Source organism: Actinomadura sp. NPDC049382, assembly GCF_040677125.1.
GTDB lineage: Bacteria > Actinomycetota > Actinomycetes > Streptosporangiales > Streptosporangiaceae > Spirillospora > Spirillospora geliboluensis.
Window position 1 is genome coordinate 1 of record NZ_JBFARO010000040.1, and the last position, 54979, is coordinate 54979.

General features: G+C 70.4%; 61 protein-coding genes (1 of these 61 cut by a window edge). 30 read left to right on the forward strand and 31 right to left on the reverse strand.

Going from position 1 to position 54979, the window contains the following annotated elements; translation table 11 throughout:
- The 11 genes from AB0K34_RS23335 to AB0K34_RS23385 all read left to right on the forward strand — a co-directional run.
- Window positions 1-822, forward strand: an 822-nt coding sequence (locus AB0K34_RS23335) for an ATP-binding protein (protein ID WP_364550820.1), incomplete at its 5' end; no start/stop codon positions are given.
- Between the two features lie 51 nt (window positions 823-873).
- Entirely contained in the window at window positions 874-1254 is a 381-nt protein-coding gene (locus AB0K34_RS23340; RefSeq protein WP_240807491.1) for a helix-turn-helix domain-containing protein, read from the forward strand.
- A 29-nt stretch (window positions 1255-1283) separates the two neighbouring features.
- Window positions 1284-2516, forward strand: a complete 1233-nt coding sequence (dxr, locus tag AB0K34_RS23345; RefSeq protein ID WP_138636211.1) for a 1-deoxy-D-xylulose-5-phosphate reductoisomerase — start codon at window positions 1284-1286, stop codon at window positions 2514-2516.
- A 36-nt stretch (window positions 2517-2552) separates the two neighbouring features.
- On the forward strand, window positions 2553-3749 hold the full coding sequence (locus tag AB0K34_RS23350; RefSeq protein WP_138636212.1) for a site-2 protease family protein: 1197 nt from the start codon (window positions 2553-2555) through the stop codon (window positions 3747-3749).
- 133 nt (window positions 3750-3882) lie between these two features.
- Entirely contained in the window at window positions 3883-5058 is a 1176-nt protein-coding gene (gene ispG, locus AB0K34_RS23355) for a flavodoxin-dependent (E)-4-hydroxy-3-methylbut-2-enyl-diphosphate synthase (protein WP_138636223.1), read from the forward strand.
- 273 nt (window positions 5059-5331) lie between these two features.
- Window positions 5332-6993, forward strand: coding sequence for an alpha/beta hydrolase (locus tag AB0K34_RS23360; protein ID WP_171068968.1), 1662 nt, complete (start codon window positions 5332-5334; stop codon window positions 6991-6993).
- Window positions 6994-7268: 275 nt separating this feature from the next.
- Window positions 7269-8873, forward strand: coding sequence for an alpha/beta hydrolase (locus AB0K34_RS23365; protein WP_240807493.1), 1605 nt, complete (start codon window positions 7269-7271; stop codon window positions 8871-8873).
- A 153-nt stretch (window positions 8874-9026) separates the two neighbouring features.
- Window positions 9027-10622, forward strand: coding sequence for an alpha/beta hydrolase (locus tag AB0K34_RS23370; RefSeq protein WP_240807495.1), 1596 nt, complete (start codon window positions 9027-9029; stop codon window positions 10620-10622).
- A 134-nt stretch (window positions 10623-10756) separates the two neighbouring features.
- On the forward strand, window positions 10757-11599 hold the full coding sequence (locus tag AB0K34_RS23375) for a GNAT family N-acetyltransferase (RefSeq protein ID WP_138636226.1): 843 nt from the start codon (window positions 10757-10759) through the stop codon (window positions 11597-11599).
- A 78-nt stretch (window positions 11600-11677) separates the two neighbouring features.
- On the forward strand, window positions 11678-12610 hold the full coding sequence (locus tag AB0K34_RS23380) for a helix-turn-helix transcriptional regulator (RefSeq protein ID WP_301175972.1): 933 nt from the start codon (window positions 11678-11680) through the stop codon (window positions 12608-12610).
- Window positions 12611-12745: 135 nt separating this feature from the next.
- Window positions 12746-13654 carry a hypothetical protein gene (locus AB0K34_RS23385; RefSeq protein WP_138636215.1) on the forward strand — a complete coding sequence of 303 codons (909 nt, stop codon included), beginning with the start codon at window positions 12746-12748 and terminating at the stop codon, window positions 13652-13654.
- 13 nt (window positions 13655-13667) lie between these two features.
- Here the strand turns inward: AB0K34_RS23385 and AB0K34_RS23390 are convergent, their stop codons facing one another.
- Together AB0K34_RS23390 and AB0K34_RS23395 are read right to left on the reverse strand one after the other, a co-directional pair.
- A complete protein-coding gene (locus AB0K34_RS23390) occupies window positions 13668-14123 on the reverse strand; it encodes a DUF3037 domain-containing protein (protein ID WP_301175973.1) in 456 nt (151 codons plus the stop codon).
- Window positions 14120-14947 carry a HipA family kinase gene (locus tag AB0K34_RS23395; RefSeq protein WP_364550825.1) on the reverse strand — a complete coding sequence of 276 codons (828 nt, stop codon included), beginning with the start codon at window positions 14945-14947 and terminating at the stop codon, window positions 14120-14122. The genes AB0K34_RS23390 and AB0K34_RS23395 overlap by 4 nt, the downstream gene beginning before the upstream one ends.
- 45 nt (window positions 14948-14992) lie before the next feature.
- Here AB0K34_RS23395 and AB0K34_RS23400 point away from each other — a divergent pair, with 45 nt between their 5' ends.
- The gene (locus AB0K34_RS23400; protein ID WP_301175975.1) at window positions 14993-15676 is read left to right on the forward strand and encodes a cyclase family protein; all 684 of its coding nucleotides are present in this window, start codon (window positions 14993-14995) and stop codon (window positions 15674-15676) included.
- 47 nt (window positions 15677-15723) lie between these two features.
- Entirely contained in the window at window positions 15724-16548 is an 825-nt protein-coding gene (locus AB0K34_RS23405; protein WP_301175976.1) for a TIGR03619 family F420-dependent LLM class oxidoreductase, read from the forward strand.
- 1 nt (window position 16549) lies between these two features.
- On the opposite strand, the gene AB0K34_RS23410 is transcribed toward AB0K34_RS23405, so the two are convergent.
- Window positions 16550-17074 carry a DUF4870 domain-containing protein gene (locus AB0K34_RS23410; RefSeq protein ID WP_301175977.1) on the reverse strand — a complete coding sequence of 175 codons (525 nt, stop codon included), beginning with the start codon at window positions 17072-17074 and terminating at the stop codon, window positions 16550-16552.
- Between the two features lie 99 nt (window positions 17075-17173).
- Here AB0K34_RS23410 and AB0K34_RS23415 point away from each other — a divergent pair, with 99 nt between their 5' ends.
- Complete coding sequence (locus AB0K34_RS23415) at window positions 17174-18727, forward strand: serine/threonine-protein kinase (protein WP_138641003.1); 1554 nt, start codon at window positions 17174-17176, stop codon at window positions 18725-18727.
- A 119-nt stretch (window positions 18728-18846) separates the two neighbouring features.
- Window positions 18847-19476, forward strand: coding sequence for a PaaI family thioesterase (locus AB0K34_RS23420; protein ID WP_138641002.1), 630 nt, complete (start codon window positions 18847-18849; stop codon window positions 19474-19476).
- A 60-nt stretch (window positions 19477-19536) separates the two neighbouring features.
- Here the strand turns inward: AB0K34_RS23420 and AB0K34_RS23425 are convergent, their stop codons facing one another.
- From AB0K34_RS23425 to AB0K34_RS23445, 5 genes are all read right to left on the reverse strand, one after another.
- Complete coding sequence (locus AB0K34_RS23425; RefSeq protein WP_138641001.1) at window positions 19537-20871, reverse strand: MFS transporter; 1335 nt, start codon at window positions 20869-20871, stop codon at window positions 19537-19539.
- A gap of 106 nt (window positions 20872-20977) precedes the next feature.
- Window positions 20978-21262 (reverse strand): DUF6510 family protein, encoded by a 285-nt coding sequence (locus tag AB0K34_RS23430; protein WP_138641000.1) that lies wholly within the window; start codon window positions 21260-21262, stop codon window positions 20978-20980.
- A 47-nt stretch (window positions 21263-21309) separates the two neighbouring features.
- Entirely contained in the window at window positions 21310-22065 is a 756-nt protein-coding gene (locus tag AB0K34_RS23435; RefSeq protein ID WP_138640999.1) for a ferredoxin reductase, read from the reverse strand.
- Window positions 22035-22634 carry a sulfite oxidase-like oxidoreductase gene (locus AB0K34_RS23440; RefSeq protein ID WP_138640998.1) on the reverse strand — a complete coding sequence of 200 codons (600 nt, stop codon included), beginning with the start codon at window positions 22632-22634 and terminating at the stop codon, window positions 22035-22037. Before AB0K34_RS23440 ends, AB0K34_RS23435 begins: the two co-directional genes overlap by 31 nt.
- Before the next feature lie 24 nt (window positions 22635-22658).
- Window positions 22659-23180 (reverse strand): hypothetical protein, encoded by a 522-nt coding sequence (locus tag AB0K34_RS23445; RefSeq protein ID WP_138640997.1) that lies wholly within the window; start codon window positions 23178-23180, stop codon window positions 22659-22661.
- A 27-nt stretch (window positions 23181-23207) separates the two neighbouring features.
- Between AB0K34_RS23445 and AB0K34_RS23450 the strand changes: the two genes are divergently transcribed.
- From AB0K34_RS23450 to AB0K34_RS23460, 3 genes are all read left to right on the forward strand, one after another.
- Window positions 23208-23894, forward strand: a complete 687-nt coding sequence (locus tag AB0K34_RS23450; RefSeq protein ID WP_171069396.1) for a response regulator transcription factor — start codon at window positions 23208-23210, stop codon at window positions 23892-23894.
- The gene (locus tag AB0K34_RS23455) at window positions 23891-25237 is read left to right on the forward strand and encodes a HAMP domain-containing sensor histidine kinase (RefSeq protein WP_301175978.1); all 1347 of its coding nucleotides are present in this window, start codon (window positions 23891-23893) and stop codon (window positions 25235-25237) included. Before AB0K34_RS23450 ends, AB0K34_RS23455 begins: the two co-directional genes overlap by 4 nt.
- A 63-nt stretch (window positions 25238-25300) precedes the next feature.
- Window positions 25301-25453, forward strand: coding sequence for a hypothetical protein (locus tag AB0K34_RS23460; RefSeq protein ID WP_301175979.1), 153 nt, complete (start codon window positions 25301-25303; stop codon window positions 25451-25453).
- A gap of 6 nt (window positions 25454-25459) precedes the next feature.
- On the opposite strand, the gene AB0K34_RS23465 is transcribed toward AB0K34_RS23460, so the two are convergent.
- From AB0K34_RS23465 to AB0K34_RS23500, 8 genes are all read right to left on the reverse strand, one after another.
- Entirely contained in the window at window positions 25460-25957 is a 498-nt protein-coding gene (locus AB0K34_RS23465; RefSeq protein ID WP_301175980.1) for a DinB family protein, read from the reverse strand.
- Window positions 25958-26024: 67 nt separating this feature from the next.
- Window positions 26025-26474, reverse strand: coding sequence for a hypothetical protein (locus AB0K34_RS23470; protein ID WP_301175981.1), 450 nt, complete (start codon window positions 26472-26474; stop codon window positions 26025-26027).
- A 239-nt stretch (window positions 26475-26713) separates the two neighbouring features.
- Window positions 26714-27859 carry a tyrosine-type recombinase/integrase gene (locus AB0K34_RS23475; RefSeq protein WP_364550831.1) on the reverse strand — a complete coding sequence of 382 codons (1146 nt, stop codon included), beginning with the start codon at window positions 27857-27859 and terminating at the stop codon, window positions 26714-26716.
- A gap of 119 nt (window positions 27860-27978) precedes the next feature.
- Window positions 27979-28158 (reverse strand): helix-turn-helix domain-containing protein, encoded by a 180-nt coding sequence (locus AB0K34_RS23480; protein WP_067635957.1) that lies wholly within the window; start codon window positions 28156-28158, stop codon window positions 27979-27981.
- Between the two features lie 155 nt (window positions 28159-28313).
- Window positions 28314-30050 (reverse strand): FtsK/SpoIIIE domain-containing protein, encoded by a 1737-nt coding sequence (locus AB0K34_RS23485; RefSeq protein ID WP_364550833.1) that lies wholly within the window; start codon window positions 30048-30050, stop codon window positions 28314-28316.
- Window positions 30051-30109: 59 nt separating this feature from the next.
- Window positions 30110-30454, reverse strand: coding sequence for a hypothetical protein (locus AB0K34_RS23490; protein WP_364550835.1), 345 nt, complete (start codon window positions 30452-30454; stop codon window positions 30110-30112).
- A 28-nt stretch (window positions 30455-30482) separates the two neighbouring features.
- Window positions 30483-30671, reverse strand: coding sequence for a hypothetical protein (locus AB0K34_RS23495; protein ID WP_364550837.1), 189 nt, complete (start codon window positions 30669-30671; stop codon window positions 30483-30485).
- A 159-nt stretch (window positions 30672-30830) separates the two neighbouring features.
- The gene (locus AB0K34_RS23500; RefSeq protein WP_364550839.1) at window positions 30831-31055 is read right to left on the reverse strand and encodes a hypothetical protein; all 225 of its coding nucleotides are present in this window, start codon (window positions 31053-31055) and stop codon (window positions 30831-30833) included.
- A gap of 178 nt (window positions 31056-31233) precedes the next feature.
- Between AB0K34_RS23500 and AB0K34_RS23505 the strand changes: the two genes are divergently transcribed.
- On the forward strand, window positions 31234-31977 hold the full coding sequence (locus AB0K34_RS23505) for a helix-turn-helix transcriptional regulator (RefSeq protein WP_151544200.1): 744 nt from the start codon (window positions 31234-31236) through the stop codon (window positions 31975-31977).
- Window positions 31978-31979: 2 nt separating this feature from the next.
- Window positions 31980-32456 (forward strand): NUDIX domain-containing protein, encoded by a 477-nt coding sequence (locus AB0K34_RS23510; protein ID WP_364550841.1) that lies wholly within the window; start codon window positions 31980-31982, stop codon window positions 32454-32456.
- Window positions 32457-32461: 5 nt separating this feature from the next.
- On the opposite strand, the gene AB0K34_RS23515 is transcribed toward AB0K34_RS23510, so the two are convergent.
- The 3 genes from AB0K34_RS23515 to AB0K34_RS23525 form a co-directional block, all read right to left on the reverse strand.
- Window positions 32462-33016, reverse strand: coding sequence for an HD domain-containing protein (locus AB0K34_RS23515; RefSeq protein ID WP_364550843.1), 555 nt, complete (start codon window positions 33014-33016; stop codon window positions 32462-32464).
- Between the two features lie 53 nt (window positions 33017-33069).
- Window positions 33070-33537, reverse strand: a complete 468-nt coding sequence (locus AB0K34_RS23520) for a GntR family transcriptional regulator (protein ID WP_364550845.1) — start codon at window positions 33535-33537, stop codon at window positions 33070-33072.
- A gap of 294 nt (window positions 33538-33831) precedes the next feature.
- Window positions 33832-34194, reverse strand: coding sequence for a hypothetical protein (locus AB0K34_RS23525; RefSeq protein WP_364550847.1), 363 nt, complete (start codon window positions 34192-34194; stop codon window positions 33832-33834).
- Window positions 34195-34369: 175 nt separating this feature from the next.
- Between AB0K34_RS23525 and AB0K34_RS23530 the strand changes: the two genes are divergently transcribed.
- From AB0K34_RS23530 to AB0K34_RS23550, 5 genes are all read left to right on the forward strand, one after another.
- On the forward strand, window positions 34370-35140 hold the full coding sequence (locus tag AB0K34_RS23530; protein ID WP_364550849.1) for a helix-turn-helix domain-containing protein: 771 nt from the start codon (window positions 34370-34372) through the stop codon (window positions 35138-35140).
- A 165-nt stretch (window positions 35141-35305) separates the two neighbouring features.
- Entirely contained in the window at window positions 35306-36655 is a 1350-nt protein-coding gene (locus AB0K34_RS23535; RefSeq protein WP_364550884.1) for an N-6 DNA methylase, read from the forward strand.
- Window positions 36648-38810: a sensor histidine kinase gene (locus tag AB0K34_RS23540; RefSeq protein ID WP_364550851.1), complete on the forward strand. Its 2163-nt coding sequence runs from the start codon at window positions 36648-36650 to the stop codon at window positions 38808-38810. Before AB0K34_RS23535 ends, AB0K34_RS23540 begins: the two co-directional genes overlap by 8 nt.
- Before the next feature lie 320 nt (window positions 38811-39130).
- A complete protein-coding gene (locus tag AB0K34_RS23545; RefSeq protein ID WP_364550853.1) occupies window positions 39131-39574 on the forward strand; it encodes a hypothetical protein in 444 nt (147 codons plus the stop codon).
- A complete protein-coding gene (locus tag AB0K34_RS23550; protein WP_364550855.1) occupies window positions 39574-40611 on the forward strand; it encodes a hypothetical protein in 1038 nt (345 codons plus the stop codon). The genes AB0K34_RS23545 and AB0K34_RS23550 overlap by 1 nt, the downstream gene beginning before the upstream one ends.
- Window positions 40612-40790: 179 nt before the next feature.
- On the opposite strand, the gene AB0K34_RS23555 is transcribed toward AB0K34_RS23550, so the two are convergent.
- The 3 genes from AB0K34_RS23555 to AB0K34_RS23565 form a co-directional block, all read right to left on the reverse strand.
- Window positions 40791-41393 carry a DUF2637 domain-containing protein gene (locus AB0K34_RS23555; protein WP_364550857.1) on the reverse strand — a complete coding sequence of 201 codons (603 nt, stop codon included), beginning with the start codon at window positions 41391-41393 and terminating at the stop codon, window positions 40791-40793.
- 72 nt (window positions 41394-41465) lie between these two features.
- The gene (locus tag AB0K34_RS23560) at window positions 41466-41609 is read right to left on the reverse strand and encodes a hypothetical protein (protein ID WP_364550859.1); all 144 of its coding nucleotides are present in this window, start codon (window positions 41607-41609) and stop codon (window positions 41466-41468) included.
- A gap of 409 nt (window positions 41610-42018) precedes the next feature.
- A complete protein-coding gene (locus tag AB0K34_RS23565; protein ID WP_301175982.1) occupies window positions 42019-42570 on the reverse strand; it encodes a TetR/AcrR family transcriptional regulator in 552 nt (183 codons plus the stop codon).
- A gap of 71 nt (window positions 42571-42641) precedes the next feature.
- On the opposite strand from AB0K34_RS23565, the gene AB0K34_RS23570 reads away from it, so the two are divergent.
- Window positions 42642-44015 (forward strand): amidase, encoded by a 1374-nt coding sequence (locus AB0K34_RS23570; RefSeq protein WP_364550861.1) that lies wholly within the window; start codon window positions 42642-42644, stop codon window positions 44013-44015.
- A gap of 32 nt (window positions 44016-44047) precedes the next feature.
- Here AB0K34_RS23570 and AB0K34_RS23575 read toward each other — a convergent pair whose 3' ends face one another.
- The 5 genes from AB0K34_RS23575 to AB0K34_RS23595 all read right to left on the reverse strand — a co-directional run bounded on the left by AB0K34_RS23575 (window position 44048) and on the right by AB0K34_RS23595 (window position 49191).
- Entirely contained in the window at window positions 44048-44809 is a 762-nt protein-coding gene (locus tag AB0K34_RS23575) for a glucose 1-dehydrogenase (protein ID WP_138638277.1), read from the reverse strand.
- A 76-nt stretch (window positions 44810-44885) separates the two neighbouring features.
- On the reverse strand, window positions 44886-45461 hold the full coding sequence (locus AB0K34_RS23580; RefSeq protein WP_205719383.1) for a TetR/AcrR family transcriptional regulator: 576 nt from the start codon (window positions 45459-45461) through the stop codon (window positions 44886-44888).
- 87 nt (window positions 45462-45548) lie between these two features.
- Window positions 45549-46247, reverse strand: coding sequence for a deoxyribonuclease V (nfi, locus tag AB0K34_RS23585; protein ID WP_138638276.1), 699 nt, complete (start codon window positions 46245-46247; stop codon window positions 45549-45551).
- Between the two features lie 44 nt (window positions 46248-46291).
- The gene (locus tag AB0K34_RS23590) at window positions 46292-47455 is read right to left on the reverse strand and encodes a serine hydrolase domain-containing protein (protein WP_138638275.1); all 1164 of its coding nucleotides are present in this window, start codon (window positions 47453-47455) and stop codon (window positions 46292-46294) included.
- Between the two features lie 86 nt (window positions 47456-47541).
- Entirely contained in the window at window positions 47542-49191 is a 1650-nt protein-coding gene (locus tag AB0K34_RS23595; RefSeq protein WP_171069160.1) for a phosphatidylglycerol lysyltransferase domain-containing protein, read from the reverse strand.
- A 163-nt stretch (window positions 49192-49354) separates the two neighbouring features.
- On the opposite strand from AB0K34_RS23595, the gene AB0K34_RS23600 reads away from it, so the two are divergent.
- Window positions 49355-49810, forward strand: coding sequence for an NAD(P)H-dependent oxidoreductase (locus tag AB0K34_RS23600; protein WP_138638273.1), 456 nt, complete (start codon window positions 49355-49357; stop codon window positions 49808-49810).
- A gap of 70 nt (window positions 49811-49880) precedes the next feature.
- Window positions 49881-50180 (forward strand): Dabb family protein, encoded by a 300-nt coding sequence (locus AB0K34_RS23605; protein WP_138638272.1) that lies wholly within the window; start codon window positions 49881-49883, stop codon window positions 50178-50180.
- Window positions 50181-50293: 113 nt separating this feature from the next.
- Here AB0K34_RS23605 and AB0K34_RS23610 read toward each other — a convergent pair whose 3' ends face one another.
- Entirely contained in the window at window positions 50294-50524 is a 231-nt protein-coding gene (locus AB0K34_RS23610; RefSeq protein ID WP_138638271.1) for a hypothetical protein, read from the reverse strand.
- Between the two features lie 361 nt (window positions 50525-50885).
- Window positions 50886-51554 carry a TetR/AcrR family transcriptional regulator gene (locus AB0K34_RS23615; protein ID WP_138638270.1) on the reverse strand — a complete coding sequence of 223 codons (669 nt, stop codon included), beginning with the start codon at window positions 51552-51554 and terminating at the stop codon, window positions 50886-50888.
- 131 nt (window positions 51555-51685) lie between these two features.
- Between AB0K34_RS23615 and AB0K34_RS23620 the strand changes: the two genes are divergently transcribed.
- Window positions 51686-52273, forward strand: coding sequence for an HAD family phosphatase (locus AB0K34_RS23620; protein ID WP_364550866.1), 588 nt, complete (start codon window positions 51686-51688; stop codon window positions 52271-52273).
- Here AB0K34_RS23620 and AB0K34_RS23625 read toward each other — a convergent pair.
- Window positions 52254-53603 carry an MFS transporter gene (locus tag AB0K34_RS23625; RefSeq protein ID WP_364550868.1) on the reverse strand — a complete coding sequence of 450 codons (1350 nt, stop codon included), beginning with the start codon at window positions 53601-53603 and terminating at the stop codon, window positions 52254-52256. The two genes, AB0K34_RS23620 and AB0K34_RS23625, sit on opposite strands and share 20 nt — an antisense overlap.
- A 52-nt stretch (window positions 53604-53655) precedes the next feature.
- Here AB0K34_RS23625 and AB0K34_RS23630 point away from each other — a divergent pair, with 52 nt between their 5' ends.
- On the forward strand, window positions 53656-54225 hold the full coding sequence (locus AB0K34_RS23630) for a TetR/AcrR family transcriptional regulator (RefSeq protein WP_364550870.1): 570 nt from the start codon (window positions 53656-53658) through the stop codon (window positions 54223-54225).
- A gap of 22 nt (window positions 54226-54247) precedes the next feature.
- On the opposite strand, the gene AB0K34_RS23635 is transcribed toward AB0K34_RS23630, so the two are convergent.
- Window positions 54248-54979, reverse strand: the 3' portion of a protein-coding gene (locus tag AB0K34_RS23635; RefSeq protein ID WP_205719382.1) for an SAM-dependent methyltransferase. Its footprint extends 102 nt past the window's final position; 732 of the gene's 834 nt are visible here — the last part of the coding sequence; its start codon lies off the right edge, out of view; it ends in the stop codon at window positions 54248-54250.

Sequence of the window (54979 nt, forward strand, 5' to 3'; positions counted from 1 at the left end):
GCCCGCCGCGCCGCCGCGCGGGCGCTGCGCCCGGTGCGGCGGCTCCGCGAGGAACTGGCCGAGCTCCCCGCCGCCGAGCCGGGCTGCCGCGTCGCCGTGCCCGCCACCGGCGACGACGTCGAGCGGCTGGCCGGCCGGATCAACCTGCTGCTCGACCGGCTGGAGACCTCGGCCGCGCAGCGGCGCGCCTTCATCGCCGACGCCTCGCACGAGCTGCGCACCCCGCTCGCGGGCCTGCGGACCAGCATCGAGCTGGCGCTGGGCGACCCCGAGGACGCCGAGCTCCGCGACATGCTGCAGCACGCCCTGGACGACGTCGACCGGCTGCACCGCATCGTCGAGGACCTCTTCGTCCTCGCCCGGCTCGACTCCGGCGACCTGCCCGCCCGGGAGCGCCTGGACCTCGGCGCGCTGGTGGAGCGGCTGGTCGCCCGGCGGTCCCCGGCCGTGCCGGTGACCGTGAAGGCGGAACCGGGCATCGAGGTGATGGGCAACCGGTCGCGGCTCGACCGCGCCCTCGGCAACCTGCTCACCAACGCCGAGCGCTACGCCGCCGGGCGGATCGAGGTGGTGGCGCGCGGCCTCGGCGAGGAGGCGGTCGTCGAGGTGCACGACGACGGCCCCGGCATCCCGCTCGACGACCGGGACCGGGTCTTCGAGCGCTTCGCCCGGCTCGACGCGGCGCGCAGCCGGGACAAGGGCGGCAGCGGCCTCGGGCTCCCGATCGCGCGGCAGATCGCCGTCGCCCACGGCGGCGACCTGTACGTCGCCGACGGCGCCTACGGCGCGCGCCTCGTCCTCCGGCTGCCGCGCGCCCGCTGATCCGGCGGATACAGTCGGAACCCGGCAGAAGGCGACCGCCCGGAGGACCCAGTGGCCGACACCCGCACCCAGGACATCGTCGACCCCGAGCTGGCTTGCCCGGTCGCGCCCGTCGTCGACATCGTGTTCAGCCGCTGGACGACCCCGATCCTGTGGACGCTCCACGAGTACGGGCGGCAGCGGTTCGTGGAGCTGCAGCGGCACATCGCGACGATCACGCCGAAGGTGCTGACGCAGCGGCTCCGCCGGCTGGAGCGCGACGGGCTGGTGGTCCGCACCTACCACCCCGAGGTCCCGCCGCGCGTCGAGTACGAGATCAGCGAGCTGGGGCGCAGCCTGGCGCCGCTGTTCGCCTCGCTGTCCGAATGGTCCGCCGAGAACCTGGAGAAGGTGGAGCGGGCGCGCCGCGCCTACGACGCGGGGGAGACCTGAGCGGGCCGGTGCCCGAGAATGGAGCCGTGATGTCTCCCTCAAGCACCGACACCTCCGGCGGCGGCGCGGCCGCGCGCGAGGTCGTCGTCCTCGGCTCCACCGGTTCGATCGGCACCCAGGCGCTGGACGTGGTCCGCCGCAACCCCGGCAGGTTCCGGGTGACCGGGCTCGCCGCCGGCGGCGGGCGGGTGGAGCTGCTCGCCGCGCAGGCGCTGGAGTTCCGGCCCGAGATCGTCGCGGTCGCCAGGGCGTCCGCCGCCCAGGACTTGCAGCTCGCGTTCTACGCCGAGGCCAAGCGCCGCGGCTACGCCTCCGGCGACTTCGCCATCCCGAAGATCGTCGCGGGCCCGGACGCGGTCGCCGAGGTCGCCGCGTGGCGGTGCGACGTGGTGCTGAACGGGGTGACCGGCGCGCTCGGCCTCGCCTCGACGCTGGCCGCGCTGGACGCCGGCCGGACGCTCGCCCTCGCCAACAAGGAGTCGCTCATCATGGGCGGCCCGCTGGTGAAGGAGCGGGCGCGGCCGGGGCAGATCGTCCCGGTCGACTCCGAGCACTCGGCGCTCGCCCAGTGCCTGCGCGGCGGGCGCGCGGACGAGGTGCGGCGGCTCGTGCTGACCGCCAGCGGCGGCCCCTTCCGCGGGCGGAGCCGCGCCGAGCTCGGGGACGTCACGCCCGAGCAGGCGCTGAACCACCCGACGTGGAACATGGGCCCGGTCGTCACCATCAACTCCGCGACCCTGATCAACAAGGGGCTGGAGGTCATCGAGGCGCACCTGCTGTTCGACGTCCCGATGGACCGGATCGAGGTCATGGTGCACCCGCAGTCGGTCATCCACTCGATGGTCGAGTTCACCGACGGCGCCACCCTCGCGCAGGCGAGCCCGCCCGACATGCGGCTGCCGATCGCGCTCGGCATCGACTGGCCCGACCGCGTCCCGGACGCCGCGCCCGGCGTCGACTGGACGGCCGCGCACACCTGGGAGCTGTTCCCGCTCGACGACGAGGCGTTCCCCGCCGTCGCGCTGGCGCGGCACGCCGGTGAGCTGGGCGGGACCGTGCCGGCCGTTTACAACGCCGCGAACGAGGAATGTGTGGACGCGTTCCGCGCCGGGCGGCTCCCGTTCCTCGGGATAGTCGACACCGTCGCGCGGGTAGTGGAGGAGCACGGTTCGGGCACGCCCGGGGACCTCACGCTGGACGACGTCCTCGCGGCCGACGGGTGGGCCCGTGCCAGGAGCAGGGAACTGACCGGAACCGACTGACCCGGGTACCCCGGGCACGAGCCCGAGGGGACCCGGATGGCCTTCTTCCTCGGCGCGGCGGCGTTCGTCGTCGCGCTGCTGGCATCGGTGATGCTCCACGAGGGCGGGCACCTGCTCACCGCCAAGCGGTTCGGGATGAAGGCCACCCAGTACTTCGTCGGCTTCGGGCCGACGCTGTGGTCCACCCGCCGGGGCGAGACCGAGTACGGGGTGAAGGCGATCCCGCTCGGCGGCTTCGTCAAGATCGTCGGCTATACGCCGCTGGAGGAGATCGACGCCGCCGACCGGGACCGCGCGTTCTACCGGCAGCCCGCCGGGCGCCGCGCGATCGTCATCGGGGCCGGCGTCGTCGCGAACTTCGTGTTCGCGTTCGTGCTGCTGATGGCGATGGCCATGACGATCGGCGAGCCGCGGCCCGGCACGGTGACCAGCACGGTCGAGCGGGTCACCTCCTGCGTCCCGGCCACGATGCGCGGCGGCTGCGGCGACGGCCGGCCGCCCTCGCCGGCGGCGCGGGCCGGGCTGCGGCCCGGCGACCGGGTCGTCGCGTTCAACGGCGCGCCGGTCTCCGACTGGAACGACCTCACCACCGCGATCGGGAAGGCGAAGCCGGGGGAGACGGTGAAGGTGACCGTCCAGCGGCCGGGCACCGGGCAGGTCACGCTGCCGGTCACGCTCGCGGACGTGGGCGGGGAGCCGTTCGTCGGCGTCTCCGCGAGGATCGCGGGCGGCGGGTACGACCGGGCCGGGCCGGTGGACGCGGCGGTGTTCGCCGGACGCGGCATCGGCCGGACCGTCGAGGGCATCGGCAAGGTCGCGGCGGACCTGCCGAGCGCGATCCCGCGGCTGTTCTCGCCCGAGCGGGAGAGTTCGCCCGGCGGCCAGGTCGGCAGCGTGGTCGGCGCGACCGAGGTGTCCGGCCAGATCTTCTCCTCCGAGGACACGGCCCGCGACAAGGTCGCGCTGTTCCTGTCGCTGGTCGTGTCGGTGAACATCTTCCTCGGGGCGCTGAACGTCCTGCCGCTGCTGCCGCTGGACGGCGGGCACCTCGCCGTCGTCGCGTACGAGCGGGCCCGGGCGGGCGTCAACCGCGTCCGCGGGCGGCCCGATCCGGGCACGGTCGACATGACCAGGCTGCTGCCGCTGACGTACCTGGCGGTCCTGCTGCTGGTGGGGTTCGGGGTGCTGCTGATCCTCGCCGACCTGTTCAACCCGCTCCGGCTACCGGAGTGACACGGGATGTTCACGAAGAGTGGCCGGATGGGCACACTCTTCGATACCGGGCGGCGTCATGTCCGCCTCCCGGGGCGCTTAGGCTTTGTACGGGGCCGCAAGTCAGAGGAGAGGGATGAGCGTTTCACTGGGAATGCCTAATGTCCGCGGCGAGGGGGACGGGCCGGGGGCGCAGGGCCTGAGCACGCCCCGCCGCAAGTCCCGGCAGATCATGGTCGGGAGCGTCCCGGTCGGGGGCGACGCGCCGGTCTCGGTGCAGTCCATGACCACCACCCTCACCGCCGATGTGAACTCCACGCTCCAGCAGATCGCGGAGCTGACCGCGTCCGGGTGCCAGATCGTCCGGGTCGCGGTGCCGTCGCAGGACGACGCCGACGCGCTGCCGGCGATCGCCCGCAAGTCGCCGATCCCCGTGATCGCCGACATCCACTTCCAGCCCAAGTACGTGTTCGCCGCGATCGACGCGGGCTGCGCCGCCGTCCGGGTGAACCCGGGCAACATCAAGAAGTTCGACGACAAGGTCGGCGAGATCGCGCGCGCCGCCGCGGACGCGGGCGTGCCGATCCGCATCGGCGTGAACGCCGGCTCGCTCGACAAGCGGCTGCTGGAGAAGCACGGCAAGGCCACCCCCGAGGCGCTGGTCGAGTCGGCGCTGTGGGAGTGCTCGCTGTTCGAGGAGCACGGATTCCGCGACATCAAGATCTCGGTCAAGCACAACGACCCGGTCGTGATGATCGACGCCTACCGGCGGCTGGCCGCGGCCTGCGACTACCCGCTTCACCTCGGGGTGACCGAGGCGGGCCCGGCGTTCCAGGGCACGATCAAGTCGGCGGTGGCGTTCGGCGCGCTGCTGGCGGAGGGGATCGGCGACACGATCCGGGTGTCGCTGTCGGCGCCTCCGGTCGAGGAGGTCAAGGTCGGCACGGCGATCCTGGAGTCGCTCGGGCTGCGCCGGCGCGGCCTGGAGATCGTGTCGTGCCCGTCCTGCGGGCGCGCGCAGGTGGACGTCTACACGCTCGCCGAGCAGGTCACCGCCGGTCTGAAGGACTTCCCCGTCCCGCTGCGCGTCGCGGTGATGGGCTGCGTGGTGAACGGTCCCGGCGAGGCCCGCGAGGCCGACCTCGGCGTGGCGTCCGGCAACGGCAAGGGACAGATCTTCGTCAAGGGCAAGGTCATCAAGACCGTCCCCGAGGCGCAGATCGTCGAGACCCTCATCGAGGAGGCCATGCGCATCGCCGACGACATGGGCATCGAGATCGGCGAGGACGGCTCGGTCAGCGGGCCGGGCGCCGAGGTCGTCGTCGGCTGACCCGCATGGTCGTCGGCTGACCCGCAGGGTCGCCGGCCGACCAGGCCGCCGCCGGCCGGTCCGGCACGAGCGCCGAACAGGGCCCCGGGTGCGAACCCGGGGCCTTTCGCATGCGCGGAGACGACCGGGGTTGTCACAGAGTTCCGCTGATCTTGTCACGATTCGGCATCCACTCATGAGGGGCCCTGTCGAGGCTCGCCGCAAAGACGCCAGAATCACCTGTCTTTTACCCGTATGTCTGACTCAACCGGAGTCAGCACGATAGGGGGATATGTGAAGAGGATCGTTGTCGTGGCCGCGGTGGCCGGGCTCGGCCTCACCGGCGTGGGCGCCACAAGCGCGCAGGCCGCGGGCCCCTCCGCCGGAACGGCCGGAGCCTTCAATCCCGCCGCGGCGCAGTGGCACGCCTGCCCCGCGGACTTCGTCCAGACGGTGCACGATCTCTACGACGGCCTGTACCCGGTCTCGAAGATCGTGCAGTGCGCGGAGCTCCAGGTGCCGCTCGACTACGCCAAGCCGAACGGCACGAAGATCACCGTGCAGCTCACGAAGACGCCGCACACCGGCGACGGCCCGGCCAAGGGCGACATCATCGTCAACCCGGGCGGCCCGGGCGGCGGCGGCGCGCTCTTCGGACCGCGGGTGTTCGCGCAGAACTCCGCGCCGATGCGCGACGCCTACAACGTCATCGGGTTCGACCCGCGCGGCGTCGGGATGAGCGTCCCGGCGCTCCGGTGCGACCCGGCGTGGTCGAACGCGCCGCGGCCGGACTACGGCACCGGCGACCGGCAGTCGGTCTCCACCTGGCTGCGCAAGTCCAAGGGCTACGCCGAGGACTGCGCCCGCAACGACGAGATCGGGCTGCTGAACCACGTCAAGACGATCGACTCCGTCAACGACATCGAGTCGATCCGCAAGGCGCTCGGCAACGACAAGATCGACTACTACGGCGCCTCGTACGGCACCTACCTCGGGTCGGCCTACGCCACGATGTACCCGAAGAGGGTCGACCGGATGGTGCTGGACGGCAACGTCGGCCCGTCGGACGCCTGGTACGACGCCAACCTCAACCAGGACGTCGCGTTCGACAAGAACATCGACTACTACTTCGGCTGGATCGCCAAGTACGACTCGGTGTACCACCTGGGCACGACCCAGCGCCAGGTGCGCGACTTCTTCTACGGGCTGCGCGCCGAGCTCAAGGACAAGCCGGTCTACTACACCGACCAGGACAGCGGGCAGACCCTCGCCGTCGGGCCGAGCGAGCTGACCGACGTCATCCTGAACGCCGGCTACCGCCGCAGCCAGGCCATCTGGCACGGCTACGCCGCCGGGCTCGCCGCCTACAAGACCGGCGACACCGCCACGTTCGCCGGGACGTTCGGCGCCCCGACGACCGGCGAGTCCGACGACAACGGCACCGCGATGTACCTCGCCACCGAGTGCACCGACGTCCAGTGGCCGACGAGCTGGGCCAAGTGGCACCGCGACAACACCCGGATCAACCGCAAGCACCCGTTCGAGACCTGGGGCAACGCCTGGTTCAACGCGCCGTGCCTGTTCTGGCCCGCCAAGGCCGGCACGCCGGTGAACATCGGGCACACCCGGGACCTGCCGGACAACATCCTGATGTTCCAGTCGACCGCCGACGCGGCCACCCCGTACGAGGGCGCGCTGGACATGCAGCGCCGGCTCAAGGGCTCGCGCCTGGTCGTCCAGGACGGCGACCGCACGCACTGCATCGTCCACCGCGGCTCCGCCGAGGTGGACGCCTACTTCGACGCCTACTTCCTGCGGGGAGAGCGGCCGGCGAAGCGCACCGTGCACGTCCCGCAGCTCGGTGACCCGGTCCCGCCGTCGCAGGCGGCCGCCCGGACGCTGAGCGGCTCGGCGGCCTCGAAGGCCGCCCGGCTGGAGGCCGACGTCATCCGCTGACGCCGGAGGGCCGGCGATCGGCCGGCTTCATGAGGGCCCCGGGGAGCGATCCCCGGGGCCCGCGCGCGTTCCGGGCGCGGAACGCGGCAAACGCGCGGCGATATCACGAAGTTCCGTTGATCTTGTCACGATTCGGCATCCAGTCGTGCGGCGGACTGCCGTCATAAACGACATAACCGCCACAATCGCCACGCAATCCGCATCCGCTACGTATCGGCGCGGTTCCCCCCTTCGGCCCAGTCGGGCGGCCGGACCCGCCGATCTGAGGGGGTCACGTGAGAAAGATCGTTCTCGTCACGACCGCGGTGGTCGTGGCGACCGGGGGCGGCGCCGCGGTCGCCGCCTCCGCGAGCGCGGACACCGGCCGGGCCGGCGCCGCCGCGGCCCCGGTCCGGTCCATCGACTGGGGCAAGTGCGAGGTCAGCGGCCCGAACGACCCGATGAACCAGGCCCAGTGCGCGCAGGTCGAGGTGCCCCTCGACCACGGCCGGCCCAACGGGCGCAAGATCTCCATCGCGGTGTCGCGCTTCAAGCACACCGACGAGAAGAACTACCAGGGCGTCCTGTTCGTCAACCCGGGCGGCCCCGGCGGCTCCGGCCTCGCCTACTCGCCCGCCCTCGCCCGCTGGATCGGCGGCACGGGCCACGCGGACGTCGCGGCCAAGTACGACATCATCGGGTTCGACCCGCGCGGCGTCGGCTCCAGCAAGCCGGCGCTGACCTGCGACCCGAACTACTCCGACCCGATCCGCCCGGACTACGTGCCGAGCTCGTGGAAGGAGGAGCAGGCCTGGATCGCCAAGTCCAAGAAGTACGCCCGGGACTGCGCCGACAAGTTCGGCTGGCTGCTGCCCCACATGCGCACCACCGACGCCGCGCGCGACGTCGAGGTGATCCGCGCCGCCCTCGGCCAGGACAAGATCAGCTGGTACGGCTTCTCGTACGGCACCTACTTCGGCGCCACCTACGCCACCCTCTTCCCCAACCGGGTGAAGCGGATGGTGCTGGACGGCAACGTCAACCCGAAGACGGTCTGGTACGACGCCCAGCTCGAACAGGACAAGGCGTTCGAGCACAACATGAAGGCCTGGTGGGCCTGGATCGCCGAGTACGACTCGGTCTACCACCTCGGCAAGACCGAGAAGGCCGTCGAGGCGAAGTACTACGCCGTCCGCGCGGCGGCGAAGAAGGCGCCGATCGGCGGCCAGATGGGCCCGGACGAGCTGGACGACACGGTCCTGTCCGCCGGCTACAACACCGGCTACTACATCCCCTTCGCCGAGGCGCTCTCCGCCTGGGTCAACGACGAGGACGCCTCCGGGCTCCTCGACTGGATGAGCGCGGGCGGCGACGACAACGGCTTCGCCGTCTACAACGCCGTCCAGGCCGCCGACGCCCGCTGGCCGCGCAACTGGAGCAAGTGGCACCGGGACGCGGTGAAGCTCCACGAGCAGGGCTACCGCTTCAACACCTGGAGCAACGTCTGGTTCAACGCCCCGGTCGCGTTCTGGCCGTTCAAGGGCGGGCCCGAGTTCCGGCTCAAGGGCGCCAAGAACCTGCCGGGCATGCTGCTCGTCCAGTCCACCGAGGACGCGGCCACGCCGGTCGCGGGCGGGCTGGAGATGCACAAGGTCTTCCCGTCCTCGCGGCTGGTGTTCGAGGTCGGCGGCAAGACGCACGCCAACACGCTCAACGGCAACGCCTGCCTGGACGACAAGGTCGCGGCGTACCTCGACACCGGCGCGCTGCCGGCGAGCCACCGCGGCCCGGACGCCTACTGCAAGGCCGTCCCGGCGCTGAACGACCCGGACCCGACGGCCATGGCGCTGAAGGCCGCCCGCACCACCGCGGGCAAGGACCTTCCGGTCGGACGCCCGTAGGACCCGGATAGCACGCCGTCCCGTGGCGTGCCCGCCTCCTCCTCGGGGGGCGGGCACGCCACGGTTCGTTTCGGGGCCGGTGCCCCTGCTTACCCCGGAATCGCGCGATCCGGGGTCCCGCGCTCCGCGCCGCCCGGCCGGTAGAAAGCGGGGGTGCTGAACGACGCTGGAAGGAGGGCGGCCGCCCGGACGGCCGCCGCCGCGGTCGCGCTCGGGGCCGCCGCCATGGGAGTGCCCGCGGCCGCCGCCGCGAGCCCCGCGCCGCAGGCCGCGCCCGCGCCGCGCGGGCTCGCCTGGAAGCCGTGCCCCGCCAAGGACCCCGTCGAGGGCGGCAAGCTCAAGGGCCTGGAGTGCGCGACCCTCCGGGTGCCGCTCGACCACGCCCGGCCCGCCGGCAAGAAGATCACGCTCGCGCTGACCCGGGCCCGGCACACCGCGGCCCGGTCGAACGGCGCGGTGCTGCTGAACCGGGGCGGGCCCGGCGCCCACGGGCGCGACCTGCCCGGCTTCTTCCGGGACTCGCTGCCGGAGAAGGTCGCCGCGTCCTACGACTGGATCGGCTTCGACCCGCGCGGCGTCGGCGCCAGCAAGCCCGAGCTGATCTGCGACCCCGCTTATCAGGACCCCGGCCGCGCGCGCCCCGACACGGTGCCCGCCGGTCCGGCCGAGGAGCGCGCCTGGACGGCGAAGGCGCGGGGGTTCGCCGACGACTGCGCCCGCCGGTACCGCGCGGTCCTCCCGTACATGGGGACGGCCGACTGGGCCCGCGACATGGACGCGATCCGGCGCGCCCTCGGGCAGCGGAAGATCAGCTACTTCGGCTACTCGTACGGCAGCTACCTCGGCGCCGTGTACGCGACGATGTACCCCGGCCACGTCCGCCGCATGGTCCTCGACAGCGTCGTGCGGCCCAGCGGCGTCTGGTACCAGAACAACCTCGACCAGAACGTGGCGTTCGAGAAGAACATCCGCGCCTACTTCGCCTGGATCGCCCGCCACCACGCGGTCTACAAGCTCGGTGACACCGAGCAGAAGGTCGCCGCCGCCTACGCGAAGGCGCGGGCCGCGCTCAAGGCGAAGCCGATCGACGGGAAGATCGGCCCGTCCGAGCTGGACGACGCCTTCCTCGCCGACGGCTACGCCGACCTCGCCTGGCCGGCGCACGCGCGCGCCCTGTCGGCGTTCGCCGTCCGGAACGACCCCGGCCCGCTGCGCAAGGTGTGGCAGCCGCCGTCGCGGCTCGACCAGAACAACTACACCGTCTACAACGCCGTCCAGTGCCGCGACGCCGCCTGGCCGCGCGACTGGGCCCGCTGGCACGCCGACAGCGAGCGCCTCTACCGCACCGGCAACCGCTTCGAGACCTGGAGCAACACCTGGTACAACGCGCCCTGCGCGTTCTGGCCGGTGCAGGGCGGCCCGCCGCCGCGCGTGCAGGGGCGTTCGACGCTGCCGCCGATCCTGCTCGTCCAAGCCTCGAAGGACGCGGCCACGCCGTACCCGGGCGCGCTGGAGACGCACCGCTCGCTGCCCACGTCCCGGCTTCTGGTGCAGGCCGGCGGGCGCAACCACGGCGTCGCCCTGTCCGGTGACGACTGCGTCGACAAGGCCGTCGCCGCCTACCTCGGCAACGGCCGGCTGCCCGCGAGCAGGCCCGGACCGGACGCGAAGTGCCAGGCCCCGGCGGCGCCCGAGCCCGGCGCGGGCAAGAAGCGGCACCGCGACGACGAGGGCGCCGCGCGGCACTGACCTTTCGCGGCCGGGCCGGTGTGCGGGCCGCGGCGGTGCGCGGGCACCGGACCGCATAGGCTTGTCCACGTGGAGCTTTCAGTGGTGAGGGCCGAACGGGGGCCCCTCCCGTCGAGGGACCGGTAGCCATGCGCATGCTGGGCTCGATGCCCGTGCGCGTGCTGGACGACCGGTACCGGGCGGAGGCCCTCGCGATCCTGGACGCCGACCCGGTGTCCAACGTGTTCGTCAGCTCGCGCGTGCACGCCGCGGGGCTCGACCCGCGGCGGCTCGGCGCGCAGATGTGGGGGTACCTGCGCGACGGGCGGCTCGTTTCGCTGTGCTACTCGGGCGCCAACCTGATCCCGGTCGCGGCCGGTCCGGAGGCGATCCGCGCGTTCGCCGAGCGGGCGCAGGCGCAGGGGCGGCGCTGCTCGTCCATCGTCGGGCCGGTCGACGCGGTCGGCGAGCTGTGGGAGATCCTCGCGCCGTACTGGGGGCCGCCCCGGGCCGTGCGCGCGTCCCAGCCGGTGATGGCCACCTCCGCCGTCCCGGACGTGCCGCCCGACCCGCACGTCCGGCGCGTGCGGATGGAGGAGTTCGACATCGTCTACCCGGCCTGCGTGGCGATGTTCACCGAGGAGGTCGGGGTGTCGCCGAACGCCGGCGACGGGGGAGTGCTCTACCGCGCCCGCGTCGCCGAGCTGATCCGCGACGGCCGCGCGTTCGCCCGCATCGAGGACGGCCGCGTCACGTTCAAGGCGGAGATCGGCGCCGTCACCCCGCGCGCCTGCCAGGTGCAGGGCGTGTGGGTGCCGCCGGACCTGCGCGGCCGGGGCCTGTCGGAGACGGGGATGTCCGCGGTGGTGCGGGAGGCGCTGCGCAGCGTCGCGCCGACCGTGTCGCTGTACGTCAACGACTACAACACGCGGGCGCGGGCCGCCTACCGCCGGGTCGGGTTCGGCGAGCTCGGCTCCTTCATGTCGATCTTGTTCTGACCTGCGTCCGGCTTGTCGGTGCGTGACTGATCTGCCCTGATCCCTGATTTGATCTTGCGCGGCGGGTACCATCCCGCCGTGGAGTTCGCCGGGGCACTGCGGCAGGCCGTCCAGGCGAGCGGGCTGACGCTGGAGCGGATCCGCCACCGGCTCGGGCGGCGCGGCCTGACGGTCAGCGTCGCCACGCTCAGCTACTGGCAGCGGGGCCGCAGCCGGCCCCGCTCGCGCACCGTCGTCGTCGCGCTGGAGGAGATCCTCCAGGTGCCGCCGGGCACCCTCACCGAACTGCTGGACGACCCCGCGCCCACCGCGGCGCCCCCGCGCGGACCGGCCGGGCGCGGCGGGGGCGGGGCCGGGCCGGGCGGCGCGGGCGACCGGGCCCGCAGCGTGCGCGACCTGTGGCCCGATCCCGAGCGGTACGCCTTCCTCGTTGGGCAGCTCGACCGGTCAGGCGACCACCGGCTGGAGCGGCTCAGCATCCACGACGTCTACCGCCTGGACGAGGTGCGCCGGTCGTGGACGCTGTCGGTCCGCACCGTCGTGCGCGCCGCCGGCGACGACATCGACCGCATCGTCTGCGTCCACCAGGTGTCCGGCGGCCAGGTGTCCGGCGGCCCCGCCCCGGCGGCCCCCGCCGGGCTCGCCGACGTGCGGTACTGCCGGCCCGGCCGGGTCCGCGCCGAGGGCGGCCTGATGGCGTTCGAGCTCGTCTTCGACCGGGTGCTGTCGGCGGGGGACACGGCGGTCGTCGAGTACGAGCTGGGGCCCGCGGCGGAGCCCCCGTCCGACAGCTACGACCGCCGGTTCGCCCATCCCGTCCACGACTACGTGGCGATCATCCAGTTCGACGGCGACCGGCTGCCCGCCCGCTGCTACGGGTTCACCGCCGAGAGCTCGCAGGCCCCGCGCCGCCGCCTCGGCGAGCTGTGGGTCGGCACGTCCGGCAGCGCTAACATCGCGGTCGGGTCCGTAAGGCGGGGAATAGTCGGGATCGAATGGGAGTGGCACTAGCGCGTGGACCCCTGGTTGTGACAAGTTGCCTGTTGGCAACGGGGACCAACCGCTTTACAGTGAGCGCGGAAGTTGCCATCGCAGGAGTCAAGGCCGTTGGACGGGGGCCGGCCGGAGCAGATCCGGAGGCCGCAGGTGCAGAGTGTCGCAGAGGACGATCTCCTACAGGTCCTCCAGTACGGGCCGTTCAACGTCGCCCTCCACGCCGCCATCCAGGCGCGCGGCCTCAGCCTCGACTCGCTGCGGCGCCGCCTGGAGGAGCAGGGCATCGCCGTCAGCCTGTCGACGCTGAGCTACTGGCAGCGCGGCCGGACCAGGCCCGAGCGCGCCGACTCGCTGCGCGCCGTCCGCGGCCTGGAGGTCATCCTCGAACTGCCGCGCCACTCACTGCTGACGCTGCTGAAGCCCACCACGGAGCGGACCGCCGGGCCGTGGCTGCCGGTCGAGGAGCTGTGCCCGGAGCCGGGCGTCCGGGACCTGCTGGACGAGATCGGCGACCGCGGCGAGCGGCTGCTCACCGGGCTCAGCCTGCACGACCAGTACGTCGTCGGCCGCCGCCGGGAGCTGCGCGAGGTCCGCTGCCGGGCGGTGTTCCAGGCCCAGCAGCGCGGCGTCGACCGCTGGATCGCGGTGTACCACCACCCGCAGGGCGTCCTGCCGTCGTCGCGGACCGTGCGCGGCTGCCGGTTCGGCCGCGTCCGGATGGACGAGGCGAGCGGCCTCATCGCCGCCGAGCTGCTGTTCGACCGGGCGCTCGGCCGCGGCGAGACCTACCTGCTGGAGTACGGCTTCGGGTTCGACGAGACCGGCCCGCCCATCACCGAGGAGGGCCGCGGCTTCCGCACCCCGCAGCACGAGTTCCTGATCGAGGTGCGGTTCCACCCGTCCGCGCTGCCCGCCCGCTGCCACCGGACCTGGCGGCCCGACGGCCACACCGCGCTGAAGGACTCCGCCGACCTGCGGCTGTCCAGCTACCACAGCGTCCACTTCATCGAGTTCGGCATGGCCGCCGGCTACCACGGCATCCGCTGGGAGTGGGACTAGCGCGCGAGCGCGGTCACAGGACGAGCAGGCGCAGCAGCCGGTCCAGCTCGGCGGCCGGGTCGGCGGTGAGCCCGGCGTGCACCGGCCCCGGCTGGACGATCGTGCTGCGCGGCGCCGTCAGCCACCGGAACCGCCGCCCCGGCGGCTCCGCCGCGGCCTGCCCGGCGCGCTCGCCGCCGCAGCACACCGCGTCCACGCCCTTCAGCGAGGCGCGGACGCCCTCCAGGTCGAGCGAGGGGTCCAGCGCGTGCAGGCGGCGCTCGTCGAGGTGCGTCCGGCAGCCGAGGTAGTCGAGCGCCCGGCAGTACACGACGACGCCCACGTTCATCGACTCGCCCCGCTCGACGCGCGGGACGACCCGCAGCGCCGCGTACTCGAACACCGTCGGCTCACCCGCGGCCCTGATGTTCGTCGTGGGCGCGTCCTGCGGGGGGACGGCCCCCCACGCTCCCCGGTTCGCCTCGCTCATGCCGGACCACCCAGCCATCCGGGACGGTTCTCCCCCCGCCGCGCCGAGGTGTCCGGAGCGCGGCCGCTGACGTCGAGGTCGGGCAGCCAGTCGCGCGGCTTGCCGGCGCGCGGCAGCAGGATCTCGACGTAGGCGTCGCGGAGCGCCTCCGGGCCGGCGAAGCCGGGCTCGCCCTCCAGCCACCGGTCGGGCACCAGCGCGACCACCTCGCGCAGCAGCCCCTCGGTGATCTTCGGGGCGAACGCGGCCTCCGCCGCCTCCAGCCGGGACGCGTACGGGGTGAGGACGTGGTCGTCGACGTCGTACGCGCCGGCGAACAGCCGGGCGGCGTTCGCCCACGCGTGGTGGAAGATCAGGCTCGCGCCGTGGTCGATGAGCCACACGTCGCCGTGCCAGACGAGCATGTTGGGGTTGCGCCAGCTGCGGTCCACGTTGCCGATGAACGCGTCGAACCACAGCACCCGGGACGCGAAGTCCGGGTCGGGGGTCCAGCCGAGCGGGTCGAAGCCGAGCGACCCGGGCAGGAAGTCGACGCCGAGGTTCCAGCCGGGGCTGGCCTTGAGGAGGTCCTGGACGTCGGGGTCGGGCTCGTGCCGGCCGATCGCCGGGTCCAGGTCGATCAGCACCTGCTCGGGCACCCGGAGGCCGAGCCGGCGGGCCAGCTCGCCCGCGATCACCTCGGCGATCAGCGCCTTGCGCCCCTGCCCCGCGCCGTGGAACTTCATGACGTAGGTGCCGAGGTCGTCGGCCTCGACGACGCCCGGCAGGGAGCCGCCCTCGCGGAGCGGCGTCACGTATCGGATGGCCGTCACATGTGGCAACACGTCGCAACGCTATCGGCTGGCGGTCCGCGCGGGATAATCCATTACATGGGCGTTGAGCTGCTGGACCTGTCGGTGCCGATCACCACGGGCATGCCGGTCTACCCGGGCGACCCCGAGGTGGAGGCGGTCCCGGCGCTGACCGCGGCCCGCGACGGCGTGAACGTCCTGCGCCTGCACATGGGCTCGCAGACGGGCACGCACGTGGACGCCCCGTTCCACGTCGACGACGCCCTGCCCCGCCTGGACGAGCTGCCGCTGACCCGCTTCACCGGCCCGGCCGTGGTCATGGACGTCCGCGGCCTGCCGCCCCGCGCGCCCATCCCGCCGGACGCGCTCCCGCCCGGCCTCGAACCCGGCGACGTCCTGGTCATCGCGACCGGCTGGTCGGAGCACTGGGGCACCGGCGACTACCTCGCCCACCCGTACCCGGCGCCCGAGACGGCCGAGGCGATCGTCGCGGCGGGCGTCCGCACCGTGGCCGTCGACGCGCTCAGCGTGGACCGCACCCCGCCGCCCGGGTCCGAGGAGTTCTCACTGGCGGCGCACCGCGTCCTGTGCGGCGCGGGCGCCGTGATCGCCGAGAACCTCACCGGGCTGGACCGGCTCGTCGCGGCCCAGGACGCGGGCTGCGCGATCGAGGTCTCGCTGTTCCCCCTCGCGCTGGCCGGCGCCGACGGCGCGCCCGTCCGCGCCGTGGCCCGCGTGGACGACCGGGCCGTTCTCGTCTGACGCCGCCTCTGTAGGGTGCCGGGGAACCGGGAGAAGGAGGGGCCCGCATGCGGCTCGGGGTCACGATGTTCGCCACCGACCGGACGATGGCGCCGCACGAGCTGGCGCGCGCGGCCGAGGAGCGCGGCTTCGCCTCCCTCTACGTCCCCGAGCACACCCACATCCCGGTGGCCCGCGAGTCGCCCCCGCCGACCGGGGACGACACCCTGGCCGAGGAGTACGCGCGGACCCTCGACCCGCTGGTGGCGCTCGCCGCGGCGGCCGTGACGACCGAGCGGATCACGCTCGGGACCGGCATCCTGCTGCCCGCGCAGCGCGACCCGATCGTCACCGCGAAGGCCGTCGCGACGCTCGACCGGCTCGCGGGCGGACGGGTCGCGCTCGGCGTCGGGTACGGCTGGAACGCCGAGGAGGGCGCCGACCACGGGGTGCCTTGGAAGCGGCGGCGGGCCGTGGCGCGCGAGCACGTCCTCGCGATGCGGGCCCTGTGGACGGACGAGGAGGCGTCCTTCAAGGGCGAGTTCGTGAGCTTCGAGGCGTCCTGGTCGTGGCCCAAGCCGGCCGGCAGGGTGCCGGTGCTGCTCGGCGGCGCGCCGGGCCCGACGCTGTTCGCGCACATCGCCGAGTACGGGGACGGGTGGCTGCCGATCGGCGGGGCGGGCATCCGCGAGGCGCTGCCCGGCCTGCGGCGCGCCTGCGCGGACGCCGGACGCGCCATGGTCCCCGTGATCCCGTTCGGGACGCTGCCGACCCCGGAGAAGCTCGGCTACTACGGCTCGCTCGGGATCGAGGAGGTCGTGCTGCGCGTCCCCGCCGGCGACCGCGAGGCCGTCCTGCCGGTGCTGGACGAGTACGCCCGCGCCTACCTGTGAGCTAGCGGATCATGCGGTAGCAGAAGAAGGTCGGGAAGCGGTAGTACTGCCCCTTCCCCGCCTTCACCGCGCCGAGGATGATGAACGTCCACCCGCCGATCAGCAGCTCCAGGTACGGGAAGAGCAGCAGGGCGAGGAAGGCCGGCGCCTCCATGACGATCGCCGGCGGCACGCACACCGCCAGCACCGCCAGGAGATGGATCAGCATGGTGAGCTGCATGTTCATCGACTGCGCCGCGTGGAACCTGGTGAACGGCGAGGTGTCCTTCTTCACCAGGTAGATGATCAGCGCGGGCAGGAACCCGATGATCGCGTTCCCGATGTAGGCGAAGATCGCCCAGGTCGTCTCCTCGGAGGGGCCCTGCGTCGGCACGCCGTAGGGGGAGCCCGGCGGGCCGTAGCCCCACCGCGGGTCGTAGCCGCCCGGCGGCTGCCCGTACGGCTGACCGTACGGCGGCGGCTGGCCGGGTGGTGGCTGACCGGGCGGCGGCTGCTCGGGAGGTGGCGGCGGGGGCTGGTCCGTCACGTACTGTCCTCGCGCTCTGCGGTGCCTCGATGGGAGATACTGCAGGAATCTATCTCAATCGGGCTCGCCGACGCGGGTCTCTGCGGGGCGGGAGGCCACATGCCGGCGGCGGGAGCGTTGCGTCCTGGCGACCCGGAGCGGCTCGGCCGCTACCGGCTGACCGGCCGGCTCGGCGAGGGCGGGCAGGGCGCCGTCTTCCTCGCCGAGGACGAGGGCGGCGGCCACGGCCGGGTCGCGGTGAAGCTCCTGCACGGGCGCCTCGGCGACGACCCGGAGGCCCGCGCCCGCTTCCTGCGCGAACTCGACACGGCGAAGCGGGTCGCGGAGTTCTGCACGGCCGCGATCCTGGACGCCGACGCGGCGGGCGACCGCCCCTACATCGTCAGCGAGTTCGTCGACGGGCCCTCGCTGCACCGGGTCGTGACCACCGAGGGCCCGCGCACGCGCGGCGCGCTGGAGCGGCTAGCGGTCGGCACGGCGACGGCGCTCGTCGCGATCCACCGGGCGGGCGTCGTGCACCGCGACTTCAAGCCGCACAACGTGCTGCTCGGCTCGGACGGGCCGCGCGTCATCGACTTCGGCATCGCCCGCGCGCTGGACGGCGCGACGATCACCGTGAGCGGCGCGATCGGCACCCCGGCCTTCATGGCGCCCGAGCAGCTGGAGGGCCTGCGCGCCGGGCCCGCCGCCGACGTGTTCGCGTGGGCCGGGACGATGGTGTTCGCGTCGTCGGGGCGGCTGCCGTTCGCCGGCGACACGATGACCGCGATCGTCGGGCGCATCCTGCACGGCGAGCCGGACCTCGGCGCGCTGTCCGGGCCGCTGCGCGACCTGGCCGTCCGCTGCCTCGCCAAGGACCCGGCGGTGCGGCCGCCCGCGTCGGAGGTGCTGCGCGTCCTGCTGGGCGAGGCGCCGGCCGCGCCCGTCCCGCAGGCCGGACCCGTCCCGCAGGCGGGACCCGTCCCGCAGGCCGTGCCCGTTCCTCCGGCTCCGCAGGCCGTGCCCGTCCCGCCGGCTCCCGGTGATCGGCCGACCATGCGGATGCCGCCCGGCGCGGTGCCCGCCGCACCGGCGGGGGAGCGGGCGGAGCGGCGCTCCACGGCGCTGATCGCGGTGTCGGCCGCGGTCGTCGCGGTCGCGGTGGCCGCCGTGGTGGTGGCGGTCCTGCGGCCGTGGCAGGACGGCGGCGCCACCACCGCCGAGGCGGGGACGCGCGACGGCGACGCGCCGCCGGCCGCCGCCGGGGAGAGCACCTCGGCCCCCTCCGCGCGGGCGCCCGCGTCCTCGGGGTCGAGCACGGCCGAGTCCCGGCGCACCGGCATCCCGGGCCGGTACGCGGGGACGTGGACGGGGCGGGTCACCCAGAACGACGGGAAGGTCTTCCCCATCACGCTCGTCCTGCCCGCGGGCGGCGGCGCGGGCAAGGTCTCCTATCCCCTGCAGAACTGCTCGGGCACGGAGACCTTCCTGCGCCGGACGGGCGACACGCTGGTGTTCCGCGAGCAGATCACGTTCGGGACGGAGCGCTGCGTGGACACCGGCTCGGTGTCGCTCACCCCGGAGACCGGGGGAGACCGGCTGATGTTCCGCTACAGCGGGACGTCGCCGAACGGCCGCCGCTGGACGGTCGCCGGCCCGCTCTCGCGGTCCTGAGCGGGTGCGGCCGCCGCACCGCTGAGCGGGACCCGCGTCCGCGGCGGTCGCCGCCCTATTTTAGAATTTCGTTCGGCTATGGGGCGGCGGCACGGGGGACCGCCCCGCGAGGAGGCTGAATGAGCGGGATCCCGATGGAGCGGCCGGTACTGGCGGAGGACGAGGCGGCGGCCCTGAGCGGCCTCGCCGCCCGCGTCCGCGCGCTGGCCGAGGCCACCGTCCTGACGAGCGTCGGCACCGCGGAGGCCGCGGCCGTCGCCGCCGAGGTCGAGGCCCTGACCGCGCGGCTCGCCGCCGCGCGCCGGGACGCGCCGCCGTTCGTCCCGTCCGGCGAGCGCCGGATGGACCGGCAGATCGGCAACCCGGTCACCGGCGCCCTGAACCCGCTCGCGCCGCCGGTCGAGCTGACCGTGAGCTCGGACGGCATCGTCCGCGGCGAGTTCACCCTGAGCACCGTCTACGAGGGGCCGCCGTCCTACGTGCACGGCGGGGTGTCCGCGATGGTGCTCGACCAGGTCCTCGGCATGGCGGCGGCCGCGTCCGGCACGCCCGGCATGACCGCGACCCTGGAGACCCGCTACCGGCGGCCGACGCCGCTCGGCGTCCCGCTCTCGGTGGAGGCGAAGGCGAGCCGGGTGGAGGGGCGCAAGGTCTACGCGTCCGGGACGATCTGCGGCCCGGACGGCCGGGTCACGGTGGAGGCCACCGCGATGTTCATCATGCCGCAGCGGTTCGTCCCGCACTCCTGACCCCGCCCGCCCGGAAGACCCGGACCGCCCGGGCGGCGCGGGCCGCCCGGGCGGCGGGGGTCACGCCTTCGCGGCCGCCGGTGCGGCGTGGTCGGCGGCGGGCGCGGGCAGCAGGCTCAGCGCCGTCAGCGTCAGCGCGGACGCCACGATCATGCTGATCGAGATCGCCTGCCAGCCGTAGTCGTGCAGCAGCCAGGTCGCCAGCAGCGGCGCCGGACCGCCCGCGAACACCGACGCGAGCTGGTACCCGATGCCCGCGCCGCCGTACCGCAGCCGGGTCGGGAACACCGAGGCGATCAGCGACGCCTGCGGCCCGTACTGCACGGCGTGCGGGATCTGCGCCACCACCACCGCGACGACGATCAGCGCCGCGATCCCGGTGTTCAGCAGCAGGAAGTACGGGAACGCGAACACCGCGACGAGCAGCGACCCCGCCGCGTACACCCGGCGCGGGCCGATCCGGTCGCCGAGGTGCCCGGCCGCGGGGATCGTGAACAGCTCCAGCACCGCCGCGGCCGTCACCGCGCTGAGCGCGAGCCCCTCCGCCATCTCCAGGTGGTCGTCCACGTAGGTGAGGGCGAACGAGGTGAACAGGTAGAACGGCATCTGCTCGGAGCAGCGCAGCAGCGCGCTGAGGACGATCTCCCGCGGATGCCGCTTCACGACCTCGGCCACCGGGACGCGGGAGACCTCGTTCCGCGCGACGACCTCGGCGAACAGCGGCGTCTCCATCACCCGGACCCGCACCCACAGCCCGATCGCGACGAGCACCAGGCTGAACAGGAACGGGATGCGCCACGCCCAGTCCTTGAAGGCACCCTCCGCCGACAGCGCGATCGCCGTCATCATGCCGGTGCCGAGGATGAGCCCGATCGGGACGCCGAGCTGCGGCAGGCTCGCCATCAGCCCGCGCCGCTTGCGGTCGCCCCACTCCATCGACAGCAGCACCGAGCCGCTCCACTCGCCGCCGACCGCGATGCCCTGCAGGATGCGCAGCACGACGAGCAGCACGGGCGCGGCCCAGCCGATCGTCTCCGTGCCGGGCAGGACGCCGATCAGCGCGCTCGACACCCCCATCAGCACCAGCGTGACGATCAGCGTCGCCTTGCGGCCGAGCCGGTCGCCCCAGTGCCCGAAGATCGCCGCGCCGATCGGGCGGGCCGCGAACCCGACCGCGTAGGTCGCGAACGCCGACAGCGTCCCCGCGTAGTCGCTCGACTCGGGGAAGAACACGTCCTTGAAGACGATCGCCGCGGCCGTGTTGTAGAGGAAGAAGTCGTACCACTCGATGGACGTGCCGATGACGCTCGCGGCGGCGGCCTTGCGCACCTGCGCGCGCCGCTCGCCGGCGTCCGCCGCGCGGGCGCGGCCGGCCTCTCCGGGATCCAGGACCATGGGAGCTCTGACCTTTCCGACCGCCCCCGCCGGCCCCAGGAGTTGTGATCTGCTGTTTCCCTCCGGGGTCGCCGCCGAAACGGTAGAAATCGCCGAAGCGTCGCGGTCAGTCGTCCACCGGGACGGCGAGCGCGACCGCCCCGCGCAGGTCGAGCCAGACGGTGCCGGGGCCGCGCACCAGGCGCAGCACGACGTGGCCGCATCCCGGGCAGCGGGCCACGAACCCGGGCGCGCGTGCGTAGACGCGCAGCGCGCCGACCGGCCCGGTGCGCCCGCAGTTGGCGCAGCGGCTCTCGGCGGCGGTCAGGTCGACCGCGAAGACCTCCGACAGCGCGCCCGCGAGGGCGTTGCCGTCGGTGAAGGCGTCGTCCTGGTCGTCGAGGGCGGTCATGTCATCCTCCGCTGGGTCGTCCGCCCGCCAGGCCGTCCGCCGGCGGGTCATCCGCCGGTGGGGCCGAAGCGTTCGGTCCGGACTCTTTCGGGGGCGTGGCCGAGCATGACCAGGTACGTGGCGGCCTTCTCGACGAAGCCGGTCGGGCCGCACACGTAGCAGGACGGCTCGAAGTCGGCGGGCCATCCGTACTGGACGAGGTCTTCCGGGGTGATCCGGCCGGGCTTGCGCGGCAGGCCGTCCGGTGAGGTGCGCGTGTAGAGGAGCGTCACGTCCAGGCCGGGGTCGGTGCGCGCCAGCTCGCGCGCGTAGAGCCGGTCGTCGGGGCCGCGCACCGAGTACAGCAGCCGGAACGGGACGCGGCTCCCGGCGGCCCGCCGCGTCCGGACCATGGACATCAGCGGGACGAGGCCCGACCCGCCCGCCACCAGCAGCACCGGCTCGGTCTGCTCGGTCCGCCAAACGAACCAGCCGCCGACGGGCCCGCGGAACTCCGCGAGGTCGCCCGGCGCCATCTCCTCGGCGAGGTACGGCGACACCTCGCCGTCCGCGACCTGCTGCACCGTCAGCTCGACCTGCCCGCCGCCGGACGCGGACGCGATCGAGTAGCTGCGCTGCGCGCTGTAGCCGTCCTCGGCGGTGAGTCGGACGTCCACGTGCTGGCCCGCCAGATGGCCCGGCCACCCGGCGACGTCGAACACCAGCGTCGCGGCCGTCGCCGACTCGGCGCGCCGCTCCACCAGCTCGGCGGTGTGCCAGCGCAGCCGCCCGCCTAGTCGCCCTGGTACCGCTGCTCCCGCCATGGGTCTCCGTAGTCGTGGTAGCCGGCGCTTTCCCAGAACCCCGGCTCGTCCTCGAGGCCGAGCTGGATTCCGCGCACCCACTTCGCCGACTTCCAGAAGTACAGGTGCGGGACGAGGAGGCGGGCCGGGCCGCCGTGCTCCGGAGGCAGTTCTCCGCCGTCATAGCCGTAGGCGATCCACGCCTTGCCGTCGAGCAGATCCTCCAGCGGCAGATTCGTCGTGTAGCCGCCGTAGGAGTGGACGAGAGTGAAATCGGCGGCGCTCTCCACGTCCTCGAAAAGGACGTCCAAAGAAACGCCTCGCCATTCGGTGTCGAATTTTGACCATTTGGTGACGCAGTGCAGGTCGACGGTGGGCGTCTCCGCGGGCAGCGCCGTCAGGTCGTCCCAGCTCCACCGGTGCTCGGTGCCGCTCTCCGTGCTGATGGTGAACTCCCACTCGTCCAGCGGGACCTGCGGGGTCGGACCCGCCGACAGCACCGGGAAATCGAACGTCTCGTACTGGCCGGGCGGGAGCTCGTGGTCACCGGAGGGACGCCGTCCGCGGAAACCTCGCGAAATGATGGGCATGGCGTCGTCCTTCCCCGGCTCGGCTCAATATTCGTACACCTTCACCATCGGTTCGTGCTCGTACCAGGACGCGATGACCGACGAGGTGTGCTCGTCGGTCAGGAAATCCACGCGGAGCCAGCCCTCGGCCTGCGTCACGCGCGTCTCGTAGCCGGGGTTCGGCGTCGCCGAGACGAGCCGCACCCGGTCCTTCTCGATCGACATCGCGGCGCGCCCGCCCCGGGTCGCGTAGCTGCGCACGTTGTCGGGCGTCTTCGGCGGGGTCTTGGAGGGCTTGCCGGGCGGCGGCGGTTTCGCGGGCTTCGTCGGCGTGGGCGCCCGGTCCGCGCCGTCCGGCGGCTTCGGCCGCGCGGTCGGCGATCCGATCGCCGGCGGCCCCGGCGGTGCCGCCGGGCTGGAGTGGATCACCGGCCCGGCGATCGGCGGCGGCGCCGAGCGCTCCGACACCGCGCCGCGCACGACGTCGCGCACCCCGAGCCACGATAAGGCGACCGCGAGCGCGGTCACCCCGGCCCACGGGGCAACATACGACATCGCGCGACGCATGGGCACATGGTGGCATACGGTTCCGCCATGGCGAGTGTTTTGGTGGTCGAGGATGACGCGAATGTCCGGACCGCCCTAATTCGGGAACTGAGCGTGCGGTCGCATGTCGTGCGCAGCGTCGGCACCGCGATGGACGCGCTGCGCGAGGTCACGCAGTCGCCGCCCGACGTCGTCGTCCTCGACCTCGGGCTCCCCGACCTCGACGGCGCGGAGGTGCTGAAGATGCTGCGCGGCATCTCCGACGTCCCGGTCATCATCGCGACCGCCCGCGACGACGAACCGGAGATCGTCCGGTTACTCAACGCGGGCGCCGACGACTACCTGATCAAACCGTTCTCCATCGAGCACCTCAGCGCCCGCCTCGCCGCCGTGCTGCGCCGGTCGGCGCGCTCCGGGCCGGCCGCGGAGCTGAGCGTCGGCGGCCTGCACATCGACCTCGACCGGCGCGAGGCGATGCTGGACGGCCAGCAGCTCGAACTCACCCGCCGCGAATTCGACCTCCTCGCCTACCTCGCGGCCCGCCCCGGCCGGGTCGTCGCCCGGCGCGAACTGCTCGCCGAGGTGTGGCGGCAGGCGTACGGCGACGACCAGACCATCGACGTCCACCTGTCCTGGCTGCGCCGCAAGCTCGGCGAGACCGCCGCCGCGCCCCGCTACCTGCACACGGTCCGCGGCGTCGGCGTGCGGCTGGCCGAGCCCGACCCGCGGTCATGAGGAAGACGCTCGTCCTGGTGTCCCTGGCGGTCACCTCCATGGTCGCGCTGGCGTTCCTGATCCCGCTCGCGCTGACCGTCCGGGAGATCGCCCGGGACCGCGCCCTCACCACCGCCGAGCGCCAGGCGAGCGCGCTCGGGCCCGTCCTCGTCGTCACCGAGGACCCCGCCGCCCTCGAACGCGCCGTCGCCAGCACCCAGGCCGGCGCCGCCGGGCGGATGACCGTGCACCTCCCGGACGGCGGGCTCGTCCCGCGCGACGCCCACGGCGACTTCAGCGCCCGTCCCGAGCAGCTCACCGAGGCCGGGCGCCGCGGCCGCTCCTACACCGCCCGCGTCAACGGCGGGTACGCCCTGCTCCAGCCGGTGTCGCTGGACGCCGGCCGCACCGCCGTCGTCGAGGTGTTCCTCCCCGACGACGACCTGTCGCGCGGCGTCTGGAAGGCGTGGCTCGTCATGACGACGGTCGCCTGCGCGCTCGTCGCCGGGTCCGTCGCCGTCGCCGACCGGCTCGGCAACCGCATGATCCGCTCCACCCGGCGGCTCGCCGAGGCCGCGGGCGCCTTCGGCGACGGCGAGCTGTCGGTCCGCATCGAACCGGACGGGCCGCCCGAACTCGTCGAGGCGGGCCTGGCGTTCAACGCGATGGCCGACCACGTCGTCCAGCTGCTGTCCGCCGAACGCGAGATGGCCGCCGACCTGTCGCACCGCCTGCGCACCCCGCTCGCCGCGCTCCGCCTCAACGCCGAGGCCCTCGGCGACGGCCCCGTCGCCGAGCAGACCCGCGAGGCCGTCGACCGCATCGAGCGCGAGGTCGACCAGATCATCCGGACCGTCCGGCGGCCCACCGGGCGCGGCAGCTGCGACGCGTCCAAGGTGCTGCGCGACCGCGTCGCGTTCTGGTCCGTCCTCGCCGAGGACGAGGGCCGCTCCTGCGAGCTGATCGGCGCCGAGGGCCCCGCGCCGCTGCCGATCCCCGGCACCGAACTCGCCGCCGCCGTCGACGCACTGCTCGGCAACATCTTCCGGCACACCGCCGAGGGCACCGGCTTCGTCGTCACCCTCCACCAGGGGCAGGGCGTCACCGGCATCCTCGTCGCCGACGGCGGCCCGGGCATCGCCGACCCGGACGCCGCGCTGAAGCGCGGCAGCAGCGGCGGCGGCTCCACCGGCCTCGGCCTCGACATCGCCCGCCGCGCCGCCGAGTCCACCGGCGGCTACCTGCGCATCCACCGCAGCGTCCTCGGCGGCGCCCAGGTGCAGATGTGGTTCCGGACCCGCTGGCTCCCGCCCGCCCGCCGCTCCCGCCGCCTCGTCGGCCGCCGCCGCCACTCCCGCACCTAACGCGGCCTTAAATCCGCCTTAACCACGCGGCTCCCGCCGCCGGGCGGCCCTAACGTGACCGGCATGAAGCCCCCGCGCTCCCCGTACGCGCCGCGCCGCTCCCAGTACGTCGCCGCCGCCGCGATCGCCGTCGTGGGCCTGCTCATCGCCGCCGCAATCGCCGTCGCCGGCGTTCTCGCCGGCGGCAACATCCCGACTGCGCCCAGCTCGTATTAGCGGCCCCTAGTCCCGCGCGTGGTCACCGGTCGCACCGTCGATCAGCTCCCGGACGACGTCCATGTGCCCGGCATGCCGCGCGGTCTCCTCGACCATGTGGATGAGCACCCACCGCAGCGTCACCGTCGCCCCGTGCCAGGCCGTCCCGCGCGCCTCGAGGTCCAGCTCCTCGATGACCTCGTCCGCCGCCGCCCTCGCCCGCCCGTAGAACGCGACGATCCCGTCCGTCGTCTCACCGGGCTCGACCCGCAGATCGGCGTCCGGATCGTCGTCGTCGAACGGCAGCGGCTCGGTCTCCCGCCCGAACGTCTCGCAGAACCACGAGTACTCGACGGCCGCCAGGTGCTTCGTCAACCCGAGCAGACTCGTCCCGGACGGCGTCATGGCCCGCCGCGCCTGCTCCTCGTCCAACCCCTGAAGCTTCCACAGCACCACGTCACGATGCCGATCGAGAGCCGACTTCAGGCTCTCCTTCTCCCCACCGGTGTACGGCACCTGTTCCATCCGGCCACGCTACAGCTCCGCGGCATGCGAGCGGGCCGCCGTCCCGCGGGGCGGCGGCCCCGCCCGGTCAGCAGTCCGAGTACCGGACGTACCACTTGCCGTTGCCGTTGCCGAGCTTGTAGTCGGCGATCCAGCGCTGCGGGCTCATCCGGACCCACAGGTACCCGTCCCGGCGCTGGATGGTGTCCCAGTCGGTCCGGACGTGGGTCCCGTGCGCCAGGGCACCGACCTTCACGTACCCGAGGCCCGGCCCGGTGCGGACGTTCAGCCCGTCCGACGGCAGGACCGTCCCGTGGCACCAGTGGACGCGCTCCTCGTCCCGGGAGAGGAGCCGGTCCATCGCCTTGGCGGCGCCCTCCGGCCCCACGATGATCGCACCGGGCCCGTGCCCTTCCTCTTCCTGCTGCTGCCCCGGCTGCGGCGGCGGCTCCGCCTGGGCGGCCGTCGCGACGCTCAGCGTCCCCGCGGCGAGCATGCTCGCCACCAGCCCCGCACCGACTTTCGTCCCTACGCGCATCTAACCCCTCCATGTTCGTCCGACATGCAGTCAGAACATAACCCAGAGTGACATATGAGAGACGCAACGTAACGAAGACTCTTCTTTCCCTACGCCCGCCAACCCTCCCGCACCCCCCGAATAAGCGCGTCTCAGCCCTTCCCTAAGTGAGGCCCACGGATGAGGATTGTGGCGCCACAGGTGGGGGAGTGTGCCGAGTTCGTCGGGAGTTTCGGGGAGCCAACACGGGAGCCACACGCCTACGCGGACTTGACGGGCTTGCTCGCGAAGATGTCGTTCATGTGCTCGGCACCGTCGCGGATCTCGGGCTTGAGTTGGTGGCGGTAGACGGTCTCGGTGATCTTCGTGCTGGAGTGCCCGACGAGGATGCTGATCTTCTCTATGGGCACGTCGTGGTCGCTCATGATGGAGACAAACGTGTGCCGCAGCTCCCGCGGGCACCACTCACGAGGGTTGAGGTCCGCCGCCTTGAGCACCTTGGCGAACCGGTATCGGACGTGTTGCGCCGCGTAGGGCCGCCCGTCCTCGTGGCAGAACACGAGGTCGTGTTCCTGGTACGCCTCGCCGGCCTTGAGACGCTCCGCCGCCTGCCTCGTCTTGAGACTGCGGAGCGCGTCAACGGCCATGTCTGCGATGCCGAGTCCGCGACGGCTCAGCGTCGTCTTGGTCTCGCCCTTGTACCGATCGGCACGGAGGACGTAGACGGTGGCCTTGTCGAGGTCGACGTCACTCCACTTGAGCGTGCGAAGCTCCTCCGTCCGGAGCCCGGACATGATCGCGAGGATGATGTACGTGCCAAGACGGTGCTCGGGCTTGCTCGCCTCGTCCAGGAGAGCCTTCGCCTGCACGAGGCTCAGCGAACGCGACTTGCGACCCGCCTTGCCGTTCGGCGTGTCCACCAGTTCAGCGACGTTCCGCGCGATCCTGTCGTGCCGCGCCGCTCTGCGGATCGACCGCTTGAGGACGCTGTGAACGATGCCGAGCGAGGACGAGGTGAGGTGCTCCGCTCGTCCATTGAGCCACGTCTCGACGTCGTCGGCCGTGAGTTCTTTGAGGCGCGTCCGTCCGATGTACGGGATGAGTTGGTGTGTGGCGAGTGACCGGTAGACCTCGCTCGTTGCCGGTGACTTGCCGGTTCTGGCGAACGCGGCGAGGAACTCGTTCACCGCGTCTTCCACGTAGTAGTTGCGCTCTGTCTTGACGCCCTTGTTGAGGTCTTCGACAGCTTGCCTGAGCTTGTCCTTGACCTCTGTCTTCGTCCGTCCCTTCCTCTTGAGCCGCTTGCGCTTGCCGTCTGGGCCGAACCCGAGCGAGATGGCGCCGGTGTACCCGTCACCCTCCTCGTAGATCGTCCCCTCGTACTTGCCGATGAGGATCTTCGCCAACCGGATCCCTCCTCGTATCGGTCGAGGTCACCACCGACCATAACTCAAGACGTCCCTAGACGTCCCTTGCGTGGGGAGGTCCGTTCGCGGTCATGCGCGGACGGACCTCCCGGCGGTTGTCAGCGGTTGGCCTCTTCGAGGGAGGTGACGAACTCGGCGATGTGCCGGTCGGTGATGCGGCGCAGCTTGCCGATTTTGATGCTGTGGAGTTGGCCGGTGCGGATCAGGAAGTAGACCTTGTCTCGGCCGATGTTGAGGATCTCGGCCACTTGCTCGACGGTGTACGCCTGCACGGTCACCACCTCCTCTCGCCCGAGGCGGTCTGCCAGGGGCGTGCGTGATGTGGGTCGGCGATCATCTCCTTGATTGCGGACGGTGCTCGTCTCCGTCTCGTCTCACGGATGTTTCTCGGCTCCTTACGTGCAGGCGCGCGTGAGATGAGACGTTGAGACGATCACGGAGTGTGGTCGGACGCCTTGTAGCGGCCCCGTCCGACCTGGACGGCGCGGCCGGTCTTCACCAACTCGTTGAGCCGCCGGTAGAGGGTCGGCCGGCTCATCTCGGTGATCATGAGCAGGTGAGCGATCGGAAGCCCCTCGTCCGGCGCGCCGTCCAGAGCCTCTCTCAAAACGCTTTCGGAGCGGTCTTCCCTGGACGGCCTCAGTGGGGCGGACGCCGCTGAGGCGGGCTGTAGAAGCGGCGTACTGGCCTCGTCCAGCGCGCGCCGTGAGACCTCGTCCAGGACGGGGCGCAGGGCCTCGTGTCGCTGTGCGGTCTCGCTCACGGCGTCATCGGCGAGCAGGTAGGCGCGGCCTCGTCGGGGCGTGTCGTGTTCGGGTGCGGACAGTAGGAACTTGCCGGGCGCGTTGAGGGTGTGGGCGTGCCATCCGGCGTTGAGCATCCCTTGCCCAAGGATGAGGTCGACGTCTTTGCGTTCGCGGACGCGGAAGCTCACCCGGACGTCCATTTGCGAGCGGACGGCGCCCTTGCCCATGGCCTCCTGTGTGGGGCGCTGCGTGGCCGCGATGAGCGTCACGGCGACCGCACGCCCACGGCGCGCAATCGAGTCCGTGTCGCTCGCCGCGTCGGGCGCGTCGTCGGCGAGTTCGGCGTACTCGTCCACGACGATGACGAGCGCGGGGAGCTCGGGCGACGGATCCCAGACGCGCCGGCCGTTCGCAGTGAGCCACTCGGCGCGCGCCTCGAGAATCGTCACGGCGTCGCGCAGCATGGCGCGGGCTTGCTCGGGTGTGGTGGCGAGCCGATCGATGCAGGACGCCCACGGCTGCAATTCCATGCCGCGCTTGAGGTCGATGGCCCAGATGACCACGTCGCGGCACGCGCTGAGGTTGCCCATCAGGACGTTGATTCCGCCGCTCTTACCCGCGCCGGCCACGCCCCCGATGAGCCCGTGACGCCGCAGCAGCAGAACGCGCGCGCTGGTCGCGTCCTCGAACGGCCCGAGGTCGATCGGCTCGGTAATGGACGAGACGGACGGCCCAGGCCACGGGATCGCGTCGGCGTGCGGGTCGGTGTTGAGCACCCGGAGTTCGAACCGGTTGGCCTTGTCGTCGCGCGTCGGAAAGACGCGCACGGCGCCGCGGAATGTCCCGAGCGCTGATTCGATCGCGGGCACTTTCGCGGTGACGTCCTGGATGGTCTGGCCACGGGCGAGGGCGAAGCGTGCGCGCCATCCCCACACGTCCACCACGGCGGACTGTGCACGCGAGCCGGCGAGCCCGATCGACTGCGCGATCTCGGGCCATGCGGCAATCTGCCGATCGACCCGCACCTTGGCGCGCCGGCGCCGATGCACCCACCTCGGCACAGCGAGCACGAACCCACCCACGGCGAGCACCTGGGGGAGTGGCGAGAACGCGATACCGAGCGCGGTCACCGCAGCAAGCCACCCACCGGCACCCATGACCACGCCCGCGCCGTACAGCCGTTCCATGCGCAAGGCGAGCCCGAACCGGTCGCCGAACATTGCCAGCACCCAAGCGGCCGCCGTCGCGAGGATGAGCAGGTATGGCCACCAGTGCGGACGAGCCGCATGGAGGACGAGGCCGGAGACGACGAGCGCGGTCACCAGGTACAGGGGAGCGAGTTCGGACCGGTACCGCCACAGCGCCCGAGCCACCAGCACAGCGGCGACGTCCGGGAACTGGTCGTCACGGTCGATGATGACCATCGGCTGAACCCCGTGGCGGCGCATCTTGTGCGCGTGCCGCCGCATCTGACGTGACCGGCTCATGAACGCCCCCACGAGTCGGGCGGAAGGTGGCCTTGTGCGCGCAGCTCATCGCGCAGGTAGTAGAGCGGGTCGGGGTCGGCGTCGTGTGCGGCTTTGAGGGTGGCGCGCCCTGCCGCTGCCAGGTTGGCGCGGTCACGGCGTACCTTCACCAGTTCGGCCGTGAGCCGGGATAGTTCGGAGACCAGGGCGGGGGAGTCGGCGAGCGCGGAGTTGAGGCGAAGCCACAGATCGGCGATGTACGGCATGGCCTCCGATAGAGCGGAGACGATCTCACGGGCGGCGAGGTTGCGGGCACGAACCCCCTGAAGGTCGATCTTGACGTGCTGAGGGATGTCGGGCACTGGGGCATCACTCCCTTCCAGCGGGACGTCAGTTCTTAGAGACGGCCTGGACGAGCACGGTCACCAGCCGGCGGATCTCCGGCGCGGCGCTGGTCGCGGCGAGGAAGAACCCGAACAACAGGCACACCACGACGTGCCACGCGCGCAGGCCCATGTAGCGCCACGCGAGCCACACCACCGCGCCGAGGACGGCGACCAGCGGAATCGAGACGTTCACGCGCTCACCCCTCCGGCCACATGTCGGAGTGGCCGGGACCGCGCCCGCGCCGCAACCAACGGGCGCGAGCGCGGCACTTGCGGCACCTGCGGTTGCCGGGGTCGACTCGCGCGCCGCACGGGCAGCGGTGACCAGTGATGAGGCGCGGCATCCGCATGCTCATCGACCCGCCGGGACGCGCGTCGGAGCCTCGTCACACGAGCGCGTGGTGAGCAGCCGCCGCGACACCGCGCCGGCGCGCGACGACTCGGTAGGGGACGGGTGGGAGCGGCTCCGCATCACCCGGCGCTCCTCGGCGTGGATGCCGATGACGAGCATGGCGAAGATGCCGCAGGTGGAACCGGCGAGGAACACGGCGATGATCGATGCCAGAACGAGGATCATGTGCGATCACTCCTCTCGTACGGCCCGTGTCCGGCGGGGGCGGCTCGGGCGTTCAGCGGGCTACGAGAAAGAGAGTGCGCGTGACCAGCGGGACGAGATCACTACATGACTGGACGTGTTCATGACGTCCTCATAGGGTTGACCGCGTCCCAGGACGTCCCGCGATCCGGACGGGTGCATGCCGAACGAACGCCTACGCGCCACACTGCTAGAGCAGGGCCTGACCATCGCCACGCTCGCAGAGTCGATCGGCGTCGACCAAAAGACCGTGGAACGATGGATCACCAAGGACCGCACCCCCTACCGGCGGCACCGCTACGCAGTGGCTTCACGCCTGGGCGTTGACGAGACGTTCCTGTGGCCCGACGCGCTCACCAACGAGCAAGTCACCGCGGCCTCCAGCAGCGAACTGGTCACCATCTACCCGCGCCGCACCATGGTCCCCAGGGACGCATGGGGACGTCTGTTCGCCACAGCCAAAGAAGACATCGGCGTCCTGGTCTACTCCGGCCTCTTCCTCTCCGAAGACTCCGGCATCCAACGCACCTTCGCCGAGAAAGCCAAAGCCGGCGTCCGCGTCCGCATCCTCCTCGGCGACCCCGACAGCCCCCAGGTAGCCGAACGCGGCGCAGACGAGGGCGTAGGCGACGCCCAAGCCGCCAAAATCCGCAACGCCCTCGTCCTCTACAAGAACCTGCGCAAACAAGACGGCGTCGAGTTCCGCTACCACAACACGGTGCTCTACAACTCCATCTACCGCGCCGACGACCAACTCTTGGTCAACACCCACGTCTACGGCATCACCGCAGCACTCGCCCCCGTCTGGCACCTACGCCGCATAGCCGGCGGCGACCTGGTGAACACCTACCTCGACAGCTTCGAACGCGTCTGGGAAAACGCCACACCCATACCGGGGGACTAACCATGGGCCGCAGGATCGACTACTACGACGACCCCAACGCGCCCAAAGCCAACAGCCTCGTCCCGTCTGTCAACGTCGTCGTCACCAACGACAACGGCGACATCCTCATGATTCGCCGTACGGACAACGACAACTGGGCAGTACCGGGAGGTGCGATCGACCTGGGTGAATCCGTCGCACAGGCCGCGATCCGCGAGACCAAGGAAGAGACCGGCGTCGACTGCGAGATTACGGGCCTCGTCGGGATCTACTCAGATCCCAAGCACTTGATCCACTACACGAGCAACGACGAGGTCCGCCAAGAGTTCTCGATCCTGCTCACAGGACGCCCCACAGGCGGCGAACCTCGCCCAAGCGACGAGTCAAGCGAAGTGCTCTGGGTTCCCCCTGACGAGGCCGCAGACAGGCAGATGGACCGATCGATGAAGCTCCGTATCGGCCACTATCTGGAGAACAGGCAACAGCCGGTCATTACCTGACCGGCTCAACGGCGCGACATCAACTCGTCCCGAACGCGATGAACGGCGCCAACGATGTACGGGGACGACGTAGTGATGGAGCGGGTGACGAGATGACCGTCACCGTACCGGGACAGGATCTCCGAAAGCCGATCCTCGACCGCCAACTCCTCGCCGTCTGGACTCGTGGTCATGTCGCAGTAGATGAGCGAATCCGTAAGCTCCGGAGGCTCGGTCCCGAACTCGCTCGTCAACTCGTCAACGAGCCCTCGTTCCCGAGCCTCCACGACCGCACAGGTGTGGTGAGCCACGAGCCGACACAGATGCTCGTCCGCCTGGTGAACGTCCCGCAGAAAGCGCGCACCGTCGAGAGGATGGAATCCGGTCACAACCAGGTCAGGCGCATACCCGACGTCGTGCAACCAAGCGGCGGTCTCAAGCAAGTCGGCGCGGTCGCCGAGTACAGGCGCGAGAGTCCTAGCCTGGCGCGCGACACCTTGCGTGTGCGCCCAGCGGCGCGGCAACGCGCTCTGCAGGTGATGACGTGCGAGCTCGCGTGCCCACTCGGCGGTGCTGTTCATGTCTCTGACGCTACGGGCACGTCACTGGACATCCACGGACGCCGCGGGTCCATCTAGGGACGTCTTGGCAGCACGAACCGTCCCCGACCGTGAACGCACTCCACCAGGCCAGCGGCCTCCAACTGTTCAAGGGCTCGCCTTGCGGTGAACCGCGCGACGCCGTAGCGCTCACAGATCCGCGCCTCGCTCGGCAGGGCACTGCCCACTGACAACGAGCCGCTCTCAATCAGCCCCCTAAGGTCGGCTGCGATGCGCTCGTACGTCGGCCGCACGTTGTCCGCAGGGACGGACTGCACGAACCTGCCCAGTCCCGACACGACCGTGATCAGGCGCTCGTCTTGGAGGACCCGTAGCGCGCGGCGCACCGTGTCACGAGCAACGGCGAACTCCCCGCTCAACTCGTGCTCGCCAGGCAATCGCCCGCCGGCGGGATAGGTCCCGTCCGCGATACGTCCCCGCAATACCTCAGCGATCTTTCGGTAGGCGGCACCTGAGCCTCGTGTCACCACGCACCCCACCACACGCGGATGAGGCCCAGAGCGGCGACCGCTCTGGGCCTCATCTCAGCACCGATCGTCACCCCAGATCCACGAAGGCGCCGAGGATACGTCGGGCGAGCCCACGCCGATGTCTTCCGCCTCCGCCGTCGGTGCTCGAGATAGGCGGGCGGGAAGCAACATGGCGCGTGGGCCAGCTCGCCGGGGAGACCGCAACCCACCGCCCCGTCGCGTCCCTCTGCGGACGAGGGCTGACAGTTCTGCGGGAGGGGGCCGCTGGCGAGCAGGTGCGCCGATGCCGTCCAGCAGGCCGCGCCATCAGAGCGTGCCCTCTGCCGCAGGAAGACCGTTTCGGTCGGCGAGCCTGCCCTTGACCCACACGACCGCGTCGACGATGCGCTCGGCTTCGGTGATCGGATGCCCCGACGAGTCGAAGAACCAGAGGTGACCGCCATCCCGATCGAAGGGCCGGCACGTGATCTTGTCGGACAGCACCGGGTTTTCGTCGCAGCAACCCGGCGCGTCCAGGTTGCGCACCTTCAGTCCCGTCGAGGTCAGTTCGACGACGAGGCGATGTGCACGCAGGTGAGCGCCCAGCGCGGCCAACCGCGCTTCGGCGACGCTCAGACCAGAGAAGGACGCCGACTCGGCATCGGTCTCACGGGGCTGGTCGAAGGACATGGGGCCTCCTCAACGAGGTTGCTTGGGGGACTTGATCGCCCACAAACCGCAGGTGCGGTACCTCGGGCGTGTCCAGAAGCCTCGTTGGCAGGCCGGGACCTCTCCACCGGCAACTAGGGACGTCTAGGGACGTCTTCTGTTAGCGTCAGTCCTACCTTGCATCTCGGGAGGTCCGGTGAACGACCTGTTGCGGCGAGCCCTCGAAGAGGCCCAGCTAACCGAAGAGGATGTAGCCAAGCGTCTCGACGTAGACCCCAAGACCGTCCGCCGCTGGCTGTCTGGCCGCATCCCATACCCCCGCCACCGAGCGACCCTCTGTGCCCTCCTGGACCACACAGCCGACGACCTCTGGCCGCAGCTCTCCGCACCGCGCCCGCTCCCCGAACCGCCGGGCGCCCAGATCCTCGCCACCTACCCGCACCGCTGGGCCGTCCCCCGAGCCGTTTGGCAACACCACTTCGCCAGCGCACGCCATGAGATCGGCATCCTCGCCTACGCCGGCCTCTTCCTCGCCGAAGACCAAGGCGTCATGCGAACCATCGCCGACAGGGCCCGAGACGGCGTCACCGTCCGCATCCTCCTCGGCAACCCGGACGGCCCCCGCATCTCCGAACGAGGCGCAGACGAGGGCGTAGGCGACTCCCTAGCGGCCAAGATCCGCAACGCCCTGGTCCTCTACGAACCCCTCCGCGACCTCGACAACGTAGAGATCCGCCTACACGACACAGTCCTCTACAACTCGATCTACCGAGCCGACGACGACCTCTTGATCAACCCCCACGCCTACGGCATCCCTGCATCCCACGCCCCCGTGCTCCACCTCCGCAGCACCCAACCCACCGACATGGCCGCCACCTACCAGCAAAGCTTCGGCCGCGTCTGGCAAGCCACTGGAACGCCATACACAGGCCAAGAAACGACAAACACCCCAGATAGGTACATATGAGTACATCTCTACGTCTGCAGCGGACACGGCTTCAGATTGTCGACCCGCCATCTGAACCGTGACAGGTGCCGATCAAGTGGGCAAGTCACCCGGTTGGGCGGCCGGGCAGACGAAGCTTCGCTCTGACGCTAGCCGCCGAGGCAGTTCACTTAGGCCATGCTGACGATGTATCTTCAGTCTGTGGCAGCAGTAGACAGATTCGGCGCGTATGGAGCCTACAACGATGAACTGTTGAGGCTTCTCAGTGGCGGCTCCAGCACCGACCGTACCGCTGTATCGCAACACCTCGATGGACTGGCCTATCGGTGGCTACGCCAGACCGTAGACGTTGATACGCGTCGAAAGCATAGTACCTTTTTCACCGGCTCCGCGCTCCGCGCCGAGTTGCTGCAGCCGTATAAATCGCTAATAGAAAAAGGCGCGACGGTTCTGGACCCGGCTTGCGGGGCCGGGGATCTTCTGATTCAAGCGCTTAGTTTGGTGCCCAGGCGATGGCCTGAGGATAAGTATTGCAACTATGTTGAGCGTTGCATTTACGGCCGCGACCTCGTCTCTCTTCTTGTCGAGGTTGCTGAAAACAGACTTCTCCTTCAAAGTCAGCTATCGCGTGGGAAAAGCCTGAGCGTGTCAATGCACGGTATCCAGACCGGTGATGGGCTACATGAAGATGTGCCGTATGGCGAGACGGACCTTGTTCTATTGAACCCGCCCTTTGCGCGTGTTCGCCTCCCGGCCCGAACTGCTTGGGGGGAAGGCCTAACATCCCAAGCGGCTCCCTTTACTCTTGAGGTTCTCTCTAGATGTCGACCCGGAACCCGAGTTGCAGCGATTCTACCGGACGTCCTGCGATCTGGTTCTCGATACCAGCGGTGGAGGAACCATGTCGGCATGCTGGCGACGGTAACATCGATCAAGCCCGTTGGGCTATTCGACCCATGGACCGACGTTGATGTATTTATTGCTCACTTCGAGGTCAGCGGCAACTCCTCACAAAAGACGCAGAGTTATTGGCCGGCTCTAGACCAAGCCTCAGATAGTAGCGTTAGACTGGGCGAAGTGGCTACGGTCTCGATCGGTGACGTAGTACCACATCGACATTCCCACGAGGGGCCCTCCGTACCGTACCTAACCGTGCATGATGTCCCGGTGGGGTCTCTCGTAACAAGTGCTCCTTCGCGACAATTTGAAGGGCGGCTCCACCAGGCACCGTTCCTTCTGGTGCGACGCACATCAGCTCCCACTAGAAGAGGAGAAAAGCGTCTCGCTGTTGCGATGGTTGATGAGAAGCTTGACAAGGTTGCGGTAGAGAACCACTTAATCGTCATCAAACCGACTTCTGAACAGCCAGACTGTCGTGCTCTGTACGAAGCGCTACAAGATAGTAGTGTGACAGAATGGCTGGATAGACGTATTCGTACACGGCATCTAACTAAAGCCGCATTGTTAGAGCTTCCCTTGCCGACGCTAACGAGCGGCCGTGCTGAGGATTCGATCCCGAGGATCAAAAATGGATGATCGGACGAGCAGTGAACGAATGCGGTTTGCTCCCGAGATTTTGCGTCGCCTGGGAGAAGAGCTCGTCCCGCACCCCGACCTCGGGATAATCGAACTTGTACGCAACTCATATGATGCTGACGCGACACGTTGCACGGTCGAACTGATTGATGTAGAAGCGGCTGATGGCACTATCCGAGTGACTGATGTCGGAGATGGCATGACTCGCTCGGAAATCCGCGACGGGTTTCTTCTGCTAGGAAAATCGAGTAAGACGAATGATGAATTTACGAAGCGTCGGCATCGAAGAAAAGTAGGGGAGAAAGGGCTGGGCCGACTGGCCGCGCTACGCCTTGGGCGATCGGTTACCTTGATGACCCGTCCACTTACAGAACCTGGAACCGAATATCGCCTCGACATCGAGTGGGACGACTTCGAGCGTGCGGTCGCGGTGGAAGATATTGCTCTCCAGGTGCATCGGACAGAGACGTCAGCCCGTCCAGGTACAACGATCGAAATTAGACACATGCGCAAGCCTATGAGGCGAAACGATGTCGAACGATTGGCTCGATCGCTTGTAATGTTGACGGGCCCGTTTCCGGGGCCAAATCCAGACTTTGTCGCCGAGTTGCGTTCGCCCGAATTTCCTCGAATGGAAACCCTGGTCAGGAAGGGCTTCTTTGAAATATGCGACTTCCTCCTTCGGGCCCAGTTTGACGACAATGGCCGGATCAGTGCATCGCTATCGGATCGCCATGGGACGGTCTTGGCTGAGGCTAACACTGAAGACGTCATGCGAAGGAGTCCTGACCGGAGGGGCAAAGGGCAAACGCTCGGTTTCCTCGCGCCACCTCGGGCTGAGCTCGAGATATGGATGTTCAATCTGAACACTGTTTCTTATGATGGCGAGGGCAATCGCCAGGCTGGATTGCGGACTGCAGTCTCCAACTGGCTGAAGGAAGTCGGCGGCATTCACGTATACGACCGAGGGCTCAGAGTTCATCCGTACGGTGACCCTGGTTATGACTGGGTTGAAATGGAAGCGCTCCGCGGTTCTAATCCAGAGGTAAGGCCTGGAACCAATAACTCAGTGGGCCGAATAATTCTATCGGACGGTGTCCACAGGCTGACTCCCAAAACAGATCGAAGCGGATTTGTTGAAGATATCTCGTTCCATGAGTTGAGGGAATTTATACGGGCCGCACTCGAATGGGCCGCATACAAACGTATCGAGTGGCGAGATGAAAAACTCCGAGAAAAGCGGGCGCAAACGAAAACTCGCGTCAAGGAAACGCGAGACGCAGTAGATAAACTTCTCAAAGTTGTGCCTAGAGAATCGCGTGAAATCGTTCGAAAAGCCATCGTCGAGGAGCGTGCTGCTAGCAACGAACGTCTCCAGGTAATGGAGAATGACCTTGCGCTCTACAGGACTATGAGCACCGTCGGGACCACTACCGCGGTCTTTGCGCACGAGACGTTGAGGCCGGTCGATACTATTGAGCAAATGATTGGCTCAGTCGAGCGTCGTGGTCGACGGGAGTTGCAAGAGCGTTACGATACGGTCTTGGCTAAACCGGTTGCGTTGATCACACGAGCAGCCGAGTCACTGCGCACCTTTGCGGAACTTCCTCTGGAGTTGCTTAAGAATAAGAAACGCCAATCGGCAACCCTAGACGTCAATAGGGTTGTGCCAGATCTGGTTTCGACATTTAGTCCGTATCTGGAAGATGCGCAGGTTGAGGTCACGTATGACCTTTCGGTCGACGCGGCAAGGGTACGCTCAACAGTAGCCTCAATCGAGGCGATAGCTGCGAATGTACTGGCAAATGCAGTTGCTATGTTTGCGGCTATACCCTCATCGGCTGGGCAGCGGCTTCCCCTCGCCGCTGATGCGAGATCAAATCCTTCGAAACGCACAATCCTGATCCGAACCTCCGTAAGCCCAACACATGTCCATCTTGCCTTCTTGGATAACGGGCCGGGAATCAAGGGCCTCACAGAGGATGAAGTATGGCTTCCTGGCCTCAGCACGAGAGAGGGTGGGACGGGTCTCGGCTTGACGATCGTTCGAGATATTGTCGCTGACCTGCAAGGAAAGGTCTGGGCAGTGGCCGCCGGCGATCTAGGAGGAGCCGAGTTTCACATCAGCCTTCCCCGAACCGGCAGCAAGGCGTAGTATCTAGACGGAAATTGTAAGCGGCGTCGGAAGGCTAACCGATGTCATCGGTTCTAGAAGCTCCTCTCCGGCCGGGAGACCGAGTCGCAGTAGTAGACGACTCACGAGATGACGCCGAGCGGACCATGGAAATGGTCGTAGACGCATCCTATGAGCCTGTGGCTATCCATCCCAGCCATACAAACGTGGACAGTCTCCTGGATGCTGTGGCCGCCAACGCGCGAGGTCTTGTCTGCGACCACAGACTCTCACATCAGGCAGCTGTTCCGTATGATGGGGCCCAAGTCGTAGCTGCCTCGAATGCGCGAGGCATACCGGCTGTGCTCATCTCTGGCTATATTGACCTTGATGAGCATACATCAATCAGGCGTTTTCGCTCTGGAATTCCTCGTCTATTAAACAAGCGTTTCGATCCTGATGATCTTTCCGAAGCGCTTCAGGCTGCGCAACTTGAAAATTTGAAAGGGCCAGCTGAGGATAGAAAAGCTTATCGGACCGTAGTGCGAGTGGTTTCGGTCAGACGCTTAAACAACGACCCGATTGCCGAGGTCATCGTCTCAGCGTGGAATCCCAAGGAGGCGGTAGCGCTTCCCGCGGATCAAATACTTAGCGATGTCCCGCTAGGTCTCGATGAGATCGAAGGGGCACGGTTCATGGCCAACGTTAATATTTATGCCAAGAGCCATCAGGATCTGTTTTTTGCGAATTTTGAAATCGCTGCCTCTCCGCCCGCTGACTGGCTGCCTAATGGGGGGAGTAACTAATGCCAACTCAAGCAAAGGTGGATGCTGCCGAACAAACGATTTTGGAAGTGATTATTTTAGATGTGGGCCACGGCAATAGTGCTGTGGCTTACGACGGCCATGCCAGGCTCGTCGTCGATGTCGCCCAAGAAGTGACCTTGTTTGAGGAACTCGAGCAATCCCGTAGTTCGTTAATCGATCATCTCGTATTGTCTCATTCGGATGCTGATCACATTAGAGGTGCTTCTGCGGCGTTGTCGAGAAGGGAGATTTCTGTTGCAAATCTATGGGTGAACCCAGACGGGACGAAAGACTCTGAGACGTTCGTCGACTTGATGTACTTGGCGCAAGATCTGTTTGAGTCGACGGGGCTGGCTGTTCATACGAACCTGAACGTTGGCGCTAAGGCTGCGTTAACCAGTGGGCGTGTCGAGGTGGAGATTCTTCACCCAGGTATAGCGTTCGCTCTAAGTGGACCAGGGCGGCGAAAAAGGGGACCGCAGGGGATCTCTTCGAACAGTATGTCAGCAGTTCTTCGGATCCGTTTGGCGGGACATCCGGCTGTTCTATTGCCGGGAGACCTGGATCTGACTGGCTTTGAATCCCTGGTAGCTAATGGAACTGACATGTCAGCTCCGGTGCTGGTCTTCCCTCATCATGGCGGACGTACAGGTTCGGGTGGAGATCGTGAGTTCGCTCGCATGATCTGCGAAGCTGTAGGTCCTGAACTGGTTATTTTCTCTCATGGTAGACGTAAGTTTAACAATCCGAGGCCTGAAATCGTCGAGGGCATTCGCGAAGCAAGACCGGATGTTCGGATCATTTGTACCCAGGTTAGTAGGTCTTGTCAGGCGGAAGAGATACCTCTGGGTAATCATCATCTACTGAACCGACCAGCTCTTGGTCGTCGGGAAAACCTTTGCTGTGGCGGCAGTGTAGTTGTTTCCCTCTCGGGCGAGGGGATCAATTGGCGCCCTGCAAGTGCTGGGCACGGTACTTTCGTGCAGGGATTGAGTACTCCGTTGTGTCGTGTCACTTTCGGTGACCTGACTAAATGAAGATGCAACAGAGGTTCCCTGCGTGACGTGGCATTTGATTTAAGATGCTAAGCCTTTGAGGTGAACGTTCGAGGAAAGGAAGTACCTGGCCCGGTCATCCCTGGCTTTATTCTTGGGTGTCTTTTGTTTTATTGGCCTGAAGAGTTGCGTTTGATGCGCTTGTTTACGCGGGAGCGTCTTTAGGGTTGCGCGGCCGTGGAGATGATCCGCTTGACTTTGCGGCGGTCGATGTTGTGCTTCTCGGCTAGGTAGCGCTGGGAGACGGGGCGGCCGGGGCCGTCCAGGCTTGCTAGGTACTCGGCGAGCACCGCTTGTTCTGGGGTCTGCTCCACTTCGGTGCGTGGTGGCTCGGCGCGCTCCGCTGTGGTGCGTTGCTCGTTCCGCTGTGGTGCGGTGTGGGTTGCGGCGGCGCGGGTGAGGGTCATGAGGAGTTCGAACGAGCCGACGAGGGCAAGTGCCGGCCATGCGCTTACGAGGGCGCCTATGACGCCGTGGGACGCTCCGTGCGCCACGTTGGCTCCTACCGTTGCCACGATGCCCACGGCGAGGCTCCACTTGGCTAGGGCCGGTGCTGGTTGCTTCCGGCGGCTTGCGTCGAGGATGACCATGGATGCGGCCCAGATGAGGCCGTCCACTGTGAAGGGGACGAGGCGCGCGGTGGTGCCTGCCTCGCCGTGGGAGCGGACGAGTTCGTACGCGTGGCGGTAGGAGATGATCGCGGCCACGCCAGCGACCGCCACCACGGCGAGGGCCGTTGTGATGCGGGTGAGGCGGTCAACCACGCGTCAGCTCCTCTCGGAGGTCGATGACGCAGGGATCGTGCTCGCCGTGGGTGAGGATGAGTTCGGCGAGGGTCAGGGGGCCGTGATGGCGCCGTTGTGGTCTAGGGGCGTTGGCCATGTGGTGGCGTGCCAGGCGTTGCCCGTGCGGGTTGCTGTGGCTATGACCTTGCCGTTTGTGGTGGCGGTCATCTTGGTTTCGGTGATTTCGAGGGCCATGGGTTGGGCCTCCTCCCTGCTGAGAGGGAGGGAGCCAGGGGAGCCAATCTCGGGAGCCAACGTGAGTCGAGATGGTCCGACTCGCTTCGACTGTGCCGGACGGTTCCCCTGGGCTCCATCCCTTGTTTTCGCAGGTGGGCGGCTACCTAGTCGACTTCCCCGGACGGCCCTGGACGGTGCCTGAATAAGGCTTGCTCAGCCCTTCCCTAAGTGAGGCTTAAGGGCGTTCTGTTGCGGGGGTGGGGGGCCTAGCGTTGCGGGTGTCAGAACTAAGAGACGGCGGAGGTGCACAGGCGGAGAGCGAAGCGAGCGTCGGCTGAGGTTCCGACTGAGGTTCCTGATTGAGACAGGTTTCTGGCCCGCACGGCCCCGTAACCCCGCTCTGGGGCCGTGCGGGCCAGAAGCCTTTTCAGCGGGGGAGGGCGCCCAGGAGGAGGAGGCGGAACGCGTCGGCGGTGCCGGAGGGGTCGCCGGTGGCGAGGCGGCGGATGGCGAGGCCGTAGAGCATGGCGACGATCGCGGGGGCGTGGCGTTCGGCGTCCGGGATGCCGAGGGCCCTGAGGACGGCGGTGGCCAGGTCGTCGTAGGCGGCGACGGAGCGCTTCGAGGTCTCGCGGAGGCCCGGGTCGCGGGCGGCGTGCAGGTGGAGTTCGAGGTTCGCGATCTGCTCGGGGCCGTCGGTGAAGTCGAGAATCGCCTTCTCGACCTGGTCGGGGGCCTGGGCCGGGGCCACGCCGGAGTCGGCGAGGGCCGTGGCGTAGGCCGTGATGCGGGCTATCTCCTGCTCCACGAAGGTGTGCAGGGCCTCGCGGAGGAGGTCCTCCTGGCTCGGGAAGTGGTAGGTCAGGGAGCCGAGGGAGACGCCGGCCGCGCGGGCGACGGCACGGTTGGTCACGGCGCCGATCCCTCGCTCGCCGATGAGGCGGAGGGTGGCCTGGAGGATCTCGTCGCGGGCGCTCATCGGTGCACAGTCTTCCCTACGTCGTGCGCGTTCAGTATCGTTCGTTCGAACGAACGATACCGGGAGGTCGCGTGTTGGGGTTGGCGGGGCAGGCGGCGGCGCTGGCGCGGGGGGACGTCTCCTCCAGCGAACTGGTCGAGGAGAGCCTGGAGTGCATCGGGCGCAAGGAGTCGCTCGGGGCGTTCCGGGTGGTGCGGGCGGAGGCCGCGGCGCAGGAGGCGCTGGCGGCCGACAAGCGGCTCGCGGAGGGCGAGCGGCTGCCGCTGCTCGGGGTGCCCGTGGCCATCAAGGACGACACCGATTTGGCGGGGGAGACCACGCCGTTCGCGGTCGCCGGGGACCACCGGCCGGCGGTGCGGGACGCGGAGGTGGTGCGGCGGCTGCGGGCGGCCGGGGCCGTCATCGTCGGGAAGACGACGACGTGCGAGCTCGGGCTGTGGCCGTTCAGCGAGTCGCCCGAGTACGGGTGCGCGCGGAATCCGTGGAATCCCGACTACACGCCGGGCGGGTCGTCGGGGGGTTCGGCGGCGGCCGTGGCGGCGGGGATGGTCGCGGCGGCGGTCGGCTCCGACGGGGCCGGGTCGATCCGGATCCCGGCGGCGTGGACGGGGCTCGTCGGCATCAAGCCGCAGCGGGGGAGGGTTTCGGGGTATCCGCAGACCGATCCGTTCAACGGGATCACCGTTTGGGGTCCGCTGGCGCGGAGCGTCGAGGACGCCGCTCTGATGCTCGATGTCCTGAGCGGGAGCCACCCGGACGATGTCTATCAGGTGGATCCTCCTACGACGCCTTTCGTGGAGGCCGCTCGGCGGGAGCCGGGGCGGCTCAGGATCGCCATTTCCTTCCGGACGGCGTTCGGCGTCAGCGGGAAGCTCGATCCGGAGATCCGGGCGGCGGTCGAGCGGCTGGCCCGGAGGCTGACCGACCTCGGGCACAAGGTGTTCCCGGCCGATCCCGATTACGGGCTGGTCGGGCTCGGGCTCATCCCGCGCGGGACGGCCGGCGTCGCCGACTGGCTGGACTCGCTGCCGAATCCGCGGCCCGAACCCCGGACGGAGGTCGAGGCGCGCATCGGACGCGTCGTCGGGAAGCGGCTGCTGCCGCTGGCGAAGAAGATGGACCCCCATCTGCGGCGGAAGGTCGGGCGCATCTTCCAGACCGCCGATGTGGTGCTGACGCCCACTACCGCGCAGCCGCCGCTGCGGGTGGGTGCGTTCGACGGGGCCGGCTACAAGAAGACGCAGTCGGGAGTTGCCGCGGCCTGCCCTTACGCGTGGACGTGGAATGTGCTCGGGTGGCCGGGAGTGAACGTCCCGGCCGGGTTGACCAAGCGCGGTCTGCCGATCGGGGCGCAGCTGCTCGGGCACGACTCCGACGAGGCGACGCTCATCTCGCTGGCCGCGCAGTTGGAGGCCGTCGAGGGGTGGACCGAGCGGCGTCCGTAGGGGAGGTGGGCCGCCTCCGGGCGGCCCGTCTCTCAGTAGCCCGCGCCCGTCAGCATGCCGCCGTCGACCAGGACCTCGCTGCCGGTGCAGTAGGACGAGTCGTCCGACGCCAGGTAGACGACCAGGCCCGAGACCTCCTTGGACTTGGCCATGCGGCCGAGGGGGAGGGAGTTCAGGAACGCGTCGGCGCTGTCGGCCTTGGCCGCGATGATGTCGTCCTGCATGAACAGCGGGGTGACGACGCCGCCGGGGTGGATGGAGTTCACCCGGATGCCGTACTCGCCGAGCTCGCGCGCGGCGGACTTGGTGAGGCCGCGGACGCCGAACTTGCTGGCGCTGTAGGCGGCGAGCCCGGACGCGCCGATGAACCCCTCGGTGGACGACACGTTGACGATCGAGCCGCCGCCGGCCTCCCGCATCGGCGCGGTCACCGACTTCACGCCGAGCCACTGGCCGACGAGGTTCACGTCGAGGATCTGCCGGAACTCGTCGAGGCCCATGTCCTCGATGGTCTTGTGCCGGATGATCCCGGCGTTGTTGACCAGGACGTTCAGCGCGCCGAACGCCGACGTCGCGGTCTCGACGGCGGTCTGCCAGTCGTCCGGCGACGTGACGTCCATCCGGACGAAGCGGGCGGCGTCGCCGAGGTCGGCGGCGAGCTTGGCGCCCTCCTCCTCCAGGACGTCGCCGAACACGACCTTGGCCCCCTCGTCCAGGAACCGGCGGACGTGCGACTTGCCCATCCCGCGCGCACCACCGGTGATCAGCGCCACCTTGCCGTCCAGCTGACCCATCAACGCTCCTCGTCGCCCGTAAGCCTGCGGCTAACCTAGCGAACGCTTGGTCAACCGAACAAGGCGGCCCCGGGCGTCAGGCGCGCAGCCCGGTGAAGAGCAGGGTCAGCATCCGGTCGGCGTACGCGGCCGGGTCGGGGGTGCGCTCGGACGCCACCCCGATCGCGTTGGTGAGCCGGAGCAGGTCGCGCGGGTCGATCTCGGCCCGGACCGCCCCCGCCCGCTGCGCCCGCGCCAGCAGCCGGCCGAGCGCGTCGCAGATCGCCGCCGCGGCGGCGCCGAGGCCGGTGTCGGCCCACTCCGCCGACATTGCCTCGATGATCACGGTCGAGGTGCCGCGCGGGGTCGCCGCGCCCGCGAGGTAGCTGCGCAGCCAGCGGCCGAGGGCGGCCTCCGCGCCCGCCGGGTCCGGGTCGGAGAGCAGTTCGTCGGCGTGCGCGAGGAGCCCGTCGATCCGCTCCCGCAGCACGGCGTGCAGCAGCGCGTCGCGGGTCGGGAAGTGCCGGTACAGCGTTCCGGACCCGACCCCGGCGCGCTTGGCGATGTCGTCGAGGGAGGCGCCCGTGCCGTGCTCCATGAACGCGGTCCGGGCGGTCGTGATGAGCCGTTCGTAGTTGCGGCGGGCGTCGGCCCGCATCGGGCGGGTGTCCATGGGCACCGTCCAGCGATCTGGCGGACGACCTGCGGTGGTCACCGCCTTGCGTTGGGGACGAGCCTGCCACCTTCCAGGGCGGACGCGCTACCCGTCGCCGTGCCGGGCCAGCGCGTCCCGGGACAGCCGGTCGGCCCGCCGGGTGGTCTCCGGCAGCCGGTACTCGGGGGTGAGGGCCAGGACGTGGCGGCACGCCGTGTCGAGGTCGACGCGGTGCCCGACGGACACGAACACCGGCTTCACGCCGTCCCGCGTGCGCAGCACCCGCCCCACGACCTCGCCGCCGTCCACCAGCGGGCTCGCGTCGCCGCGCCGCGCGCCCGGCTGCTCGTAGGAGCCGACGAAGGCGGTCTTCCCGACGCCGATGGACGGCAGCCCGGTCAGCACGCCGAGGTGGCACGCGAGCCCGAACCGGCGGGGGTGCGCGATCCCGAACCCGTCGCAGACCAGCAGATCGGGCGTGGTCGTGAGGCCGCGCAGCGCATCCAGCAGGGTCGGCAGCTCACGGAACGCGAAGAGGCCCGGGACGTAGGGGAACGCGGCCGCGCCGACGGCCACCGACTCCTCCAGCACCTCCAGGGTGGCGGCGTCCAGGACGACCGCGGCGGCGGCGAGCCGCGTCCCGGTGCCGCCGCCGTCGCCCGCGTAGGAGACGTCCAGCCCCGCGACCGTGCGCGGCGCGGCCGGGCCGGGGACGTCCAGTTCCAGCAGCGGGCGCAGCCGGTCCTGGATCGCCTCGGCCTCCGCGGCCGTGGCCGGCCAGTCGTGCAGTTCCCGTACCACCATGCCCCGGACGCTACCGCCCGCCGGCGGCGCGGGCAGCGCGGCCCTCAGGACAGGGACGCGTACGCCGCCTCGGTCAGCCGGAAGGCGCGCAGGTCGCCGGTCGCCTGGTCGCCCATCAGGTTCGGCAGGTAGGCGAGCGCGAGCCCGGCGTCCGGGTCGCCGAGGCCGATGGACCCGCCCGCGCCGGTGTGCCCGAACGCCGTCGCCCGCGCCGCCTTCGGGACGTAGTACGTCTGGGCCGGGCGCATGAAGCCGAGCCCGAACGCGCTGTCGATGAGGAGCGTCCGGTCCGGGCCGCTGACGCGCGGGCGCATCGCCTCGCGCAGCGTGTCCGGCCGCAGGACGCGGCCCGCCACGAGGTCGCGGTAGAACGCGGCGAACGCGGGCGCGGTGGCGAGCATCCCGGCGGACGGCCAGCCCGCGCGCAGCACGACGGGGTTGTTGAAGCCGCCCTTGCCCGGGCTGGGGTTGCCGAGCGACCGGTTCATCGCGCTGTCCGGGTCGCCGTACGCGGCGGCGAGCCGGGTCAGCAGGCCGCGGTCCGCGGTGCGGGGCGTGTCGGCGGCGCCGCGCCGTCCCGCCGACAGCTTCGCGGCCCGCTCGATCACGTCGTCGGGGGCGCCGATCCACAGGTCGAGGCCGCCGGCGAACTCGTCCTTGACGAACGCGCCGACGGTCCGGCCGCCGTGCCGCCGGACGATCTCGCCGGCGAGCCAGCCGTAGGTCAGCGCGTGGTAGCCGTGCGCCGAGCCGGGCTTCCACTCCGGCTCCTGCGCGGCCAGCCGCGACGCGAGCGCGGCGGGGTCCGCGGCCTCCTCGGCCGACACCGGGCCCGCGAACGCGGGCAGCCCCACCTGGTGCGACAGCAGGTGCGCGGCAGTGGCGCCGTCCTTGCCCGCGGCGCCGAACTCCGGCCACCAGTCCGTGACCGGGCCGTCCACGTCGTAGGCGCCGCGCTCGGCGAGCAGCATCGCGGCGGCGGCCGTGACCGCCTTGGTGCAGGAGAAGCCGAAGCAGGGGGTGTCGGGCAGCCACGCGCGCCCGGTGCGGCGGTCGGCGGTGCCGCCCCACAGGTCGACGACCTTGCGGTCGCCCGCGTACACGGCGACGGCGGCGCCGAGCTCGCGGCCCTCGGCGAAGTTCTGCTCGAACACCTCCCGGACACCGGCGAACGCCGGATCGCAGTGCCCCTGCACCACAGTGCTCATGCCGCATTCCTCTCCACGGGGACTCCATAGAATCACGTTCTAGGATTCCCCGCCGAGGGAGCGCCCGTGCCCGAGCCCGGCGCGCGTCAGCGGCCGAGGTGGTGCACGGGCTGCGTCACGGGCTCCGCGGCAGGATGCGCCGCGCCGGTGCGGCCGAACTCCAGCGTGAGCAGGGCGGCGGCCAGCTGGACGATGTCGAACCACGAGCGGAACGCGACGTTGCGCGGCTTGTAGGACGGCCGGAACTTCTTGTTGAACAGGTACAGCGACTCGACGGCGATCCAGGGGTCCAGCAGGTGCAGCGCCTGGTACCCGGCCTTCTCCAGCAGGCCGCGCTCGTCGTTGTCGAGCAGCTCGCGGAACGCCGCGAAGTTCAGCGAGACGACGCCGTGGCCGTGCTCGGCCGCGTACTCGATCATCTCGACGATGAGGCGCTCGTTGACGCCGTTCGGGCCGCCGGGGCTGCGGCGCATCGCGTCGAGGCTGATGCCCTGCCCGGCGGCGACGTAGCGCTGGAACGCGATGGGCTCCTTGTCCTCGCCGTAGGCGATCGCGACGACGGCCCCCGGGTGGTAGCCGGTGAGCAGCTCGTCGAGGTTCATGGAGAACCCGCGCTCGGCCGCGCCGCCGAGGGAGCGGGACGCGACGTCCAGCAGCCGCTCGCGCAGCGCGGGCGTCAGCTCCCGCTCCGGGACGATCCGCGTCGTGACGCCCGCGTTCTCGGTGCGCTTCACCGCCTGCCGCACGTTGCGCATCCGCCGCCCGGCCAGCGTGAACTCCGCGGGGTGGACGACGACCTCGTCGCCGAACCCGATCGTGCGGCACGGCCCCCAGGCGGGCAGCAGCTCGTCGCTCGCGCCGAGGACGGCCGGGCGCCAGCCCGTCGTCCGGCACATCGCGAGGAACGCGCGGACGGCGTCGGAGTGCGAGCCGGGGTCGCCGACCGGGTCGCCGCCCGCCACCGCGACGCCGAACAGGACGCGGTAGCCGATCGCGGCCCGGCCGTCCGCGCTGAACACGTACGCCTTGTCGCGGCGCAGCGCGAACGGGGCCAGGGTGTCCGACCCGGGATGCGCGACGAGGCCCGCGACGCGGCGGCGCTCGCCCTCGTCGCCGGGCGGCGGCGCGGGGTCGGCCGCGAGCAGCGTGGTGACCAGGACGAGCAGCCCGGCGGCGCCCGCGAGGCCGAGCACGCCGGGCAGCCAGGACGCGCCGTCCAGCGGCGCGCCGGTGGCGCCGAGCCCGGCGGCGACGGCGCCGACCGACCGGACCGACACGCCGCCGAACAGCAGCGAGCCGGCGATCGCGGCGATCACCAGGAACGCGCCCGTCTTCACCGCGGTGCGGACGCGCTCCTGGTGCGGGCGCACCGGGAACCGTTCGCGCTCCAGCCACAACGCGCCGAGGACGGCGCCGAGCAGCGGCAGCCGCCACAGCGGGTCCTCGCCGGTGACGACGGCGAGCAGGCCGAGGACGACCAGCACCGCGAGGCCGTACCAGGCGGCGCGGCGGCGCAGCAGGACGCCGCGGGCGACGAGGGCGAGCGCGATCGCGATCGCGATGGCGTGCGCGGGGGCGAGGGGGCTGCCGGTGACGATCCGCGACAGCCGGCCGAGCCATGCCGGCGTGCCGTGCAGCGCGGGCACCGCGATGAGCACGGCGACGAGCGCCGCGGCCGCCGCCAGCGGCCAGACGGGCCGGGCCGACGCGGGCGCGGCCGATTTCCCTGGTTCCACGAAGGACACCTCCGCTGAGCCCCCAACCAAGATCCTTTGGAACTCATTCCCCGGGCCGGACGTTCTTCATCCCTCAACCGCAGCCTACGGCTCGCGCGGCCGCCCCGGAATGGCCGGTCTCCCCCGCCGGGAGGCGGCGAACCGTGTCTATAGGCTCGTGGTGATGAAGAGGTTGCTGCTCGTCCATCACACACCGTCACCGTCCGTGCAGGCGATGTACGAGGCGGTGCGCGCGGGGGCGTCCACCGACGAGATCGAGGACGTGGAGGTCGTGTCCCGCGCGGCGCTGGCGGCGACGGCCGTGGACGTCCTGGAGGCGGACGGCTACCTGCTCGGCACGCCGGTCAATCTGGGCTACCTCTCAGGGGCGCTCAAGCACTTCTTCGACCAGATCTACTACCCGTGCCTGGAGGAGACCGTCCGGCGCCCGTTCGGGGCGTACCTGCACGGCAACAACGACGCGACCGGCGCCCTGCGCGCGCTCGACTCCATCACCACCGGGCTGCGGTGGAAGGCCGTCCAGCCGCCGGTGGTGGTGACGGGCGAGCCCGGCAAGGCCGACCTGGAGGCGTGCTGGGAGCTGGGCGCGATCACGGCCGCGGAACTCGGCCAATTCTGAGCGGCCCCCGCTGAGCACCGGCCGCCGCGTCCGCCCGGACGCCGGGGCGGCCGGCCGATAGTTTTCCCGCATGAGTGGTTTCCGTCATGTGGCGATGTTCAAGTGGGTCGAGGGCACGACGACCTCCCAGCAGGACGAGGTCGCGGCGAAGCTGCGCGAGCTGCCCGGCCGCATCCCGGAGATAGCGGCGTTCAGCGTCGGCGCCGACGCGGGCGTGAACCCGGGCGCCTACGAGTTCGTCATCGTCGCGGACTTCGCCGACCGCGACGCCTACCTCGCCTACCGCGACCACCCCGACCACCGCGCGGTGGTGGACGCGTTCATCACCCCGATCACGGCCGAGCGCGCCGCGATCCAGTACGAGCCGTGACGCAGAGTAAAACCGAGCAAGCGCTTGTGCCTGAATGGTTTTCGGGTTAGTTTCAGCAGAGACGCCCGCTGGGAACGGATCGCGCCCCGTTCCCGGCGGGCGGCATCCTGCGGTCACCCCCGGTGCCGGAAATTCATGATCTCGTCGCGGAGCTGCTGCGGCGTCGCCGCCTCCAGCAGCCGCGGTCCGTCACGCAGCGGAACCATCGCCCACCACGACCCGGTCGCCTCGCCGAACCAGACGCGCACTCCCGGAAACTGCTCCTGGAGGCCGCGCGCGGTGGCGGCGCGCATGGCCGCGGGCGTGGGCTCGTCGCGGCCCGAGGCGCCCCGTTGAGCCGTCATGCCGCCCTCCCCCCGTAGATGTCTCCAGTAACAGCGTCCCCACGGACCAATGCGTCACCCCTACTCGGCAATTTGTGACTAAGCACACTATGGGGGTTGGCGACCGCCCACAGTGGGATACCGCGCCGGATGTGCTCGAACGGATGTATTCGGGGAGATCCGCACGCCGCCGCCTGCCGGACGGCCGGGCGGAACCGGGCGACCACGGCAGAGGACGGCACCGCCGCGACGCTCGCCGCGAGGCCCGCTCGGAGGCAGCCGTCAGCGGCCGCCGGCGCCCGTCCGCGAGCCCCGGGCGTCGCCGAGGCGACCACGGCGGCGGTGCCCGCAGCGGGACGCGGTGCGGCCCGGCCCGAACCGTCTAGTGCAGGTTGATGCCGTCGAACATCACCTTGAGGTAGTGCTCCGCCAGGCCCTGGGCGTTCAGGCGGCCGCCCGGCCGGAACCAGCGGACCGCGACCCACACGGTGTCGCGGATCATCCGGTAGGTGAGCTTCGGGTCGAGGTCGTGCCGGAACAGCCCCTCCTCCTGGCCGGCCTGGAGCGTGTCCACCCACATCTTCTCGACCTCGTCCTCGGACTTGATCAGATAGGCGAACCGGTCCATGCCCTTGAGGTAGTTCCAGTCGTTCTGCATCACCGTGATGGCGGCGCGGTGCGGCTCCAGCGTGCCGAACGCGACGCGGACGAGCCCGGCGATGGTGTCGCGCGGGTTGCGGCCCTCGGCGATCACCGACTGGTAGGAGGCCATGATCTCGTCGAAGAAGCCGGACAGGATCTCGTCCACGATCGACTCCTTGGAGTCGAAGTGGTGGTAGAGGCTGCCGGACAGGATGCCCGCCTCGTCGGCGATGTTGCGGACGGTGGTGGCCTGGAAGCCCTTTTCCGCGAAGAGTTCGGCGGCGAGTCTGACGAGGTGCTCGCGACGTTCCGACGCCAAGGCGGGCGAGCCCCTGCCACGGCGGCGGGAACCGCCCTCGCCCGTGGCACGGGTTCGGGATCGTCCGGACTTAGCGCTCGTGGTCGTCACCCTCTCATTATGCCGTGCCCGCCCAACCGCTTGCTCGATTAGCGCCGCCGCCCCAGGTTACGGCCAATACCAAGCGCTTGCTACGTCTGCGGGCGCGGGGATCCGCGGCGGGGCCGCATAGGCTCGGGTCCATGGCCGATGTGATCGTGTTCGACCTGTACGGAGTGATCGCCCGAACCCAGACCCCCGAGGCGATCCGGCGGATCGAGGGGCTCGCGGGGGCGCCCGGCCCCGCGTTCTGGGACGCCTACTGGGCCTGCCGCCCCGCCTACGACGCCGGGCAGGAGAGCGCGGCCTACTGGGCGGAGGTCGCGTCCCGCCTCGGCGTGTCGTTCCCCGACGTCCCCGCGCTGGTCGAGGCCGACCTCGACAGCTGGACGGACGTGGACGACGCCATGGTGGCGCTCGTCGGCGAGCTGGCCGACTCGGGCCGCACGCTCGGCCTGCTCTCCAACATCATCGGCGACCTGGTGCCGCGCTTCGAGGCCCGGCACGGCGCGCTGCTCGACCGCTTCGACGCGCTCGTCTACTCCTGCCACATCGGCGTCGCCAAGCCCGACCCGCGCGCCTACGAGATCTGCGCCGAGCGCCTCGGCGTCAAGCCCGGCGACGTCCTGTTCTTCGACGACACCGAGCGCAACGTCCGCGCCGCCCGCGAGGCCGGCATGCGCGCCGAGGTCTTCACCGGGCCCGACCAGGTCAGGGCTCTGGCCGGCTGACGCGCCGCGCCGGGCTCGTGACCTTGCCTTGCGCTCCGGGGCGTCCGGGCAGTGCGCCCGCGACCGCGGCCGTCGCCACCAGGAGGCCCGCCATCACCGCGAACGCGTCGGCGTAGTCGGAGGTCACGGCGACCAGCACGGCGAGGCCCAGCGCGGCTCCCGCCTGCTTCGTCGTGTTCATCAGGCCGGACGCGGCGCCGGCGTCCTCCCGGGGGACGCCGGCGGTGACGGCGTTGGTGATCGGGGTGTTCAGCAGCCCGCCGCCCACCGAGATGAGGACCGCGGGGCCGAGGACGTCCGTCAGGTAGGTGCCGCCGGGGGACAGGCCGCTCTGCCAGAGGAACCCCGCCGCGGCGATCAGCGACCCGATCGCGATCAGCGCGCGGTCGGACATCCGCCCCATGAGGCGGGGCGTGACACGCAGCGCGACGGCCATGGTCAGCAGCGTGTGCGGGAGGAAGCCGAGCCCCGTCTCCAAGGCGCTCAGACGCAGGACGTCCTGCATCGACAGCGCCAGGAAGTACCACATCGGATTCAGGCACGCCCCGGCGAGCAGCATCGCCGCGTTCCCGGCCGCGACCGTGCGGAGCCGCAGCAGACCGAGCGGCAGCAGCGGCGTCCGGGCCCGCGACTGCTGGAACGCGAACGCCGCCAGCGCGGCGGCCCCGGCGGCCAGCGCGGGCGCGTTCCAGCCGCGCGTGACGCCGTAGGTGAGCGATGCGACGCCCGCGGTCGCCAGCACGGCGCCCGGCACGTCCAGCCGCCGCCGTCCGCCCTTCGCGTTCTCGATCAGCCGCGCGGGGAGCAGCGCGAGGACGCCGATCGGGACGTTGACGAGCAGGATCCAGCGCCACGACAGCGCGTCGGTGAGCACGCCGCCGACGAGGTTGCCGGCCGTCCCGCCCGCGAGGCCGACGGCCGTCCACGCGGCGAGCGCGCGGGGCCGGACGTCCTCGCCGAACGCCGTGGTCAGGACGGTCAGCGTCGCGGGCGCCAGGAGGGCGGCGCCGACGCCCTGGAAGGCGCGCGCCGCGACGAGCGGGCCCGGCCCGGCGGCCAGCCCGCCGGCCAGGCTCGCCAGCGTGAACAGGGCCAGCCCCGCGACGAACACGCGGCGCAGCCCGTGGACGTCGGCGAGCCGGCCGCCGAGCAGCAGCAGCCCGGCGAAGGGGAGGGCGTAGGCGTTGACGACCCACTGGAGGTCGGCGGGCGCGAAGCGCAGGTCCGCCTGGATGGACGGCAGCGCGACGTTCACCACCGACACGTCCAGCACGACCATGAACTGGGCGGCGCACGCCAGGGCGAGCGCGGCTCGCTGCCGCGGCGTCATGAGGCTCCTCTGGTACGGACGTATCATTATGATACATCGGTATCATAAGGGCATGCCGAGGACCGCCGACCACGACGCCCGCCGCACGCAGATCATCGAGGGGCTCGTCCGCGTCGCCGGGCGCGACGGCCTGCACGCCGTCACCATGCGCTCGGTCGCGGCCGAGTCCGGGGTCTCACTGCGGCTCGTCCAGTACTACTTCGAGACCAAGGCGCGGCTCATGAACGCGGCGCTGGAGCGGCTCGAACGGCAGAGCCACGAACGCTGGGCGGCCCGCCTCGCCGGCCTGGACGACCCGTCACCGCGCGAGACCGTCGAGGCGCTGCTCGCCGAGGCACTGCCGACCGACCAGGAGAGCCGCCTGTTCCACCAGGTCTGGACGTCCTACGCCGTGCTCGCGCAGACCGAGCCGTCGCTCGCGGAGCAGCCCTTCGTGGACGGCCCCGACCGCCTGGAGGAACGCCTCGCGCGGATCCTCGCCGACACGTGCGAGGACCCGGCCATGGAGGCGGCGCGGGTGCTCGCCCTCGCCCACGGCCTCGGCACGAGCGTCCTGGCCGGGCGGCGGAGCCCCGAGTCCGCGATGCGCGTCCTCCGCCACCACCTGGACGAGATCTTCTAAGGCCCGCGGGCGGCCAGGGCGGCTAGGGCTTGCGGGCGACGCCGCCGAACGAGTCGATCGGCCGGGGCTCGCCGGCCTGGGGGAAGTCGGGCCGCCACAGCGGCGTCGACACCACGCCCGGCTCCAGCAGTTCCAGGCCCTCGAACAGCGCCTCGATGTACTCCGGCGTCCGCGCGTGATACGGCACGGTGCCGGCCTCCGCGCACAGCCGGAGCGCCTCGCCCCGGGCCGTGGCCTCGGCGGGCGTCCACTCGTCCAGGCCGAGCACGTTCGTCCCGTCGTTGATCGCCACGAGGCTGCCGGACGGCAGCGCGTCCACCAGCCGCCGGACGATGCCGGGCGGGTCGTCCTCGTCGGCGATGTTGCCGACGATGCCGAGCAGCAGCAGCCCGACGGGCTCGCTGAAGTCGAGCACGGCCCCGGCCGCCCGGACGATCTCCTCGGGCTCGCGGATGTCGGCCTCGATGTAGGAGCACGCGCCGCCCGGGACGCTCTTCAGCAGCGCCCGCGCGTGCGCCACCACCAGCGGGTCGTTGTCGACGTACACCACCCGCGCTTCGGGCACGTCCCGCTGCGCCACCTCATGGGTGTTGTCGACGGCGGGCAGCCCCGTCCCGATATCGAGGAACTGGCGGACGCCGAGGCCGGTCATGAAATGCACGACGCGGACCAGCAGCGCCCGCGACTGGCGCGCCACGTCCGCGATCTCCGGATACACCGCCGCGATCCTGTCGCCGATCTCGCGGTCCACCGG

Excerpts from the sequence above, each read along its gene's own strand:
- AB0K34_RS23445 (WP_138640997.1), bottom strand. The coding sequence starts at position 23,180 with ATGCGTCGCGCGATGTCGTATGTTGCCCCGTGGGCCGGGGTGACCGCG.
- AB0K34_RS23350 (WP_138636212.1), top strand. The coding sequence starts at position 2,553 with ATGGCCTTCTTCCTCGGCGCGGCGGCGTTCGTCGTCGCGCTGCTGGCA.
- AB0K34_RS23415 (WP_138641003.1), top strand. The coding sequence starts at position 17,174 with ATGCCGGCGGCGGGAGCGTTGCGTCCTGGCGACCCGGAGCGGCTCGGC.
- AB0K34_RS23550 (WP_364550855.1), top strand. The coding sequence starts at position 39,574 with ATGCCAACTCAAGCAAAGGTGGATGCTGCCGAACAAACGATTTTGGAA.
- AB0K34_RS23440 (WP_138640998.1), bottom strand. The coding sequence starts at position 22,634 with ATGCCCATCATTTCGCGAGGTTTCCGCGGACGGCGTCCCTCCGGTGAC.
- AB0K34_RS23525 (WP_364550847.1), bottom strand. The coding sequence starts at position 34,194 with ATGTCCTTCGACCAGCCCCGTGAGACCGATGCCGAGTCGGCGTCCTTC.
- AB0K34_RS23465 (WP_301175980.1), bottom strand. The coding sequence starts at position 25,957 with ATGGAACAGGTGCCGTACACCGGTGGGGAGAAGGAGAGCCTGAAGTCG.
- AB0K34_RS23540 (WP_364550851.1), top strand. The coding sequence starts at position 36,648 with ATGGATGATCGGACGAGCAGTGAACGAATGCGGTTTGCTCCCGAGATT.
- AB0K34_RS23500 (WP_364550839.1), bottom strand. The coding sequence starts at position 31,055 with ATGATCCTCGTTCTGGCATCGATCATCGCCGTGTTCCTCGCCGGTTCC.
- AB0K34_RS23565 (WP_301175982.1), bottom strand. The coding sequence starts at position 42,570 with ATGAGCGCCCGCGACGAGATCCTCCAGGCCACCCTCCGCCTCATCGGC.
- AB0K34_RS23610 (WP_138638271.1), bottom strand. The coding sequence starts at position 50,524 with ATGACGGCTCAACGGGGCGCCTCGGGCCGCGACGAGCCCACGCCCGCG.
- AB0K34_RS23560 (WP_364550859.1), bottom strand. The coding sequence starts at position 41,609 with ATGGCCCTCGAAATCACCGAAACCAAGATGACCGCCACCACAAACGGC.
- AB0K34_RS23605 (WP_138638272.1), top strand. The coding sequence starts at position 49,881 with ATGAGTGGTTTCCGTCATGTGGCGATGTTCAAGTGGGTCGAGGGCACG.
- AB0K34_RS23390 (WP_301175973.1), bottom strand. The coding sequence starts at position 14,123 with ATGAGCGAGGCGAACCGGGGAGCGTGGGGGGCCGTCCCCCCGCAGGAC.
- AB0K34_RS23580 (WP_205719383.1), bottom strand. The coding sequence starts at position 45,461 with ATGGACACCCGCCCGATGCGGGCCGACGCCCGCCGCAACTACGAACGG.
- AB0K34_RS23405 (WP_301175976.1), top strand. The coding sequence starts at position 15,724 with ATGCGGCTCGGGGTCACGATGTTCGCCACCGACCGGACGATGGCGCCG.
- AB0K34_RS23600 (WP_138638273.1), top strand. The coding sequence starts at position 49,355 with ATGAAGAGGTTGCTGCTCGTCCATCACACACCGTCACCGTCCGTGCAG.
- AB0K34_RS23435 (WP_138640999.1), bottom strand. The coding sequence starts at position 22,065 with ATGGCGGGAGCAGCGGTACCAGGGCGACTAGGCGGGCGGCTGCGCTGG.
- AB0K34_RS23470 (WP_301175981.1), bottom strand. The coding sequence starts at position 26,474 with ATGCGCGTAGGGACGAAAGTCGGTGCGGGGCTGGTGGCGAGCATGCTC.
- AB0K34_RS23575 (WP_138638277.1), bottom strand. The coding sequence starts at position 44,809 with ATGGGTCAGCTGGACGGCAAGGTGGCGCTGATCACCGGTGGTGCGCGC.
- AB0K34_RS23630 (WP_364550870.1), top strand. The coding sequence starts at position 53,656 with ATGCCGAGGACCGCCGACCACGACGCCCGCCGCACGCAGATCATCGAG.
- AB0K34_RS23455 (WP_301175978.1), top strand. The coding sequence starts at position 23,891 with ATGAGGAAGACGCTCGTCCTGGTGTCCCTGGCGGTCACCTCCATGGTC.
- dxr (WP_138636211.1), top strand. The coding sequence starts at position 1,284 with ATGTCTCCCTCAAGCACCGACACCTCCGGCGGCGGCGCGGCCGCGCGC.
- AB0K34_RS23515 (WP_364550843.1), bottom strand. The coding sequence starts at position 33,016 with ATGAACAGCACCGCCGAGTGGGCACGCGAGCTCGCACGTCATCACCTG.
- AB0K34_RS23375 (WP_138636226.1), top strand. The coding sequence starts at position 10,757 with ATGCTGGGCTCGATGCCCGTGCGCGTGCTGGACGACCGGTACCGGGCG.
- AB0K34_RS23450 (WP_171069396.1), top strand. The coding sequence starts at position 23,208 with ATGGCGAGTGTTTTGGTGGTCGAGGATGACGCGAATGTCCGGACCGCC.
- ispG (WP_138636223.1), top strand. The coding sequence starts at position 3,883 with ATGCCTAATGTCCGCGGCGAGGGGGACGGGCCGGGGGCGCAGGGCCTG.
- AB0K34_RS23430 (WP_138641000.1), bottom strand. The coding sequence starts at position 21,262 with ATGACCGCCCTCGACGACCAGGACGACGCCTTCACCGACGGCAACGCC.
- AB0K34_RS23590 (WP_138638275.1), bottom strand. The coding sequence starts at position 47,455 with ATGAGCACTGTGGTGCAGGGGCACTGCGATCCGGCGTTCGCCGGTGTC.
- AB0K34_RS23535 (WP_364550884.1), top strand. The coding sequence starts at position 35,306 with ATGTATCTTCAGTCTGTGGCAGCAGTAGACAGATTCGGCGCGTATGGA.
- AB0K34_RS23620 (WP_364550866.1), top strand. The coding sequence starts at position 51,686 with ATGGCCGATGTGATCGTGTTCGACCTGTACGGAGTGATCGCCCGAACC.
- AB0K34_RS23400 (WP_301175975.1), top strand. The coding sequence starts at position 14,993 with ATGGGCGTTGAGCTGCTGGACCTGTCGGTGCCGATCACCACGGGCATG.
- AB0K34_RS23425 (WP_138641001.1), bottom strand. The coding sequence starts at position 20,871 with ATGGTCCTGGATCCCGGAGAGGCCGGCCGCGCCCGCGCGGCGGACGCC.
- nfi (WP_138638276.1), bottom strand. The coding sequence starts at position 46,247 with ATGGTGGTACGGGAACTGCACGACTGGCCGGCCACGGCCGCGGAGGCC.
- AB0K34_RS23460 (WP_301175979.1), top strand. The coding sequence starts at position 25,301 with ATGAAGCCCCCGCGCTCCCCGTACGCGCCGCGCCGCTCCCAGTACGTC.
- AB0K34_RS23510 (WP_364550841.1), top strand. The coding sequence starts at position 31,980 with ATGGGCCGCAGGATCGACTACTACGACGACCCCAACGCGCCCAAAGCC.
- AB0K34_RS23505 (WP_151544200.1), top strand. The coding sequence starts at position 31,234 with ATGCCGAACGAACGCCTACGCGCCACACTGCTAGAGCAGGGCCTGACC.
- AB0K34_RS23420 (WP_138641002.1), top strand. The coding sequence starts at position 18,847 with ATGAGCGGGATCCCGATGGAGCGGCCGGTACTGGCGGAGGACGAGGCG.
- AB0K34_RS23625 (WP_364550868.1), bottom strand. The coding sequence starts at position 53,603 with ATGACGCCGCGGCAGCGAGCCGCGCTCGCCCTGGCGTGCGCCGCCCAG.
- AB0K34_RS23485 (WP_364550833.1), bottom strand. The coding sequence starts at position 30,050 with ATGGTCATCATCGACCGTGACGACCAGTTCCCGGACGTCGCCGCTGTG.